53 protein-coding genes and 1 pseudogene (2 of these 54 cut by a window edge) are annotated in these 55,951 nt (G+C 71.7%); 31 read left to right on the top strand and 23 right to left on the bottom strand.

What is annotated here, in order from left to right; genetic code table 11:
- Positions 1-227, bottom strand: partial view of an ABC transporter substrate-binding protein gene (locus tag A3Q37_RS22140; protein ID WP_065487354.1) — the 5' end (the start) only. The gene continues 811 nt to the left of window position 1, outside the view; only the first 227 of its 1,038 coding nucleotides appear in the window; it begins with the start codon at positions 225-227; its stop codon lies beyond the left edge, outside the window.
- A gap of 212 nt (positions 228-439) precedes the next feature.
- Here A3Q37_RS22140 and A3Q37_RS22135 point away from each other — a divergent pair, with 212 nt between their 5' ends.
- Together A3Q37_RS22135 and A3Q37_RS37300 are read left to right on the top strand one after the other, a co-directional pair.
- Positions 440-1,879 (top strand): hypothetical protein, encoded by a 1,440-nt coding sequence (locus A3Q37_RS22135; protein ID WP_065487353.1) that lies wholly within the window; start codon positions 440-442, stop codon positions 1,877-1,879.
- Between the two features lie 129 nt (positions 1,880-2,008).
- On the top strand, positions 2,009-2,179 hold the full coding sequence (locus tag A3Q37_RS37300) for a hypothetical protein (protein WP_176711477.1): 171 nt from the start codon (positions 2,009-2,011) through the stop codon (positions 2,177-2,179).
- 184 nt (positions 2,180-2,363) lie between these two features.
- Here A3Q37_RS37300 and A3Q37_RS22130 read toward each other — a convergent pair whose 3' ends face one another.
- The 6 genes from A3Q37_RS22130 to A3Q37_RS22105 form a co-directional block, all read right to left on the bottom strand.
- On the bottom strand, positions 2,364-3,311 hold the full coding sequence (locus A3Q37_RS22130) for a 3-oxoacyl-ACP reductase (protein ID WP_065487352.1): 948 nt from the start codon (positions 3,309-3,311) through the stop codon (positions 2,364-2,366).
- Positions 3,312-3,345: 34 nt separating this feature from the next.
- The gene (locus A3Q37_RS22125; RefSeq protein WP_065487351.1) at positions 3,346-4,422 is read right to left on the bottom strand and encodes a Zn-dependent alcohol dehydrogenase; all 1,077 of its coding nucleotides are present in this window, start codon (positions 4,420-4,422) and stop codon (positions 3,346-3,348) included.
- Positions 4,423-4,469: 47 nt separating this feature from the next.
- The gene (locus A3Q37_RS22120) at positions 4,470-5,327 is read right to left on the bottom strand and encodes a MaoC/PaaZ C-terminal domain-containing protein (protein WP_065487350.1); all 858 of its coding nucleotides are present in this window, start codon (positions 5,325-5,327) and stop codon (positions 4,470-4,472) included.
- A 210-nt stretch (positions 5,328-5,537) separates the two neighbouring features.
- Positions 5,538-6,983, bottom strand: a complete 1,446-nt coding sequence (locus A3Q37_RS22115; RefSeq protein WP_065487349.1) for an MFS transporter — start codon at positions 6,981-6,983, stop codon at positions 5,538-5,540.
- 230 nt (positions 6,984-7,213) lie between these two features.
- Positions 7,214-8,407 carry a lipid-transfer protein gene (locus tag A3Q37_RS22110; RefSeq protein WP_065487348.1) on the bottom strand — a complete coding sequence of 398 codons (1,194 nt, stop codon included), beginning with the start codon at positions 8,405-8,407 and terminating at the stop codon, positions 7,214-7,216.
- A 31-nt stretch (positions 8,408-8,438) separates the two neighbouring features.
- Complete coding sequence (locus A3Q37_RS22105) at positions 8,439-10,712, bottom strand: acyl-CoA dehydrogenase (protein ID WP_065487347.1); 2,274 nt, start codon at positions 10,710-10,712, stop codon at positions 8,439-8,441.
- A gap of 188 nt (positions 10,713-10,900) precedes the next feature.
- On the opposite strand from A3Q37_RS22105, the gene A3Q37_RS22100 reads away from it, so the two are divergent.
- From A3Q37_RS22100 to A3Q37_RS22080, 5 genes are all read left to right on the top strand, one after another.
- The gene (locus A3Q37_RS22100) at positions 10,901-12,478 is read left to right on the top strand and encodes an MFS transporter (RefSeq protein ID WP_065487346.1); all 1,578 of its coding nucleotides are present in this window, start codon (positions 10,901-10,903) and stop codon (positions 12,476-12,478) included.
- 158 nt (positions 12,479-12,636) lie between these two features.
- On the top strand, positions 12,637-13,224 hold the full coding sequence (locus tag A3Q37_RS22095) for a class I SAM-dependent methyltransferase (protein ID WP_255311901.1): 588 nt from the start codon (positions 12,637-12,639) through the stop codon (positions 13,222-13,224).
- 92 nt (positions 13,225-13,316) lie between these two features.
- Complete coding sequence (locus tag A3Q37_RS22090) at positions 13,317-14,261, top strand: N-acetylmuramoyl-L-alanine amidase (RefSeq protein WP_065487345.1); 945 nt, start codon at positions 13,317-13,319, stop codon at positions 14,259-14,261.
- Between the two features lie 195 nt (positions 14,262-14,456).
- Positions 14,457-15,305, top strand: a complete 849-nt coding sequence (locus tag A3Q37_RS22085; protein ID WP_065487344.1) for a DUF5336 domain-containing protein — start codon at positions 14,457-14,459, stop codon at positions 15,303-15,305.
- Between the two features lie 113 nt (positions 15,306-15,418).
- Positions 15,419-16,429, top strand: coding sequence for an LLM class F420-dependent oxidoreductase (locus tag A3Q37_RS22080; RefSeq protein ID WP_065487343.1), 1,011 nt, complete (start codon positions 15,419-15,421; stop codon positions 16,427-16,429).
- A 10-nt stretch (positions 16,430-16,439) separates the two neighbouring features.
- On the opposite strand, the gene A3Q37_RS22075 is transcribed toward A3Q37_RS22080, so the two are convergent.
- Together A3Q37_RS22075 and A3Q37_RS22070 are read right to left on the bottom strand one after the other, a co-directional pair.
- Positions 16,440-17,219, bottom strand: coding sequence for a maleylpyruvate isomerase family mycothiol-dependent enzyme (locus A3Q37_RS22075; RefSeq protein ID WP_065487342.1), 780 nt, complete (start codon positions 17,217-17,219; stop codon positions 16,440-16,442).
- 87 nt (positions 17,220-17,306) lie between these two features.
- The gene (locus A3Q37_RS22070; protein ID WP_065487341.1) at positions 17,307-17,882 is read right to left on the bottom strand and encodes a hypothetical protein; all 576 of its coding nucleotides are present in this window, start codon (positions 17,880-17,882) and stop codon (positions 17,307-17,309) included.
- 128 nt (positions 17,883-18,010) lie between these two features.
- Between A3Q37_RS22070 and A3Q37_RS22065 the strand changes: the two genes are divergently transcribed.
- Entirely contained in the window at positions 18,011-18,301 is a 291-nt protein-coding gene (locus A3Q37_RS22065; protein ID WP_079137920.1) for a hypothetical protein, read from the top strand.
- A gap of 33 nt (positions 18,302-18,334) precedes the next feature.
- Here A3Q37_RS22065 and A3Q37_RS22060 read toward each other — a convergent pair whose 3' ends face one another.
- The 3 genes from A3Q37_RS22060 to A3Q37_RS22050 form a co-directional block, all read right to left on the bottom strand.
- Positions 18,335-19,408 (bottom strand): prenyltransferase, encoded by a 1,074-nt coding sequence (locus tag A3Q37_RS22060; protein WP_065487339.1) that lies wholly within the window; start codon positions 19,406-19,408, stop codon positions 18,335-18,337.
- Positions 19,405-20,136, bottom strand: coding sequence for a class I SAM-dependent methyltransferase (locus A3Q37_RS22055; RefSeq protein WP_065487338.1), 732 nt, complete (start codon positions 20,134-20,136; stop codon positions 19,405-19,407). Before A3Q37_RS22055 ends, A3Q37_RS22060 begins: the two co-directional genes overlap by 4 nt.
- A gap of 88 nt (positions 20,137-20,224) precedes the next feature.
- Entirely contained in the window at positions 20,225-21,541 is a 1,317-nt protein-coding gene (locus A3Q37_RS22050; RefSeq protein WP_065487337.1) for a glycosyltransferase family 4 protein, read from the bottom strand.
- 264 nt (positions 21,542-21,805) lie between these two features.
- On the opposite strand from A3Q37_RS22050, the gene A3Q37_RS22045 reads away from it, so the two are divergent.
- Positions 21,806-22,435, top strand: a complete 630-nt coding sequence (locus A3Q37_RS22045; RefSeq protein WP_065487334.1) for a TetR family transcriptional regulator — start codon at positions 21,806-21,808, stop codon at positions 22,433-22,435.
- On the opposite strand, the gene A3Q37_RS22040 is transcribed toward A3Q37_RS22045, so the two are convergent.
- From A3Q37_RS22040 to A3Q37_RS22030, 3 genes are all read right to left on the bottom strand, one after another.
- Entirely contained in the window at positions 22,383-23,021 is a 639-nt protein-coding gene (locus A3Q37_RS22040) for a 4'-phosphopantetheinyl transferase superfamily protein (protein ID WP_255311896.1), read from the bottom strand. The genes A3Q37_RS22045 and A3Q37_RS22040 overlap by 53 nt on opposite strands.
- Before the next feature lie 17 nt (positions 23,022-23,038).
- On the bottom strand, positions 23,039-23,311 hold the full coding sequence (locus tag A3Q37_RS22035) for an acetyl xylan esterase (RefSeq protein WP_065487329.1): 273 nt from the start codon (positions 23,309-23,311) through the stop codon (positions 23,039-23,041).
- A gap of 82 nt (positions 23,312-23,393) precedes the next feature.
- Positions 23,394-24,257 carry a hypothetical protein gene (locus A3Q37_RS22030; RefSeq protein WP_065487323.1) on the bottom strand — a complete coding sequence of 288 codons (864 nt, stop codon included), beginning with the start codon at positions 24,255-24,257 and terminating at the stop codon, positions 23,394-23,396.
- Positions 24,258-24,586: 329 nt separating this feature from the next.
- Between A3Q37_RS22030 and A3Q37_RS22025 the strand changes: the two genes are divergently transcribed.
- The 4 genes from A3Q37_RS22025 to A3Q37_RS22010 are packed head-to-tail and all read left to right on the top strand — an operon-like array spanning position 24,587 to position 30,075.
- Positions 24,587-25,687, top strand: a complete 1,101-nt coding sequence (locus A3Q37_RS22025) for a phytanoyl-CoA dioxygenase family protein (RefSeq protein WP_176711481.1) — start codon at positions 24,587-24,589, stop codon at positions 25,685-25,687.
- Positions 25,669-26,991: a DUF6271 family protein gene (locus A3Q37_RS22020; protein ID WP_065487319.1), complete on the top strand. Its 1,323-nt coding sequence runs from the start codon at positions 25,669-25,671 to the stop codon at positions 26,989-26,991. The genes A3Q37_RS22025 and A3Q37_RS22020 overlap by 19 nt, the downstream gene beginning before the upstream one ends.
- Positions 26,988-28,793 carry a condensation domain-containing protein gene (locus tag A3Q37_RS22015; protein WP_065487317.1) on the top strand — a complete coding sequence of 602 codons (1,806 nt, stop codon included), beginning with the start codon at positions 26,988-26,990 and terminating at the stop codon, positions 28,791-28,793. The genes A3Q37_RS22020 and A3Q37_RS22015 overlap by 4 nt, the downstream gene beginning before the upstream one ends.
- Before the next feature lies 1 nt (position 28,794).
- Positions 28,795-30,075, top strand: a complete 1,281-nt coding sequence (locus A3Q37_RS22010) for an MFS transporter (protein ID WP_065487314.1) — start codon at positions 28,795-28,797, stop codon at positions 30,073-30,075.
- 10 nt (positions 30,076-30,085) lie between these two features.
- Here the strand turns inward: A3Q37_RS22010 and A3Q37_RS22005 are convergent, their stop codons facing one another.
- Together A3Q37_RS22005 and A3Q37_RS22000 are read right to left on the bottom strand one after the other, a co-directional pair.
- A complete protein-coding gene (locus A3Q37_RS22005) occupies positions 30,086-30,460 on the bottom strand; it encodes a type II toxin-antitoxin system VapC family toxin (protein ID WP_065487312.1) in 375 nt (124 codons plus the stop codon).
- Between the two features lie 244 nt (positions 30,461-30,704).
- Positions 30,705-31,163: an ATP-binding protein gene (locus A3Q37_RS22000; RefSeq protein ID WP_065487310.1), complete on the bottom strand. Its 459-nt coding sequence runs from the start codon at positions 31,161-31,163 to the stop codon at positions 30,705-30,707.
- Between the two features lie 187 nt (positions 31,164-31,350).
- Between A3Q37_RS22000 and A3Q37_RS21995 the strand changes: the two genes are divergently transcribed.
- The 9 genes and pseudogenes from A3Q37_RS21995 (at position 31,351) to A3Q37_RS21965 (ending at position 36,789) form a co-directional block, all read left to right on the top strand.
- Positions 31,351-32,223, top strand: coding sequence for a helix-turn-helix transcriptional regulator (locus A3Q37_RS21995; protein ID WP_065487308.1), 873 nt, complete (start codon positions 31,351-31,353; stop codon positions 32,221-32,223).
- On the top strand, positions 32,220-32,456 hold the full coding sequence (locus A3Q37_RS21990) for a DUF397 domain-containing protein (protein WP_065487305.1): 237 nt from the start codon (positions 32,220-32,222) through the stop codon (positions 32,454-32,456). Before A3Q37_RS21995 ends, A3Q37_RS21990 begins: the two co-directional genes overlap by 4 nt.
- Before the next feature lie 124 nt (positions 32,457-32,580).
- On the top strand, positions 32,581-33,669 hold the full coding sequence (locus A3Q37_RS21985) for a hypothetical protein (protein WP_065487303.1): 1,089 nt from the start codon (positions 32,581-32,583) through the stop codon (positions 33,667-33,669).
- Positions 33,670-33,811: 142 nt separating this feature from the next.
- Positions 33,812-34,291, top strand: a pseudogene (locus A3Q37_RS21980) (transposase); the annotation flags it as partial.
- 48 nt (positions 34,292-34,339) lie between these two features.
- On the top strand, positions 34,340-34,762 hold the full coding sequence (locus tag A3Q37_RS36840) for a contact-dependent growth inhibition system immunity protein (RefSeq protein WP_141693588.1): 423 nt from the start codon (positions 34,340-34,342) through the stop codon (positions 34,760-34,762).
- Positions 34,763-35,033: 271 nt separating this feature from the next.
- Positions 35,034-35,384 carry a hypothetical protein gene (locus tag A3Q37_RS36835; RefSeq protein WP_141693587.1) on the top strand — a complete coding sequence of 117 codons (351 nt, stop codon included), beginning with the start codon at positions 35,034-35,036 and terminating at the stop codon, positions 35,382-35,384.
- 16 nt (positions 35,385-35,400) lie between these two features.
- Positions 35,401-35,955 carry an Imm50 family immunity protein gene (locus A3Q37_RS21975; RefSeq protein WP_079137918.1) on the top strand — a complete coding sequence of 185 codons (555 nt, stop codon included), beginning with the start codon at positions 35,401-35,403 and terminating at the stop codon, positions 35,953-35,955.
- Positions 35,942-36,349: an Imm50 family immunity protein gene (locus A3Q37_RS21970; RefSeq protein WP_065487300.1), complete on the top strand. Its 408-nt coding sequence runs from the start codon at positions 35,942-35,944 to the stop codon at positions 36,347-36,349. Before A3Q37_RS21975 ends, A3Q37_RS21970 begins: the two co-directional genes overlap by 14 nt.
- Before the next feature lie 107 nt (positions 36,350-36,456).
- Positions 36,457-36,789, top strand: a complete 333-nt coding sequence (locus tag A3Q37_RS21965; RefSeq protein WP_065487298.1) for a hypothetical protein — start codon at positions 36,457-36,459, stop codon at positions 36,787-36,789.
- Between the two features lie 26 nt (positions 36,790-36,815).
- On the opposite strand, the gene A3Q37_RS21960 is transcribed toward A3Q37_RS21965, so the two are convergent.
- Both A3Q37_RS21960 and A3Q37_RS21955 read right to left on the bottom strand, forming a co-directional pair.
- Positions 36,816-37,049 carry a ferredoxin gene (locus tag A3Q37_RS21960; protein ID WP_075266679.1) on the bottom strand — a complete coding sequence of 78 codons (234 nt, stop codon included), beginning with the start codon at positions 37,047-37,049 and terminating at the stop codon, positions 36,816-36,818.
- A complete protein-coding gene (locus A3Q37_RS21955; RefSeq protein WP_065487294.1) occupies positions 37,049-38,518 on the bottom strand; it encodes an aldehyde dehydrogenase in 1,470 nt (489 codons plus the stop codon). The genes A3Q37_RS21960 and A3Q37_RS21955 overlap by 1 nt, the downstream gene beginning before the upstream one ends.
- A 214-nt stretch (positions 38,519-38,732) precedes the next feature.
- Between A3Q37_RS21955 and A3Q37_RS21950 the strand changes: the two genes are divergently transcribed.
- The 6 genes from A3Q37_RS21950 to A3Q37_RS21925 all read left to right on the top strand — a co-directional run bounded on the left by A3Q37_RS21950 (position 38,733) and on the right by A3Q37_RS21925 (position 46,216).
- Positions 38,733-39,794, top strand: a complete 1,062-nt coding sequence (locus A3Q37_RS21950; protein ID WP_065487291.1) for an MBL fold metallo-hydrolase — start codon at positions 38,733-38,735, stop codon at positions 39,792-39,794.
- Positions 39,795-40,211: 417 nt separating this feature from the next.
- A complete protein-coding gene (locus A3Q37_RS21945; RefSeq protein WP_065487290.1) occupies positions 40,212-41,465 on the top strand; it encodes a prenyltransferase/squalene oxidase repeat-containing protein in 1,254 nt (417 codons plus the stop codon).
- A gap of 26 nt (positions 41,466-41,491) precedes the next feature.
- Positions 41,492-42,217 carry an SCO2322 family protein gene (locus A3Q37_RS21940; protein WP_255311895.1) on the top strand — a complete coding sequence of 242 codons (726 nt, stop codon included), beginning with the start codon at positions 41,492-41,494 and terminating at the stop codon, positions 42,215-42,217.
- Positions 42,214-43,398, top strand: a complete 1,185-nt coding sequence (locus A3Q37_RS21935; protein WP_065487286.1) for an energy-coupling factor transporter transmembrane component T — start codon at positions 42,214-42,216, stop codon at positions 43,396-43,398. The genes A3Q37_RS21940 and A3Q37_RS21935 overlap by 4 nt, the downstream gene beginning before the upstream one ends.
- Positions 43,395-45,371: an ABC transporter ATP-binding protein gene (locus tag A3Q37_RS21930; RefSeq protein WP_065487284.1), complete on the top strand. Its 1,977-nt coding sequence runs from the start codon at positions 43,395-43,397 to the stop codon at positions 45,369-45,371. The genes A3Q37_RS21935 and A3Q37_RS21930 overlap by 4 nt, the downstream gene beginning before the upstream one ends.
- Positions 45,372-45,376: 5 nt before the next feature.
- On the top strand, positions 45,377-46,216 hold the full coding sequence (locus tag A3Q37_RS21925; RefSeq protein ID WP_065487411.1) for an ECF transporter S component: 840 nt from the start codon (positions 45,377-45,379) through the stop codon (positions 46,214-46,216).
- A gap of 24 nt (positions 46,217-46,240) precedes the next feature.
- On the opposite strand, the gene A3Q37_RS21920 is transcribed toward A3Q37_RS21925, so the two are convergent.
- Entirely contained in the window at positions 46,241-47,419 is a 1,179-nt protein-coding gene (locus A3Q37_RS21920; RefSeq protein WP_032761885.1) for a steroid 3-ketoacyl-CoA thiolase, read from the bottom strand.
- Positions 47,420-47,748: 329 nt separating this feature from the next.
- Here A3Q37_RS21920 and A3Q37_RS21915 point away from each other — a divergent pair, with 329 nt between their 5' ends.
- Positions 47,749-48,999, top strand: a complete 1,251-nt coding sequence (locus tag A3Q37_RS21915; RefSeq protein WP_065487282.1) for a cytochrome P450 — start codon at positions 47,749-47,751, stop codon at positions 48,997-48,999.
- A gap of 115 nt (positions 49,000-49,114) precedes the next feature.
- Here A3Q37_RS21915 and A3Q37_RS21910 read toward each other — a convergent pair whose 3' ends face one another.
- Positions 49,115-51,175, bottom strand: coding sequence for a phosphatase PAP2 family protein (locus A3Q37_RS21910; protein ID WP_065487279.1), 2,061 nt, complete (start codon positions 51,173-51,175; stop codon positions 49,115-49,117).
- Positions 51,176-51,438: 263 nt separating this feature from the next.
- A complete protein-coding gene (locus tag A3Q37_RS21905) occupies positions 51,439-52,596 on the bottom strand; it encodes a serpin family protein (protein ID WP_065487277.1) in 1,158 nt (385 codons plus the stop codon).
- A 63-nt stretch (positions 52,597-52,659) separates the two neighbouring features.
- Between A3Q37_RS21905 and A3Q37_RS21900 the strand changes: the two genes are divergently transcribed.
- Positions 52,660-53,148 carry a GNAT family N-acetyltransferase gene (locus A3Q37_RS21900; protein ID WP_065487275.1) on the top strand — a complete coding sequence of 163 codons (489 nt, stop codon included), beginning with the start codon at positions 52,660-52,662 and terminating at the stop codon, positions 53,146-53,148.
- A 31-nt stretch (positions 53,149-53,179) separates the two neighbouring features.
- Here the strand turns inward: A3Q37_RS21900 and A3Q37_RS21895 are convergent, their stop codons facing one another.
- Positions 53,180-55,327, bottom strand: a complete 2,148-nt coding sequence (locus A3Q37_RS21895; protein WP_065487273.1) for an MFS transporter — start codon at positions 55,325-55,327, stop codon at positions 53,180-53,182.
- 252 nt (positions 55,328-55,579) lie between these two features.
- Here A3Q37_RS21895 and A3Q37_RS21890 point away from each other — a divergent pair, with 252 nt between their 5' ends.
- A protein-coding gene (locus A3Q37_RS21890) for a peptidoglycan-binding protein (RefSeq protein WP_065487271.1) crosses the window boundary here: on the top strand, positions 55,580-55,951 show its 5' portion. The gene runs 687 nt beyond the window's last position; 372 of the gene's 1,059 nt are visible here — the first part of the coding sequence; the start codon lies at positions 55,580-55,582; its stop codon lies beyond the right edge, outside the window.

Below are 55,951 nucleotides of genomic sequence, written 5' to 3'. Positions count from 1 at the left end.
GTGACCGTACGGGGGAACTCGCCGACCTCGGCGTCCGTGCCGTACGACGCGGTCTTCTTCGCCGCGTCCGCGAAGTCCTTGCCGCCCGTGGCGACGGCCGCCTTCTTGCCGCCGTCGGACTTCGCCGCGTCCGTGTCCCCGCCGTCACCGCCACCGCAGGCCGAGAGGGAGAGGGCGGCCGCCACGGCCAGGGCCAGGGCGGCGGTGCCGCGGGGGCGTAGGGACATCGCTTGCTCCAGTTGTCCGCGTACGTGCGTGGGGGGCACGGGTGTTTGGTTAGGGCTGCCTAACCATAGACACGGCCACCTCCGACAGCACACTCACCCCTGCCACCTCAGGAGAATCCGGGCATCGCCACCCTTATGTGTGAAGTGCGGTGGCTCGTGTTGTTCGGCTGGAAGTGCGAAAACTAGCTTTCGTAGCCGGAGGTGACGAGTCCATGACTGCCTGTGCCATCGAGGGTGGATCCGCCGGGGCCGCCGCGCCGGCGGACCCCGAAGCGGAACCGGGAGCGGAGCCGGAAGTGGAGCCCGATCCGGAGGCCGGCCCGGAGGGGTCCGGCGACCTCGCGGAGCCCGCCGGGGCGGCCGAATCCGGCCGTCCCGAAGCCACCGAGGAAGCGGGACCGGGCCCCGGGCCCGGGACGACGGCCGCCGCGCGCGGGCCGGAGGCGTCGGCCGACGACGTACCGGCCGAGGACGCACCGGACGCGCCGGCCGGCGACGGACCGATCGACACCGCACCGATCGACAACGCCCCGCTCCCCGGCGGCCTCACGCTCACCACCGACGGCTCCTACGCCGCCCGGCTCACCGCCGCTCCCGGGCCGCCGGGTGAGCGCGCCTGGTATCCCGAGCGGTGGACGCTGGACGGGCCCGAGCCGTATGCGGTGCCCCTCCCCCTCGACCAGCCCGAGGAGCCGGACTCCGAGGTGGCCCCGCTCACCGACGGGCGGGTGCTGATCCGGCGGAGGGTGGCGGACCGGCAGATGTTCTCGCTGCTCTACCCGACCGGACCCGGGACCGGCGAACTCCTGCTGGGCGCGGTCGGGTACGCCGAGATGACCCTGCTGCCGCCGTCGCCGGACGGCCGGTGCGTGTACGCCCTGGCGGCGGGCGAGGACCACGCGTCGCTGTGGCTGGTGGCGGGCGGCGCGTCCGGGCCCGAGGAGGTCGCGCGGATTCCCGGGCGCTGCTCGGGCGGGGTGTGGCTGGACCGGGAGGGCCGGATGCTGGCGCTGGACCGGCAGGAGCCGGGCGGCGGGCCGGTGAAGGCGGTCGCCGTCGACCTCGGGCGGCGGGGCGCGGTGACGCCGCTGCTCCAGATCGCCCCGGGCAGCGACGACCGGCTGCTGCTCGCGGACCCGGACAGCGGGCTGCTGCTGCTCCGCTCCGACGCCCCGGGCCACGACCGGCTCGGCTGGGGCGTACTGGGCAGCTGCCTGCCCGTCAGGTTCCCCGAGTGCCTGCGCCTCCCGGACGTGGCGGTCACGCCGTTCGCGGTGCAGCCGGGCCAGATGCTGATGCCGGAGAGCTGCGCGGTGGCGCTGCGGATCGACGGGGCACCGGGCAGCTGGGTTGGCGTGTGGCGTCCGGCGGGCCGGCAACTGCACCAGTTCGCGGCCCCGTTGGGCTGGGTGCCGGGCGCCGGGTACTGGAGCCGGGACGGCGTGCTGCGCCTGCCGTACGCGAACGGGGCGACGCCCTGCGGCGTGGCGCTGCTGGAGGCGCCCGAGGACGTGGAACCCTCCTCCGTGACCGGCCGTACGGGTGGCGGTGAAGGCGGAGGGGAACCGTCCGCCGCCGACGCCGGTCCTGCTGTGTGCAAGCCCGTTCCGTTGGGGCAGGCGCCTCTGCACGGAGCCGCTCGACCTGATTGAATTCGGGGCCGGGGCTACGCGACCGTTCCGGGCGGGTACCGACGGTGACCGGGTCGGGTGACGGTGGCGGGGCTTGCGGCACACGTAGGCGCGACACAGGCAAGCGAACACAACGGGGTGACTTCCCACATGTCCGAGACACGGACCGACACGACCCAGCAGCGTCCGGCGGGGGCGGCCGAGGGGGCCGGAACCGGCGGTTCCGGGCGGCACCGAGGGGGTGCGTCGACGGAGAACACGTCGGCGCAGCCGCACGGCCGCCACCGCAGGCCCGCCGAGGCGGAATCCACAGCGGCCTGAGCCGCCGAGCGGCCGAACGGTCGCACAGCGCATGACGGGAGGGCCCGGACCGGCGGAGAGCAGCCGGTCCGGGCCCTCCCGTACGTACGCCGGACACGGCCACCGCTGATCCGGGCCCCGTACGTACGGTGGATCCGGCTACCGCGCTCCGGCCCCGCACGTACGGCCGACACAGCGACCCCGTCTACCCCCGTTTCAGCCCCAGCACCTCGGCGGCGGCGAAGGTCTCGTTCGGCGGCCGGTCCGCGTAGTACGGGGTGAGCAGTTCGTCGAGTTCCGCGAAGGTGAACGTCTCCTTCGCCGCGTCGAACTGGGCCGCCACCTTCGGCCGTTCGACGACGGCGACCATCCCCCCGTGGACGACGAGCAGTTGACCGTTGACGCCGGCCGCCGCCGGTGAGGCGAGATAGCCGACGAGCGGGGAGACATGCTCGGGCGCCAGCGGGTCGAGGGTGCCGTCCGCCGGTTCCTGGAAGCCCGCGAAGACGTCCTCGGTCATCCGGGTCCGGGCGCGCGGGCAGATGGCGTTGGCGGTGACGCCGTACTTGGCGAGGGCGAGCGCGGTGGAGGTGGTGAGGCCGACGATGCCGCCCTTGGCCGCCGCGTAGTTGGGCTGGCCCGCCGAGCCCGCGAGGAACGCCTCCGAGGAGGTGTTGACGATCCGCCCGTAGACCGGACCGCCGGTCTCCTTGGAGCGGGCGCGCCAGTGGGCGGCGGCGAAGTGCGTGGTGTTGAAGTGGCCCTTGAGGTGGACGCGGACCACGGAGTCCCATTCCTCCTCGGTCATCGAGAAGACCATCCGGTCGCGCAGGATGCCCGCGTTGTTGACCAGGATGTCGAGCCGGCCGTGCGCCGAGATCGCCGACTCGACGAGTTCGCGGGCCTGTTCGTGGTCGGAGACGTCGCCGAGGTGGGCGACGGCCCGGCCGCCGGCCGCGCGGATCTCGGCGGCGACCTCCTCGGCGGGGGCGGCGGACGCCTCGCCGGAGCCGTCGCGGCCGGGCTGCCCGTAGTCGTTGACGACGACGGCCGCGCCGAGGCGGGCCAGTTCGAGGGCTTCGGCGCGGCCGAGGCCGCGGCCCGCGCCGGTGACGATCGCGGACAGCCCGTCCAGCGGGAGGGGAAGTGACATCACGGTCCTCGGCTTCCTCGGATGCGGGCGGGGTTCAGAGCTCGATGCAGGTACGCAGCGCCTCGCCCGTACGCATCTGGTCCAGGGCGTCGTTGATCCCGTCCAGCCGGACCCGGTGGGTGATCATGGACTCCAGGTCGATGCGGCCCGCCCGCCAGAGCGCGATGGCCCGCTCGTAGGAGCGCAGGACGTCCCCGCCGCCGTACATGGAGGGCAGGATGCGCTTCTCGTCGAAGAACAGCTCGAACATGTTGACCTGGAAGGTGTCGTCCATGGCCCCGGCCCCGACGACGCACAGGGTGCCGCCGCGCCGGGTGGTCTCGTAGGCGGTGCGGGCGGTGGCGGACTTGCCGACGACCTCGAAGACGTAGTCGAAGCCCTCGCCGCCGGTGATGCGCTGCTTGGCGTCGGCCAGTTCGTCGGGGGCGACGGCCTCGGTGGCGCCGAAGCGGAGGGCGGCCTCGCGGCGGGAGGCGACCGGGTCCACGGCGACGATCTGGGCCGCACCCTGAACCCGGGCGCCCTGGATCGTGGAGATGCCGACGCCGCCGCAGCCGATCACCGCGACCGACGAACCGGCCTCCACCTGGGCCGTGTTGATGGCCGCGCCGAGCCCGGTGGTGACCCCGCAGCCGATCAGGGCGGCGATCTCGAACGGTACGTCGTCGGGGATCGGCACCGCGCAGCCCGCGCCGACGACGACCTCCTCGGTGAAGGTGCCGGTGCCCGCGAAGCCGAAGACGTCCCCGCCGGGGCGCTTGAAGTTGGGGGTGCCCGCGTTCATGAAGCCCGCCAGGCACAGATGGGTCTGGCCGCGCTTGCAGGACGGACAGTCCCCGCAGGCGGGCAGCCAGCAGACGAGGACCCGGTCACCGGCGCTCAGCCCGGTCACCCCGTCACCGACGTCGACGACCTCGCCCGCGCCCTCGTGGCCGGGGATGAAGGGGGCGGGCTGCGGGAGGACGCCGCTCATCGCGGAGACGTCGGAGTGGCAGAGGCCGGTGGCCCGGATGCGGAGCCTGACCTTTCCCGGGCCGAAGCCCACCGCCTCGACGTCGTCGAGGACTTCGAGCTTCTCCTGGCCTATCTCGTGCAGTACGGCTGCGCGCATGGCTGCGGCTCCCTCGAATTGGCTGCCAAGAATGGGTGGTGCCGGGTTCAGGAGTGTTCGACGAGCGTGTCGGCGAGGACCGGGGCGTCGTCCCGCTCGGCGGCCGTGACCGTCACCTGGACGCGGCCGTCCCCGGTCGCCCACATCCGGATACGGAGGGTCTCGCCGGGGAAGACCACTCCGGCGAACCGGGTGCGGTAGGCGGTGATCCGGGAGACGTCACCTTCCAGCAGGGTGTCGGTGACGGCCTTGAGGGTCATGCCGTACGTGCACAGCCCGTGCAGGATCGGCCGGTCGAACCCGGCGAGCTTGGCGAAGGCGGGGTCGGCGTGGAGCGGGTTCCAGTCGCCGGAGAGCCGGTACAGCAGCGCCTGGTCCTCGCGGATGCGCCGCTCCACCGTGCGGTCGGGGGCACGCTCCGGCGCGGCGAGGCGGTCGGACGGTCCGCGTTCCCCGCCGAAGCCGCCCTCTCCGCGGACGAAGATCTGGGCGTCGTTGGTCCACAGCGGACCGTCGTCGTCGCCCGCCTCGGTACGCAGCACGATGACGGCGGCCTTGCCCTTGTCGTACACCGCCGCGACCTTCGAGGTCTGGACGGCCCGGCCGGTCACCGGGATCGGGCGGTGGACGCGCACGGTCTGGCCGCCGTGCAGGACCGCGGCGAGGTCCACGTCGATCCCCGGCGCGCCCATCCCCCCGAAGGCGGCCGTGCCCGCGCCCGCGACGGTGGCGAAGCTGGGCAGCACCTGGAGCCGGGACTCCAGGGTGTAGCGGAGTTCGTCGGGGTCGGTGGCGGGGATGCCCGCGCCGAGACCGAGGTGGTAGAGCTGGACGTCCTTGTGGTCCCAGCCGATCTCGGCCCGGCGGGGTTCGGCGGCGAGGGCCGCTGAGACATCAATGGGCATGACGAAGCAGCTCCTTGATGGTCCTGGGTGTCCTTTGTTCATGGAAAGACCTCGGCGCGGCTGTCCGCACCGCCGGCCGCACCGAGGTCGCGCGGAGACCGACAGGGCACGCCCTCTCTAGAACGCGTTCTAGCCGATGCCGATGGCCCATGTATAACGCAGGCCCCGGAAGTTGGGAAGAGTGCTGACGTCTCGTCAGATACCGGAGGCTTACGGCGTGGGGCGGGGCGTGCGGTGGTTCGGCAGCCAGAGCAGCATCACGATCACCCCGGCCAGCAGCACGCCGCTCGCCGTACGGAACGCCATGGCGTATCCGGCGGTGATCTCGGCCGTGTCGCCGGAGCCCGCGGTGCGCGCCGCGGCGACGGTGGAGAGCACCGCGAGGCCCAGCGCGCCGCCCATGGTGCGGGAGGTGTTGACCAGGCCCGAGACGAGTCCGGCGTCGCCCGGCTCCGCGCCGGAGGTGGCGAGGGTGGCGAGCGGGGTGGAGGCGAGACCGGCGCCGGCCATCATCAGGACGCCGGGCAGGCAGATCGCGGTGAGGTAGGAGCCGTCCACGCCCATCGTGGACTGCCAGCCGAAGCCCGCGGCGGTGATCAGGACCCCGGCGACGGCGAGGCTCTTCGCCCCGGTGCGGACCATGAGGCGCGGGGCCAGCTTGGAGCCGATGACGACGGCGGCCGAGGTCGGGATCAGCGCGAGACCGGCCTGCAACGGCGTGTAACCCAGGACGTTCTGGGCGTACACGGTCATGAAGTACCACATGGAGAAGGTCGCCGACCCCATGAGCAGCATCGACACGTTGGCCGAGGAGACGGCCCGTACGGAGAAGACGCGCAGCGGGACCAGCGGGACGGCGGTCCGCGCCTCGACCAGCACGAAGGCGGCCAGCAGGGCGAGCCCGGAGAGCAGCGGCACGAGGGTCGCGGCGGCCGTCCATCCCTCGGCCTCGGTCTGGACGATGCCGTACGCGACGGCGGCGAGGCCCGCGGTGACCAGGACCGCGCCCAGCAGGTCGACGCGGCGGCGGTCGCCCGCGCGGCCCTCGGTGATGCGCAGGGCGGCGGCGATCAGGACGAGCGCGCCGATGGGCACGTTGATCAGGAGGACCCAGCGCCAGGAGAGGGCGTCGGTGAGGACCCCGCCGATGAGCCCGCCGGCCGCGCCGCCGCCCGCCCCGACCGCCATCCAGGTGCCGATCGCCTTGGTACGGGCGGGGCCCTCGGGCACGGCCGCGGTGAGGATGGTGAGGGTGGCGGGCGCGAGGACGGCGGCCCCGAGGCCCTGTGCGGCGCGGGCGGCGAGGAGCTGCCAGCCCTCCTGGGCGAGGCCGCCCGCGAGGGAGGCGGCGGTGAAGAGGCCGAGCCCGACGAGGAACATCAGCTTGCGCCCGTAGATGTCGGCGGCCCGCCCGCCCAGGAGCATGAACCCGGCGAACGCGATCGAGTAGGCGTTGACGACCCACTGGAGGCCGACCGCGCTCAGCCCCAGGTCGGCCCGCATGGAGGGCAGCGCCACATTGACGACGGAGACGTCGAGGACGACGAGGAACTGGCCGGTGCAGGCGGCGAGCACGACGGCCCAGGCGCTGGGCCGTATTCGGGAGGAGGCGGGCGGGGCGGAGACGGGCGCGGAGACATCGGGCATGACGGCCATGGTCGCAGGCGTCGCGTGGCCCGTACATCGGGTATCGGATCCAGGTCCCGGGCCCCGGCCACCGGGACGGAGGTCCTACACCGCCCCGGCCACCGGGACGGAGGTCCTACACCGCCCCGGCCACCGGGACGGAGGTCCTACACCGCCCCGGCCACCGGGACGTCCTGCACGGACGGGGCCCGGCCACCGGGACATCCTGCGCGGGCGGGACCCGGCCACCGGTAGCGGACCTATGCCCCGCGCCGCAGGAGCGTGACCACCGCCGCCCCTCCGAGCCCGATGTTGTGGGCGAGGGCGGTCCGCGCGCCGGGGACCTGGCGGGCTCCGGCCTCGCCGCGCAGCTGCCAGGTCAGCTCGGCGGCCTGGGCGATGCCGGTGGCGCCCAGCGGATGGCCCTTGGAGATCAGCCCGCCGGACGGGTTCACCACCCACCGGCCGCCGTAGGTGGTGGCCCCGGACGCGACGAGCTTGCCGGACTCCCCCTCGCCGCACAGGCCCAGCGCCTCGTAGGTGAGGAGTTCGTTGATGGAGAAGCAGTCGTGCAGCTCGATGACGTCGAGGTCGTCGGGGCCCAGGCCCGACGCGGCGTACACCTGCTCGGCGGCGGCCTTCGTCATCGGGGCGCCGACCGCGTCGATGCAGCTGCCGGAGGCGAAGGAGGCGTCGGTGTCGGTGGTCATGGCCTGGGCGGCGATCTCCACCGCCCGCTCCCCCAGTCCGTGCCGCTCGGCGAACCGTTCGGAGACCACGACGGCCGCCGCCGCACCGTCGGAGGTGGGCGAGCACTGGAGCTTGGTGAGGGGGTCGTGGACGGTACGGGAGGCCAAGACCTCATCCACCGTGTACGGGTCCTGGAACTGGGCGTACGGGTTGTGCGCCGAGTGCCGGTGGTTCTTGGCCCCGACGGCGGCGAGCTGCGCGGGCGTCGTCCCGTACCGCTCCATGTGTTCGCGGGCCGCGTTGCCGAAGATCTGGGCGGTGGGCGGGGCGTTCACGAATCCGTGGCCCGCCGCCATGATCCCGTAGTGCCGGGCGACGGGCGAGGTCGCGAAATCGCCTCCCCCGGAGCCCCCGCCCAGCGAGCCGCGCGCCATCTTCTCGAAGCCGACGGCGAGGACGCAGTCGCTGCCGCCGCCCTCGACGAACTGCCGGGCCAACATCAGGGCGGTGGAGCCGGTGGCGCAGTTGTTGTTGACGTTGTAGACGGGGACGCCGGTCAACCCCAGTTCGTAGACGGCTCGTTGTCCGGCCGTGGAGGCCTGGAAGCAGTAGCCGACGGGGACGTGTTCGACCTGGTCGTAGCGGACCCCGGCGTCGGCCAGGGCGGCGGTACCGGCCTCGCGGACCATGTCCCAGTACTGCCAGTCGCGGGTCTCGGGCTTCTCGAACTTCGTCATGCCGACGCCGACGATGTAGGCCTTCATCTTTTCCGACTCCTCGTGTTGGCAGGGCTGTTCAGTCCCGGGGCAGGCCGAGGATGCGCTCGGCGACGACGTTGAGCTGGATCTGGGTGGTGCCGCCCGCGATGGTCAGGCAGCGGGACATCAGGAAGCCGTGGAGGGCCCGCTCCCCCGCCGCCGGTTCGTCCACCGCGCCCTGCGGGCCGAGGAGTTCCAGGGTGAGTTCGGCGACCTTCTGCTGGTGGAGCGTCTGGACGAGCTTGCGGACCGAGGCCCCGGCGCCGGGTTCGCGGCCGGAGACCTGCCGGAGGGTCGTGCGCAGCCCGATGCAGGCGAGCGCGTGGGCCTCGGCGGCGAGGGCTCCGATCCGGGCGCGTACGGTCTCGTCGAGCCCGGCCGAGCGGGCGATCAGCGCTTCGAGACCGCTGTCGAAGGTCATCTGGTCGGCCATGTGGACGCGTTCGTTGCCGAGCGTGTTGCGGGCGACCCGCCAGCCGCCGCCGACCTCGCCGACGACGGCGTCGGCGGGGAGGAGCACGTCGTCGAAGTACACCTCGTTGAAGAGGGATCGACCGGTGATCTCCTTCAGCGGCCGGATGTCGATGCCCCGGGCCTTCTTCATGTCGACGAGGAAGTACGTGAGCCCGCGGTGCCTGGGCGCGTCCGGGTCGGTGCGGGCCAGCAGGATGCCGTGGTCGGCGGTGCGGGCGGCGCTCGTCCAGACCTTCTGCCCGGTGATCCGCCAGCCCTCGTCGGTCCGTACGGCACGGGTGCGCAGCGCGGCGAGATCGGATCCGGCGTCGGGTTCGGAGAAGAGCTGGCACCACTGGAGGTCGCCGCGCAGAGTGGCCGGCAGATAGCGCTCGCGCTGCTCCTCGGTGCCGTACGCGATGAGCGACGGCACCACCCAGGTGGCGATGGACAGATCGCTGAGCCGGATCCCCTGCTCGCGTAACTCCTCCTGGATCGCGAGCTGTTGTACGGGTCCGGCGTCCAGCCCGTACGGGGCGGGGAGGTGCGGGGCGGCGTAGCCGGTGGCGGCGAGGGCGCGGCGGGCCTCGCGGGGTGCGAGGCCCCGGGCGGCGGCGAGGTGGGGGCGGGCCCCGGCGCGGTGGCGGGCGGCCTCGGCGGGGAGTTCCAGAGCGAGTTCGCGGCGGGCCCCGGCCTCGGCGAGGCGGGCGGCGCGCAGCCGGTGGGTGTCGGCGGGGCCGAGGAGCTGGCGGGCGAGGACGGCGCGGCGCAGCTGGAGGTGGGCGTCGTGCTCCCAGGTGAAGCCGATGCCGCCGAGGATCTGGAGGGCGTCCTTGGCGCAGGTGTACGCGGTCTCCGGGGCGGTGGCGGCGGCGAGCGCGGCGGTGAGCCCGCGCGCGCCGGCCCCGGTCTCCTCGCCCACGGTCGCCTTGACCCCGGTCTCCTCGTCCGCCGCGCGGGCCGCGTCCCAGGTGAGGGCGCGGGCCTGTTCGAGGCGGACCAGCATGTCGGCGCAGAGGTGCTTGACCGCCTGGAACGCCCCGATGGGCCGCCCGAACTGTTCGCGTACGGCGGCGTGGGCGACGGCGGTGTCCAGGCTCCGGGCCGCGGTGCCGCAGGCGTCGGCGGCGAGGAGGACGGCGGCCAGGTCGCGGACCAGCCCCGGGTCGTCGATCGGCACGGCCCGGTCCGCCGGTACGTCAACGGCGTCGGCCCGCACCTCCGCCGTCGGCCGGGTCGGGTCGACGCTGCGGTGCGGGCGCACGGTGAGCCCTTCGGCCCCGGCGTCCACGAGGAACCAGCGCTCGCCGTCGGGCGTGGCGGCGGGCAGCAGGAGCAGGTCGGCCGCGTCGGCGCTCAGGACGGGCGGGGCGCTGCCGTCGAGGCGGTGGCCGGTCGCGGTGGGGGTGGCGGTGGGGGTGGCGATGAGGGTGCCGGGGGTGAGGGCGAAGGCGGCGGTGCGGTCCCCGGCGGCCAGCGCCCGGAGCAGGTCACCGGTCCCGGGGCTCACCGCCCGCCGCAGCACCGCGCCCACCAGCGTGGTCGCGAGGTACGGGCCGGGGAGCGATCCGTACGCGGCCTCCTCCAGGACGACGGCGAGGTCGAGCAGGCCCCCGCCGCCACCCCCGTACGCCTCGGGCAGATGGATGCCGGTGAGCCCTTGAGCGACGAGCGCCTTCCAGTGCGCGGGGCGCGCACCGGCGGCGGCCGGGCCGTCCGCGTCGAGGAGTTCGCGCGCCTCGCCGGGGGGTGCGGCGCGGGCCAGCCACCCCCGTACGGAGTGCGCCAGCGCGCGGTGCTCCTCGGTGATCCCGATGCCGGTACCGATAGCCGTACCCCTGCCCATGCCCGTACCCATGCGCGTCTCCGCCAGTCGCAGCCACTGGAACGGCGCAAGAGTAGAACACGTTCCAATTCGACGGAAGGTCAGGAAGGTACCGGATCCGGACCCGAACAGCCGGAATAGAAGGACGTCCCAGAAGCGTTCACCCTGCACACACTTGGGGGGAGCCCGGGTGACCGACGGCCGCCCGGGAGGCCCCACGCATGCGACGGACGCGACAGACACGGCACATACAGGAGCTTCCCGAGCCGCCGAAAGCGCGGCGTTCCGGCGGCATCGTGCCCGTCCTCGCCTTCGCGGGCATCACCGTCGCGGTCATGCAGACCCTGCTCGTCCCGGTCATCAAGGATCTGCCGGTCCTGCTGGACACCGCCCCGGCCGACGCCACCTGGGTGATGACCGCCACCCTGCTCGCGGGCGCCGTCTCGACCCCGATCATGGGCCGGCTCGGCGACCTGTACGGCAAGCGGCGGATGCTGCTCGCCTCGCTGGCCGTCATGGTGATCGGCTCGCTGACCTGCGCCTCCACCGACGATCTGATCGTGATGATCACCGGCCGCGCGCTCCAGGGCTTCGCGATGGGCGCCATCCCGCTCGGCATCGGCATCATGCGCGACGAGCTGCCGCGCGAGAAGCTCGGCTCGGCGATGGCGCTGATGAGCTCGTCCATCGGCGTGGGCGGCGGGCTCGCGCTGCCCGTAGCCGCGCTGGTCGCCCAGCACGCGGACTGGCACGTCCTGTTCCTCGGGTCGGCCGGGCTCGGCCTGCTCGCGATGGCGCTCACGTACACGCTCGTCCCCGAACCCCCGCTGCGCGCACCCGGCTCTTTCGACCTCCTCGGCGCCCTCGGACTCTCGCTCGGCCTGGTCCTCCTTCTTCTGCCGATCACCAAGGGCAGCGACTGGGGCTGGACCTCGGCGCCGACGCTCGGGCTGCTCGCCGCGTCCGTGGCCACCCTGGTGCTGTGGGGCCTGTTCGAACTGCGCACCCCGGCGCCGCTGGTCGATCTGCGCACCACCGCCCGCCGTGAGGTGCTGCTCACCAACCTCGCCTCGATCATGGTCGGGGTCGCCTTCTACGCGGTCTCCCTGGTCCTTCCGCAACTGCTCCAGCTGCCCACGTCGACCGGGTACGGCCTCGGGCAGTCCATGGTGGTCGCCGGGCTCTGCGTGGCCCCGCTGGGCGTGACGATGATGTTCGTCGCCCCGCTGTACGCCCGGCTCTCGGCCCGCCACGGCCCGAAGACCACGCTGATGCTCGGCATGCTGGTCATCGCGCTCGGTTACGGGGCCGGGCTCGGGCTGCTCTCCGCCGCCTGGCAGACCGTGCTGATCGCGGTGGTGCTCGGCGCGGGCATCGGCCTCGCCTACTCCTCGCTGCCCGCCCTGATCATCGGCGCCGTAGACCCGTCGGAGACCGGTGCGGCCAACGGCCTCAACACCCTGATGCGGTCCATCGGCACCTCGGTGTCGAGCGCCGTCATCGGCATGGTGCTGGCCAACACCTCCGTGACCATGGGCTCGGTCGAGGTGCCGTCCATGGAAGGATTCCGGATCTCGTTCCTGATCGCCACGGGCGCGGTGCTGATCGGCCTCGTACTGGCGGCGTTCCTGCCCTCGCAGCGGCCCTCCGCGCACCCGGTGCTCCTGGCGAGCAGCGCGGACACCGGGCCGGGCCCCGCCGCCTCCCCCGCGCCGGTCACCCCGGTCGCCGCCACGGCCCCCGCCGAGGCCGCCGGCCGGAACGTACGGCACGATGGGTCGCCGTCGATCGGCCCCTGAGCCGCCCCGCCCCACCTGTACCAAACTGGAGGAACCCCGTGACCGCCGAGTCCGCCGCCGCTTCCGCTTCCGCGTCCGCCGCCGGAACCGCCGCGCCCACGGGACCCGCCGGACCCGGGCCGGAGATCCTCGCCGCGTTCGAGGCCGCCAAGGGGTTCATGCCGGTCCACGAGGGCCTCGCCCTGTACGCGGCCGCCACCGAGGCCGGTGCGCTCGGGCTGCCGCTGCTGGAGGTGGGCACGTACTGCGGGCGCTCCGCGATCCTGCTGGCGGACGCGGCGCGGGCGGCCGGGGTGACCGCGCTCACCGTGGACCACCACCGGGGCAGCGAGGAGCAGCAGCCGGGCTGGGAGTACCACGACCCGAGCGTGGTGGATCCGGAGGTCGGGCTGATGGACACGCTCCCGACCTTCCGCCGCACCCTGCGCCGGGCCGGCCTGGAGGACCACGTGGTGGCGCTCGTCGGGCGCTCCCCGCAGGTCGCCGCCGTGTGGAGCGGGCCGCTCGGGCTTGTCTTCGTCGACGGCGGGCACACCGACGAGCACGCGAACGCCGACTACGAGGGCTGGGCCCCGCATGTCGTCGAGGGCGGGCTGCTGGTGATCCACGACGTGTTCCCCGACCCGGCCGACGGCGGGCAGGCCCCGTACCGGATCTACCGGCGGGCGCTGGCCTCCGGGGCGTTCACGGAGGTGTCGGTGACGGACTCGCTGCGCGTGCTGCGCCGCACGGGCGCCGGGATCTGAGCCGTACGAGACCGGGCATCCGAGCGGTACGGCACCGGGGCCCGGGCCCTTGCAGCGGGCCGCCCCGACGGCCGGGTGGGTAGCATCGCCGCGTGCCGTACGACGACAGCCCTCCCTCCACCCGCCGCGCCCGGCCCCTGTCCGTGGCCGCCGCACTGGCCGCCGTATGCCTGACCGCAGCCGGATGCGGCGGCGGCCAGGAAACCGGCGAGGACGGTGCGGCCTCGCCCCGGCCCGGCGGGGAGGCCGCGACATCGGCGGCCCCGACGCCGACCGGGAAGCAGCCGGAGCCGACCGTCTCCGGCTCCGCTTCCCCTTCCGTTTCCGGCTCCGCTTCCGCTTCCGCGAAGCCGCTGCCGAAGGGCCCGCTGACCGGCCGGACCGTGGTGATCGACCCCGGCCACAACCCGGGTAACCGGGATCACACCCGGGAGATCAACGAGCAGGTCGACATCGGCACCGGCCGCAAGGAGTGCGACACGACCGGGACGGCCACCAACGACGGTTACGCGGAGGCCCGGTTCACCCTCGACGTCTCCCACCGGCTGCGCGCGCTGCTGGAGGCCGAGGGCGCCCGGGTCCGGCTGACGCACGACGCGGACCGGCCGTTCGGGCCGTGCATCGACGAGCGGGCCCGGATCGGGAACGAGGCGAAGGCCGACGCGGTGGTCTCGGTGCACGCCGACGGATCCGCGGTGGGCAACCGGGGTTTCCATGTGATCCTGCCCGCCGGGGTCAAGGGCGGCGGCGCCGACACCTCGAAGATCGTGAAGAGTTCCGCCGATCTCGGCGCGAGGATCGCGGGACACTTCGCGCGCACGACCGGAAGCGCACCTTCCAATTACCTCGGGGGAAATACCGGTCTGGACACCCGCGATGATCTCGGTGGACTGAATCTGTCGACCGTGCCCAAAGTGTTCGTCGAATGCGGCAATATGCGTGATCCGAAGGACGCCGCACTGCTCACCAGCGCGCGTTGGCGGCAGAAGGCGGCCCAGGGACTGGCCGACGGCATTACCAGCTACCTGAAGGGGTAGTTCTGCGGTGATATTGGGGGGATACCCGCTCATCATCCGGGCTCGGGGGCAACCCGCCCGGGCAGACGATAGATTCATCCGTACGATGGGGAGCCGATCCCGAGCTTCGAGCCGCACCGGCGGCAGCGACGACCGCCCCGACGAGACGACCGACTGACGACCGCCCCGACGAGACGACCGACTAAGGACCTTCACGTGAATATCCGATCCCTCACACGAGGCGACGGCGTGGTGATCGGAGCAGCGGTCGTGCTGTTCATCGCCTCTTTCCTCGACTTCTCCAGCTACGACTGCCCGCAGGGCATCGACTGCTCCCGGTTCGACAGCCCGAACGCCTGGGACGCTCTCGGCATCCTGATGAGCGTCTACCTCGCCGGCGTCATCGCGGCGGCGCTGCTGATCGTGAGCCGTGCGATGCCGGGCCGCAAGGTCGCCGGGCTGGATCTCGGCCAGTTCGGCGCGGCGCTCAGCGTCTTCGCGCTGTGGACCGCCTTCTGGACGATCATCGACATCAACAACGCCGGAGCCGGCCTGATCCTCGGCCTGCTCGCCACCATCGTGCTCGCCGGTGGCGCGATCGCCGGTCCGCTGGTGCCCTTCCTCAAGGCCCCGCTGCTCAGCCCGGCCGGTCCGGGGCAGGGCGGCCAGCCGCCGTACGGTGCACAGCCCGGCCAGGGCTACGGCTTCCCGGGCGGCCAGCAGCAGGCGCCGTACGGCGCGCAGCCGAGCCAGGGTTACGGCTACCCGGGCGCGCCCCAGCAGGGCCAGCCCGCCCCGGCCGACCAGGCGCAGGCGCAGCAGGCCCAGGCCCCGCAGCCCGCGCAGGGCGGCGCGGCCCCGGCGGGTGACTTCACCCCGTTCTGGTTCGCCGTTCCGGTGGCGCGCCCGCTGTACGGCGAGGACGGTTCGCCGAACCCGATCGCCGAACTGGCGCCGGGCACCTGGTATCTCGCGGTGGAGCAGCGCGGCCAGAGCCTGATCGCCCAGACGCAGGACGGCCGTCGTGGCGTCCTCCAGGACACGACGGGCATCCAGCGCGGCTGATCCCGACGCGTACAGCGCGGCCCCTCGCCCTTCCGGGCGGGGGGCCGTTGTCGTACAGTCCACTCCGCACCCATACATCTGACGTACCGTCAGTCATGGCTGGAGGGAACGGTATGCGGCTCGGACTCGCGCTCGGGTACTGGGGCCGCGGCCCGGACCCCGGCCAGCTCGCCCTGGTCCAGGAGGCCGAGCGGATCGGCTACGACTCGGTGTGGACGGCGGAGGCCTGGGGCTCGGACGCCTTCACTCCGCTGACCTGGATCGCCGCCCACACCTCGCGGATCCGGCTGGGGACCGGCATCGTCCAGATGGCGGCCCGCACCCCCACCGCGACGGCCATGCACGCGCTGACCCTGGACCATCTCTCCGGCGGCCGGATGCTGCTGGGCCTCGGTCTGTCGGGGCCGCAGGTGGTGGAGGGGTGGTACGGGCGGCCGTTCCCGAAGAGCCCGCTGACCGCGACCCGGGAGTACGTGGAGGTGATCCGGCAGGTGCTGGCGCGGCAGGGGCCGGTCGAGCTGGCGGGCCGCTTCCACTCCCACCCGTACGACGGTCCGGACGCCACCGGCCTCGGCAAGCCGCTGAAGCCGATCACGCATCCGCTGCGGGCGTCGCTTCCGGTCCTGCTGGGGGCGGAGGGTCCGAAGAACATCGCGCAGACGGTGGAGATCGCGGACGGCTGGCTGCCGCTGTACTGGTCGCCGCTGCGCACCGACGTCTACGGCGCCTCGCTGGCCGGACTGCGGGAGGGTTTCATGGTCGCGCCGATGGCCCGCGCGCACGTCTGCGACGACGTGGCCGAGGGGCTGTGGCCGGTGAAGGCGATGCTCGGCTTCTACATCGGCGGGATGGGGCACGCGGCCCGTAACTTCCACGCCGATCTGATGGCCCGCATGGGGTTCGAGGAGGAGGCCCGGCGGATCCAGGAGCTGTTCCTCCGGGGCCGCAAGGAGGAGGCGGTGCGGGCGGTGCCGGACGCGTTCGCCGACGAGATCTCGCTGATCGGGCCGCGCGCCCGGATCGCGGAGCGGCTGGAGCTGTGGCGCAAGGGCCCGGTGACGGATCTGCTCGTCACCGCCCCGGACCCGCACACACTGCGGGTCCTGGCGGAGCTCAACTCCTAGGCGAGGCCGGTCAGCCGAACGACGAGCGGTCCAGCCAGAAGTCCAGCAGGGCCGCGTCGCCCAGCACCTCGACCCGTGAACTGGTCGGCTCCAGGCGGCGGTTGAAGACGAGCATCAGATCGGTGAGCGGGCCGCGCAGCGCGACCGTGGCCTTCTCGTGCGCGTGCCGCCAGGTGAAGCGGTCGTCGCCGAACTCGATCAGCCACTCCGCGCCGGGCACATCGGTGGCGTGCAGATGCAACAAGCGCCCGCCGCCCCGCAGTTCGGCCGCCTCCGGGTCGCCTTCCTCCTGGGCCAGGGCAACGATGCCCAGCCACTCCTCGATGGTGTCGGCGGCCACCTCGGCGTCGACCTCGTACGGGGCGCGGGCGGCGAGCGCCGCGTCCGCCCGGTGCACGGCCGTCTCATGCGTCATGCGGCGCGCCCAGAAGCCCGTACGCTGCTCCGTCACCCAGGTCCACACCTCGGCGTCCGGCCCGGCCTCCCGCAGCGCGGCGACGGTGGCGGCCGCGCCCTCGGCGAGCCAGGCGTCCAGCGCGGCCGGGTCCTCGTCGTCCGGACCCCCGAAGCCGGGCACCTTGTCCTCCGGGAACTCCTCGGTGGCCCGGGTACGGACCATCTCGCCGACCCAGCGGTGCGCGCCGCCGACGTGCACCGCGAGCTCGCGGAGGGTCCAGTCGGGGCAGCTGGGGACGGTCGCGGTGAGATCGGCACCGGTCAGCACCGCGCGCAGGGCGTCGGTCTGCGCCAGGATCTCGTCGCAGTAGCGGTCGTGGGAGAGAGACATCATGCGGCACCTTAACCAGCGGAACCCGGGATGATCATCCCGATATCCGACCGGTGTTGTCCGCCGACCGGACAACACCGGCCACAGGCGCTACCCGGTCAGCTGGGAGGTGGAGGGAACCTTGTCCTTCACCTCGGCGCCCGCGTCCTTGCCCGCGTTCTTGATGCTCTCGATGACGCTCTCGAACGCGCCCACGTCACCCTCCCCCGCCTCGCCCTTGCGGAGCTTCGTCCCCAGCCCCTTGAGGGATTCGATCCCGGCGGTGAGCGGAGCGACGGCCTTCGACAGCAGCGGGTCGCCCTTGGCGTTCTCCGCCGCGGCCTTGAGCCGGTTGTAGGCGAAGCCGCCCGCCAGGCCCGCCTTGACGAGCGCGAGCCGCCGCCCCTCCGCGCCCTTCTTGAAGGTACCGGCGCGGTACGGCTTCACGATCCACTGGTACGTCGCCCCCGCCGCGAGCCCCGCGTTGGCGACGAACCGGGTCTTGGCGAGCCGCTGCTTCTCGGCCGAGGCGGAGACGGAGACGGACGGATCAGCCGCAGCCGAGGCGCTCGCGGCGGTGCCGCCCGAGGTGTCGTCGGAGCCGCCGCACGCGGTGGCGCCCGCCACCAGGGCGCAGGACAGCAGCAGCGCGGCCAGGGTGCGGCGGAGCGGTACGGAACGGGGCACGGCGGGGCCTCCTGACCGAGAGTGACGGACCTCGGCACTCCCGCCCAGACTCACCTGCTCCCCCGGCGGCCGCCACTCGGTGCGGGCCGTCCGGGTTTCACCCTGCGTAAAGCGGCAACCAGAGTTCCATGTCTCCCAGAACCCGTTCAGGAAGCAGCTCAGCGGCACGCGTCATCGCCGTCGTGGCCGACATCTTGGCCTTCGTCATCATCCTCTGGATCCTGATGTACCTGCTGGACGCCAACCGCGGCAACGACTTCGTGCAGTGGGTGCACGACGCGGCCCGCTGGCTGGCCGGCTGGTCGTACGACCTGTTCACGTTCGACCGGGCGTGGGCGAACGTCGTCGCCGGTTACGGTCTCGCGGCGGCCGTCTACCTCTTCATCGGGCACGCCGTGGCGGGCCGGGTCCGTCGCTGAACCGGGCCCGCCCCAGGGCGTGTCCGGCGGTGTTCAGCGGCAGCAGTCCGGCTCCAGGCCGACCGGCAGCCGCTCGCCCCCGAAGACCGCGGTGGTCGCCTCGTCCCCTCCGAGGGCGGCCACCGCGAGGAGCAGGGAGCCCGCCGTCCAGGTGGTCAACTCCTCGGGCCAGACGGCCTTGTTGCCCTCGAAGACGTACCCCGTCCAGTACATGCCGCCCTCGGCGCGCAGATGCTGGATCGACTGGAGGATCTCCAGGGCCCGGTCCGACTCGCCCGTCGCCCAGAGGGCCAGGGCGAGTTCACAGCTCTCGCCGCCGGTCACCCAGGGGTTGGGCAGCACGCAGCGCACCCCGAGGCCGGGGACGACGAACCGGTCCCAGCCCTCCTGGATGCGGGCGGCGGCCTCGGCCCCGGTGACCGCGCCGCCGAGGACCGGGTAGTACCAGTCCATCGAGTAGCGGTTCTTGTCGAGGAAACGTTCGGGGTGACTGCGGATCGCGTGCGCCAGCGCCCCGGTCGCCAGCTCCCAGTCGGGCTGCGGCTCCTCGCGGCGCTCGGCGATGGCCAGCGCACAGCGCAGCGCCTGGTGGATCGAGGAGGAGCCGGTCAGCAGCGCGTCGTTCACCGGGGTGCCGTCGGACTCCCGCTTCCAGCCGATCTGGCCGCCGGGCTGCTGGAGCCGGAGCACGAACTCGACCGCCGCGTAGACCGTGGGCCACATCCGGTCGACGAACGCGTCGTCGCCGGTGGCGAGGTAGTGGTGCCAGACGCCGACGGCGACGTACGCGACGAAGTTGCTCTCCAGGCTGCGGTCCGTCGGCCGGAGCGGATCGCCGTCGTGGTAGGCGGCGTACCAGGAGCCGTCGCCGTTCTGGTTGCGGGCGAGCCACGCATAGGCACGTGCGGCCGCCTCGTGCTCGCCGGCCGCGTCCAGGGCCATCGCGGCCTCGGTGTGGTCCCACGGGTCGAGGTGATGCCCCCGGAACCAGGGCAGCGCCCCGTCCTCCCGCTGTACGGCGGCGATCGCGGCGACCGTCTCGGCGGCCTGGGATGCCGTCAGGACACCCGGCAGAACGAGGTGTTCGGTCTGTTCGGGGGTGCTCACGCCTCGGCCTTCGGAAGGTGCGGCTTGGTGGCGTACGCGACGAAGCTCTTGCCGACGACCGGGTTGAGGAGCTGCTCGGCGACCCGGGTCGCGAGCGGCTTCTTCATGATGTCCCAGACCAGCAGCTTGTGGTACGCCCGCACCGGCAGGGCCTTGTCGTTGTCGACGCCGAAGGCGCACTTGAGCCACCAGTAGGGCGAGTGCAGGGCGTGCGCGTGGTGGGTGCCGTACGGCTTGAGTCCGGCCTCACGGATCCGGGCGAGGAGCTGGTCGGCCTTGTAGATGCGGATGTGGCCGCCCTCGACCTCGTGGTACGCGTCGGAGAGCGTCCAGCAGATCTTCTCGGGGCCGTAACGCGGAACGGTGATGGCTATCCGGCCGCCCGGCTTGAGGACCCGGACCATCTCGGCGAGGACGCCCTTGTCGTCCGGGATGTGCTCCATGACCTCGGAGATGATCACGACGTCGAAGGAGTCGTCGGGGAAGGGCAGGTTGAGGGCGTCGCCCTCCATCGCGGTGGCGGTGGCGCCCTCGGGGGCCTCGCCGGCCTCCTTCATCGCGGCGAACCACTTGGCGACCTCGCGGATCTCCTCGCCGTTCTGGTCGAGGGCGACGACCCGCGCCCCGCGCCGGTAACACTCGAAGGCATGCCGGCCGGCACCGCAGCCCAGGTCGAGCACTCGGTCGCCGGCAGCGAGCGGGAAGCGGGTGAAGTCGACGGTCAGCACGAGGGCCTGCCTTCGAGGTCGGAGGTACGGGTGGTGACGAGCGGGTCCGCGGTCGCCCGGGGGCGTACGGCCGCCGGGGAGCCGGCGGTCACCTGCGGACTCCGCGGGCGGTGATCGCCTGACGGTACAGCTCGGCCGTTCCGGCGGCCGCCCGGGCCCAGGTGAAGTTGGCGAGCACCCGGTCGCGGCCCGCCGCGCCGAGCCGGGCGCGCAGCTCCGGGTCGGCCAGCAGCCGGGCCAGCGCCCCGGCCAGCGCGTCCGCGTCGCCGGGCGCCACCGCGAGGCAGGTCTCCCCGTCGCGGCCGGAGACCTCGGGGATCGCGCCGCCGGTGGTGGCGACGAGCGGGGTGCCGGTGGCCATGGCCTCGGCGGCGGGCAGCGAGAAACCTTCGTACAGCGAGGGCACGCAGGAGACCTGGGCGCCGCGCACCAGGTCGACCAGCTCGGCGTCGCTGATGCCCTTGACGAACTCGACGGCGTCCGTGAGCCCGTGCCGCTCGATCGCGCGGGCGACCGGCCCGTCCTCGGCGCGCTTGCCGACGACGACGAGGTGGGCGGCGGGGTTCTCGGTACGGAGCTTGGCGAGCGCGTCGACGAGGTGGACGAGGCCCTTGAGGGGGACGTCGGCGCTGGAGGTGGTGACGATGCGGCCCGGGACCTCGGGGACGGAGGGGTCGGGCGACCACAGGTCGGTGTCGGCGCCGATGTGGACGACGCTGATCCGGTCCTTGCGTACGCCGAGGTCCTCGACGATCTCGTCGCGGGAGGAGCCGGAGACGGTGAGGACGGTGTCCAGCTTGCGGGCGACCCGCTTCTGCATGCGGGTGAAGGCGTACCAGCGGCGTACGGAGGCGCGCCGGCGGCGGCTCGTCGCGGCGGCCAGGTCGAGCCTGCGGTCCACGGTGATGGGGTGGTGGATCGTCGTCACCAGCGGGGCCCCGAGGTCGCCGAGGAGCCCGTAGCCGAGGGTCTGATTGTCGTGGACGACGTCGAACTCACCGCGCCGGGAGAGCAGGTGGCGGCGGGCGCGCAGGCTGAAGGTGAGCGGTTCCGGGAAGCCGCCGGTCCACATGGTGGCGACCTCGGCGAGGTCGATCCAGTCGCGGTACTCGCCGCGCTTCGGCGTACGGAACGGGTCGGGCTGCCGGTAGAGGTCGAGGCTGGGCAGCTCGGTCAGCGGAACGCCCTCGTCGAGCACCGGATAGGGCTGCGCGCCGATGACCTCGACGCTGTGCCCGAGCCGCGCGAGCTCCCGCCCGAGGTGGCGTACGTACACACCCTGGCCGCCGCAGAACGGATTGCCCTTGTAGGTGAGGAGTGCGATGCGCAACGGCCGGTCGCCGACGGTCCCGGCGATGCTGCCGTCGCCCGTGCGGGGGCCTGTCTCTATGGCCTCAGCGGTCACACTCGGCCCCCTTCTGACTGCTGTGTTCGCCGGAGCGTAACCGGTCGCGCTAATCTAGAACAAGTTTCAGACTTGCTAGAACAAGTTTCATACTTGATCGCTCGACGTGCATCGAATCTACCGGCAGGTAGCGTCGGCGGAACGGCCGGATCAGGTGATTCGCGCCACGACGGACGCCCTGGCATGCTGTGCGCGCCCGGACGGCCCGCTTCGCCCGTTCGGGTGGATCAAGCCATGGATCGTGGATCGTGGAACGGGGACAGCATGACCGCGGACGCCAGACCGGCAGCGCCTGCGCTGACCGAGCGCCAGGAGGCCCGTCGCCGCCGCATCCTGCACGCCAGCGCCCAGCTGGCCAGCCGGGGCGGGTTCGAGGCGGTGCAGATGCGGGAGGTGGCCGAGGCCGCCGGGGTCGCCCTGGGCACGCTCTACCGCTACTTCCCCTCCAAGATCCATCTGCTGGTCGCGACCATGCAGGACCAGCTCCAGCACCTGCACACCACGCTCCGCAAACGCCCGCCGGCCGGCGAGGACGCGGCCCAGCGGGTGGCCGAGACGCTGATGCGCGCCTTCCGCGCCCTGCAACGCGAACCGCACCTGGCGGACGCCATGGTCCGCGCCCTCACCTTCGCGGACCGCAGTGTGAGCCCCGAGGTGGACACGGTCTCCCGTCTGACGACGGCGATCATCCTGGACGCGATGGGCTTGGAGCACCCGACCCCGGAGCAGCTCTCGGCGGTCCGGGTCATCGAGCACACCTGGCACTCGGCGCTGATCACGTGGCTGTCGGGCCGGGCGTCGATCGCCCAGGTGAAGATCGACATCGAGACGGTCTGCCGCCTCATCGACCTGACGGCGGAGCCGGGGCGGGAGACGGAGCCGGGGCGGGGCTGAGTGCCCTGTGGGCGCCGTCCGCTCCGGCGAGCGCGACGACGGCCGCACGCCCCCGGTCCGTCCACTGCGTCAGCCGGACGCCCTCCGTCCCCGCCTTGAACAGCGCCTCCCGCCGGACCCACAGCCGCAGCAGCGCCGGACCGGGATCGGGCTCGGCGCAGGCGGCGTCCACCTCGTCGTGCGGCAGCAGCCGCCGCAGTACGGAGACGGGCCCCGGCCGACGCGTCAGGGGCTCCACATCGATACCGGCCGGGCCCGGCCCGACCACCGCCGCGGCGAGTCCGTCGGCGTGGCTGTAGCTGACGCCAAGGCCGGGGTGGTCCGGGAGATACGGCCGGCCGTGCCCGTCCCGCCCGCATCCCGGGCAGCGCTGGGCGGGCACGATGTCCCGGGGCGACAGCCCGGTGACCCGGGAGGCGCAGAGCCGCAGCAGCAGCCGGGCCGCCACCACGTCGTCGCGCCGGGCGGGCACCCGGACACCCGCGAGCCGCTGCCGCTCCCACGGGGCGAGCAGGCCCTCGTCCAGCTCGGGGTGGGACAGCACCTCGGCGGTGGTGGCGACGAGCGCGACGGATGCTGTTCTCACTCGGCCGGGGCCTGCGCTCAACCGGCGGAGACCTCGGCGCGGCCGGCCGGGGCCTCCGCGTGGCCGGCGGGGTCGAGGAAGCGCTCCTTGACGCGAGCGAGGGTGCGGAAGTCGTCGATGGTGACCTCCTGAAGGTCGATGCTGCTGCCCGAGATCTCTTCCAGGAGGTCGATGAACTCCAGGAAGTCCATCGAGTCGATGAGGCGGGCTTCGATGAGGTCCTCGTCCACGCCGATCGGGCCGTCGAGACCGGGGTTCTTCTCGTGGAGCCACGCTGAGACCTGGTCCATGGGGGAGATCGCTCCTCTTGCTGTTCTGGTGACTGAGCCGTTCCGGCGACCGGCGGACGGTGGACGGTGGACGGGGTGGAGGTCAGGAACCGGTGGCGGCGGCCCGGAGCCGCTCCAGCGCCTGCTCGGCCGTGCCGTGGGCGAGGATCATCGCGTGCACCCAGCGCTCGACGCCGAAGGCAACGCAGGAGCTGTACGCGGGCCCGTGGGAGCCGGCGCGGATGGAGAGCCGCTCGCCGAAGAAGTTGCGGTGCCGGTTGACGGAGGCGATGGCCGTGCCGTCGGGGGCGCTGTACTCGTACTTGACCGGGTCCAGCGCCATCAGCCGGGCCCGCGACCCCCCGTTGTCGTAGAACGGGTCGTCGGCCGCCGCCCGGGTCAGGGTCAGGCCGAGCCGTCCGGCCACCTCCTGGACGAACTCCCCGCCGCGCGCCTGGTGTTCGGTGGCCCCGTCCTTGGTCCCGAGGTAGATCACCTCGCGCATGTGGAACCCCCACAGGCGGCGCAGGCCGTCGTAGTGGGTCTCGTTGCGGAAGCAGCGGCCGACCGCCGAGAGCCGCAGCCCGTCCTCGCCGACGTCCTCGCCCTCCAGAGAGAGCAGCAGTCCGTAGCAGGTGGCGGACGGCAGCACATGGCCGGTCGGCTGGAGCGGGAGGTCCTGGGGCGATCCGCCGGAGGCCAGCCCGTCGAGCACATCCGGGCCGAACCGGCCCGCGGATACGCCGAGATGGGGGAAGTTGCGGAAGAAGTCCAGCCGCGCAAGGCCGTCGACGGAGAGCAGCGGGGGCCCCACCACCTCGGGCGCGGAGAGCCGCGCGGCCAGACCGGTCAGCAGGTCGTCCAGGCCTCGCAGCAGGGCGGTGCGGACCGGGTCCAGCGTGATCAGCCCGGCGCCGGGGCTCTTCAGCTCGATGTCCGGCAGGGCGGTGATGCTGGGTGTGTTCATGGGACCGCGTCTTTCTGAAAAGCGGGTTGACAGGTCGTCACGAACCCGACCACGCCCTTGGACACTAGGCCCGTCGCTCGCTTGTTGTCTAGACCAAAAATACCGAACGCCAGGTATCGCTTCCATGGCCACCGAGCACGGGACGGCACGCCATATCCCCATATGTACCGGGCACTTGACAGCTCGGGCGGTCTGGACCAATCCTGCTGATCGACGTGGTCACGGCTCCTCGCACCACGGCACTGCCATCCGTCCCGCCGACCGCGGCGACCCCGCTCCCCCGGGGTCGCCGCGCGGCCGGCCGAGGAGAAGAACCTGCCATGAACCTCATGACGACCCCCGCCCCTCGCCGTCGGCCCCGCCTGCACCGGGCGGCGTCGGACATCCCGTACTTCAGCGCGGACGGCGAGGCCTACCTCGCCCAGACGGCCCTGCGGGAGCTGGACAAGTCGCGTCCACTGCGGGTGCTGTCCGAGGAGGACTTCGCCCACTGGCAGACGTACGGCTACGTCATCGTCCGGGAAGCGATACCGGCGGCGACGGCCCGCCGACTGCTGGACTTCACCTGGGAGTTCCAGGGCCTGGACCCGGAGCGTCCGGAGAGCTGGTACGAGGACCGGCCGCTGCGCTCCGAGCTCGACCAGCAACTCCACATCTACGGCTTCGTGGAGGCGTACCACCACCAACTCCTCTGGGACAACCGGCAGTCGCGGCGGGTGTACGACGCCTTCGTCGACGTGTGGGACTGCGAGGAGCTGTGGGTCACCCTGGACCGGCTCAACCTCAACCCGCCCAACCGGGGCAACCGCGACCGTGCGCTGATCGAGCCGACGGACCGGGGCTTCGACATCGAGTTGCACTGGGACATCGACACCACGCTCGCCGTGCCGCCGCAGCGGGTGCAGGGCATCATCGCGCTCAACGACACCCGGCCGGAGACGGGCGGCTTCCAGTGCTGCCCGGAGCTGTTCCGGCAGTTCGACGCCTGGAAGGTCGCCCAGCCCGCGGACCGGGACCCGTTGCGCCCGGCGATCGACCGGGACGAACTCCCCGTCGTACGGCCGGATCTGCACCCCGGTGACCTGCTCATCTGGAACGGCCTGCTGGCCCACGGGGTGGCACGCAACCTCTCCGAGAACGGGGTGCGGGCCGTGCAGTACCTGTCGATGATGCCCGCCTTGGAGGAGCACGAGCGGCTGCGGAAGTCCCGGGTGGAGTCCTGGCGTCATCTGCGCACCCCGCGCTGGAACCGCACCCTGGTCGGCGACCCGGTGCTGCACGAGTCCAAGCGCTACCCGACGGCCGAGCTGAACCCGCTGGGCAGCCGGCTGCTGGGACTGGCCTCCTGGCAGGACCCGGTCGAGGACGCCGAGGGTACGGCAACACCCGCCGCGCGGAGCGGGGAGCCTTCGTGCGCCGCGTCTGCCTGACCCTGCCCACGCACCGGGCGTGCACCGGAACGATCGAGGCGATCGCCGAGGAAGCGGCGTACGGGGCAAGGGAGTTCGGCATACCGGTGCATCTCCTGATCCTGGACTCCTCCCCCGGGCAGGTGCTCGCCGAGCACCGGAAAGCGGTGGCCGTGCTGCCCGCGTCGCCGGGGGTGACCGTTCACCACTTCGACGAGGACGAGCAGCGGACTTTCCTGCGCGAGGTGCTGGACAGGTCCGGCGGAGCCTCGGCTTCAGCTTCGGCGGACCGGCTGCTGGAGCTGATGCTGCCGTCCCGGGTCTCCTACGGAGCCTGCACCAACCGGGCGTTCCTCATCGCCCAGGCCCTCGGCTGCACGTCCGTCCACCGCCGGGACTCCGACAGCCGCTACCAGTACGTCGACGGCGAACCGGTCTTCCCCCTCCACCAGGAGCTGACCTACCTGGGCCAACGGGCGGCCGACGTAAGGGAGTCGGCGACGAGGAGCAAGCTGCCACCGGGCTCGGGCAGCCGACGGGTGGCGGTGGCGGGCGGCTCCTTCGTGGGCGAGATGTCGGTGGACGTGGCGGAGATCCGCGACCTCGACCCGGAGACGTACGGCGCACTGGTCGGCCTGTCACTGCCCGGGGGCTACCCGGAGATCTGGCGCAAGCACCTGATCGACGCGGCGTTCCGGGGCGCGGGGACCGGAACGTTCGACGGCGACCGGACCGCGCTCGCCCCCATCAGCCCGACACAGGTCGACATGTGCAACATCGGCTTCGCCCACGAGCTGTACAGCAGGGTCCCGCTGCCGCCCGCACCCGACACCATCGGCACCGACTACTTCCTGCTCCACCTCGCCCACAATGCCCAGCTGCCCGGCCTCCGGCACAACCGGCACATCGTGAACTTCCATACGGAGGAGCGGCGTACGGACGCGGGCTTCCTCTCGTACCAGGTGCGCTTCGCGAAGTTCCTTCTCGCGACGGCGTATCTGAACACTGTGTACGCGAGGACGACAGCGGCCGGTGACGCGCTGCTCGACACCGAGGGCCATATCAAGGCGTCCGTCGTCGCTGGTTTCGTCCGGGACAGCGTCGATCTCGACCGTACGGAAGCCGTCCGCCGACTCGATGTCATCGACGAGGCCTACCGGCGGCTCGGCGGCCGCTACACGAGGGTGGCCGACACGCTCGCCGACCGCCGCCCCCGCCTCCTGGACGAAGCCCGCGACGACATGGCCGACTTCGCGCTCCTGATGGACCACTGGGAGGCCCTGACCCGGGCGAGCGCCGAAGCGGTTCCGGCCGTGACCCGATGACCCCCGCCGCCGGCAAGGACACCATGCACCAGAACCCCCCGCCCCTCACCACGACCACGGTCACCGTCGCCTACGCGGGCGGTGACGAGCGCCGGGGCCCCCTCACCATGGGCCAGGCCAACATGATCCGCTGCATCCTGCGGGACGACCCCACCCACATCAACATCCACGATGTGTGGCCCGTCCCCGAGGGCACCACCGTGGCGGCCGTCACCGACGCCCTGCGCGCCCTGGCCGTACGGCACGAGGGGCTGCGCACGACCTTCCCGCACCCGCCGCCGGGGGCCGCACCGGTCGAGCAAGTCGTGGCGGCGGAGGGCACGTTCACGGTGACGGTCCTCGACCACGCCGAGCTCCCCGGCGACCCGGCGGAGTACGCGGAGTCGGTGGCGCGGGCGTCCCGGGCCGGGCGCTTCGCCCTGGAGCGGGAGTTCCCGCTGCGGATCACCCTGCTCACCGTGGCCGGACAACCGGCCTACGTGGCACTGGCGTTCAGCCACGCGGTGGCGGACGGCAGCGCGATGGCCATCCTGCGCGAGGAGTTCGCCGAGCTGCTGGCGGACAAGGAGCTGCCGGAGGTCACGTCTCTGCCCCCGGTCGACCTGGCCGCCGTGGAGGCGTCCCCGGCCGGGCTGCGGAAGTCGGAGGCTTCCCTGCGGTACTGGGAGCGGATCCTGCGCACCGGCCCGCAGGAGATGTTCGCGGAGCCGCGCGGCCGGAGGCCGGGGACCGACGAGGAGGCCCGGCAGCTGACGCTCCGCTCCCGCCGGGGCGGCCGGGCGCTCGCCGGAGCGGCCCTCCGCACCGGGCACCCCGAGGCCACCGTGCTGATGGCCGCGTGGTGCGCGCTGGTGGCCCACCGGGCAGGCCAGGACAGCTGCGTCACCGCCGTCCCGAGCGCCAACCGGTTCCACGCCCGGGTGGCCCGTTCGGTGACCACCACGTCCCAGGACGCGCTGCTCCACCTGGACGTCCGGGTGGAGACGTTCGACGCGCTGGTCGCCCGGACGTGGGGCGCGGTGCTCAACGCCTACCGACACAGCCAGTTCGACTCCGTACGGCTGTGGGAGATGATCGCCCGGGTCACCGCCGAGCGCGGCAGCCACTTCGGCCGGGACGTGGTCTTCAACGACGTGAGCGCCCTGCCCGCCCCGCTCCTGGGCACGGACACGCAGGACCGCGACAACGCCGAGCACGAACTGACCTGGGGCCCGCCCCAGACGCTGCCGACCCGGCTGCTGGCCTTCACATACCGGACGGCGCCCCAGCTCCACATCTCCCTGTGGGCCGCCCCGTCGGTCTTCACTCCGGAGGAGGCGGAGGGGTTCCTCTCCGGGCTGGTCCTGCTCCTGGAGGCGGCGGCCGCCGGGAACGTACCGATGGAGGCGCTGGCCGAGCTGACGGGGGTACGTCCCGCCGAACGCGGGCCCGACTGGCTCCGGGTGGACGGCTGCTGGGTCTCGCCGGACGCCGTGCGCGAGACCCTTGGCCGGGCGGTGGGCGGGCTGCCGGTGTGGGTGGCGGAGGAGCCGGGACCGTACGGGACGGCGGACGGCACCGCGGCAGGCGCGGCCGGCACGGACCCGCACCTGACGGCGTACATCGCCCGCGGCGAAACCCCGTTGACACCCGCCGAGGCCCACAGGGCACTGACCGCCCTCATCCCGGCCGCCGGTTCGGGAGTCCTGGCACCCCACCGCTACGTACTCGTGGAGAACCCACCCACCGAGCCGGACCGGAGCGACGCATGGCGTCGGCTGGAGATCACCGAGGAAGGGACCGGCAGAAGCCGGCAGGTGTGACATGAGCGTTGACGACACGACCCTCCCGCAGCAGTCGGACACGCTGCCGAGCCCTTGGCGGTCGCCCCGGTTCCGGCTGTTCTTCACGGCCCGCAGTGCGTCGCTGCTGGCCGACGGCATGCTGATGGTCTCGCTGACCACGGCGGTGCTGGGGGCGGGGCACGGGGCGAGCGGCGTCGGGTACGCGCTGGCGGCGTGGATGACCCCGATCGTGCTGCTGGTGCTGTTCGGCGGGGTGCTGGCCGACCGCTTCACCCCTCAGCTGATGATGATCTGCGCGGATGTGGCACGCATGCTGGCCATGCTCACGCTGGCCACTCTGCTCTTCTCCTCCGACAGCGTCCCGCTGTGGCAGATCATGGGGCTGATGGCGCTGAGCGGGGCCGCGACGGCGATGTTCCAGCCCGGGATGGCGAGCATGGTCCCCCGGGTCGCGGAGGACATCCAGAAGGCCAACGCGCTGCTGCGGATCTCCGAGGCGCTGAGCACCCTGCTGGGCCCGGGCCTGGCGGGCATCCTCGTCGCGTACTGGCAGGTGTCGGGCTCGTACGTGGTCATCGCGGCGGCCTACGCGCTGAGCGCCCTGGTCCTGCTCCCCCTGCGCACCCTGCACACGGAACGCGACGAGGGCGACGCCCCGATGTGGCGCAGGCTGGCGACGGGCTGGCAGGAGTTCCGGTCCCGCCAGTGGCTGTGGGGCGTGATCGCGGTCTGGTCCGTGTACGGCCTGTTCGTGTTCGGCCCGGCGCTGCCGCTGGGCGCGACCCTGATGATCGAGCAGCACGGGGCGAGCGGGTACGGCTGGATCGCCTCGGCGGACGGCGCGGGCACGATCATCGGCGGCCTGATCGGCATGCGGGTCCGCCCGCGCCGCCCACTGGTGGCGGGTGCCCTGGCGATGCTCTGCTTCGCGCTCAACCCGTTGGCCCCGGCCCTGGAATGGTCCTTCGCGGCCACGGCGATCGCCCACGTGATCGCGGGTTACGGCTTCGCGTTCTGGGGCGTGATGTGGGCGACGAGCGTCCAGTCGCACATCCCACTGACAGTCCTGAGCCGCGTCTCGGCGTACGACGTCGCGGGCTCCATCATGGTCATCCCCCTGGGCCGCGCGCTGGCGGGCCCGGCGGCGGACGCGTTCGGCGCGAACGAGGTGCTGATCTTCTCGTCGGTGATGTCGTGCGCGCTGCTGGCGGCGATGCTGAGCGTCCCGGCGATCCGGGCACTGCGACGGGCACCGGAGGGCGTGCTTCGTACGAAGGCGGAGGGCGAGCCGGCGATCTGACCCCCTGCGATCAGACCCGCATAACTGCCACGTCGTACTGCGGGATCCAGTCGCTCCGGGTGACGAGTACGAGGTGGTGGGCCTGCGCCTGGGCGATGAGCAGCCGGTCGAAGGGGTCCTCGTGGACCATGGGCAGCCGCCCGGCCCGTACGCCGTGGGCGGCAGTGACGGGGAGGCTCGGGAAGGCGAGGTCACGTACGCGCTCGGCTAGGTCGCCCGGCCCCTCCAGCAGGCCGAGGTGCTGTTTGAAGGTGATCTCCCAGGGAGAGACGGCGCTGATGTGTACGGCGTCGGCGGAATCGAGGAGGCGTTTGACCTCCTCGGACAGGTCCGGTGCGTCGTCGAGCCACCACAGAATCACAGGGGTGTCGAGGAGAAGGCGCATCACGCCATCCCGAAGGCTGCGGAGATACGGGGGTGGGGGCCGTCGAAGTGAGGAGCGATCCGGACCTGCCCACGCAGTGAGCCACGCCCGTCGCGCCGCACGGTCGACTCCCGTACGGGTACGGCAGGCGCACCCGCCCCACGGATCACGACCGCCTGCCGGTCGACAAGCTGAATCAGGGTGCCGCGAAACAGGGGCCTGTCAGGCAGCGCCGAACGCCGCCGGAGGACACGCCAGAACGACTTCATGACATCACCGAGGGGCCGACAACCGTCGGCGCGGGAACGGCAGCAGGGGTCACGAGTTCCGCCCAAATCGTCTTCCCGATCCCGGCCGGCCGTTCCTTCACCCCCCAGCAGAAGGCCAACGCGTCGACGATCAGCAGCCCACGCCCACCCGTGTCCAGCTCACCGGGCCACCGCACCTCGGGGCGGCCGTCACCGGCGTCACTCACCTCCAGCCGGAGCCAGGCGCCCCGCTCCCGGCACGCGATGCGCACGCCGACCATCCGGTCCCCGGGGACGACCACGTGCACGGCATTGGTGACCAGCTCGGACAGCACCAACTCCGCCGTCTCTACCGCCTCCTGCCCGGCCCGCCACTCCCCGAGTTTGGCGCGGAGGAGGGCGCGGGCCCTCGGGACGCTGCTGCGGCTACGGACCAGCCGAAAGCCGGCCTCGTGAGATGCGGACTGCTCTGCCATGACACTCCCCAGCGAATGGACGACGGGACAGCAAGTGCCGCTCGGAGGAGCGACGTTGAGGTGTCTCGCCTTAGAGCCTGCCCGCACAACTCACATCGGCGCAACGTTGAATGGATTTCTGATGCTCAATTCACTCGTTCGGGCATACCGTGGCCGCAGTGATCCTCGGACTGATAGGGAGTGAGCTATGCCATCCGTAAAGCCATCCACCGTTCTCGGCCGCCAACTCGGCGACGAGCTACGCCGCTTCCGCGAGGCCGCGAGCTTCTCCACGGCTGATGCCGCAGAGGTTCTCGACTGCACCAAGGGCAAGATCAGCCGCATCGAGAACGGACACGTGCCGGTCCGTACGCCTGACCTGACCGCGCTCATACACGCGTACGGGGTGACGGACCAGGAAGCCCGCGACCGCCTGGCGTCGCTGGCCCGCAGCGCTAACAGGCGTCGCCGCGAGGGCTGGTGGCACCAGTTCGGAGACGTGCTGGGTGACACGTACCGCGACTACATTGAGATGGAGACGATCTGCGACAGCATCAAGACCTTCCAGGTGCAACTGGTGCCGGGCCTACTCCAGACACCTGCCTACGGAAGGGCTGTAACGGTTGCCTCCCGCGCGTGGCGGACCGCAGAGGAGATCGACCAGTTCGTACAGGTACGCATGGCACGGCAGGAGCGTCTGACCGGGGACGCGCCCATGGAATTCTGGGCCGTCCTCGCGGAAGGGGTGCTTCGCCAACAGGTCGGCGGGCCGACGGTGATGCACGACCAGTTGCAGCACTTGGCAGACCTGGCCGAGCGCCCCAACATCACTGTCCAGGTACTGCCGTTCTCACGCGGGGCACACCCGGGTATGTTCGGTCCGTACTTGATGCTCAGCTTTCCCAGGGTCTCGGCACTCGATCTCGTTCTGACCGAAACTCCGACCGGCAACATCTGGATCGAGCGGGAATCCGACGTGGCTCAGTACCGTGAACTCTTCGACGACGCCCGCATGTCCGCGTTGCCGCCGACGGAATCGCTCAGCATGATCCGACATATCGCCAAGGAGCACAGACCATGACCGAGGACCGCCTCACCCCGCCTGACCTCGCCGAGGCCGCCTGGCGCACCAGCAGCTACAGCGGCGGGCAGGGCGAGTGCGTGGAGATCGCCCCGAACCTCCCCCACCTGGTCCCAGTCCGCGACAGCACCCGCCCCGCCGGCCCCGCCATCACCTTCGGCCACGACGCCTGGCGGGCCTTCGTCAGCGACTTGGCGACAGCGGGCGCGCCGCCTGCCGGATGGAACAGGTAGCCCGACGAGCACCGGGAGCCGCAGCAGGCGAGGCCGGCCAAAGCTACGTGAACGGCCGAAAGATTGCGCACGAAGCGTTGCGAGCGGACACCTGAATCCTCCACGAGAACCTGAAAGCACCACCATGAAAATCCGAATACGGCATAAGAAGACCACGCTCTTCACATCCATCGCTCTCCTTCTGGTCGCCTCGCTGACGTCGTTGTACTGCTGGTGGAACACCAACGCTTGGGGGGACGACGCCGTCTGCGAAGGCACTCTTTCCTCGGGCGATGTACAAGCGACGCTCGACGTCCCCGGCCGCGTGTCACAGGTTTCCTCCCAAACTGCCATCGGGCGTTCGGAATTCACCTGCGTTGTGGAGCGCACCAGTCGCTTCATCGGCCAGGACAACTTGCGCATGAAGATGAAGACGGGGACCGCAGAGGGGGCATTTCCTTTCACGACCGCCGTCTGGAAGAACCCCGCGGCACGGTCCTACTTCGCTCGCGGTGCCGTATCCGATACCAGCGGCTACGTCATTCTGCCCAGGAGCTGTTGGGACAAGGTGGGCAACATCCAGGGCAGCAGGACCATCGCTCCCGGGCCGGACACGGTAGCCATCGTGGAAGCCTCCGTGGAAGGAGGCTCGGCACATCGGCGGAGCCTTGCCCGACTGCTGACACACACCGCACAAAAGGTCGCCAAAGCGGCCGGCTGCTCTGCTGACGAGCCCGCCGAGCCCGCCGCCTTTGTCGCACCCGATGCACCGCGTACGGCTGCCCCTCACAACCTCTGCGGCTTGAAGGGCTTCTCTCTCCCGAAGGCGGCCTTGGCCCAAGGCCTCGCCGAGCCCGGGCATGAGCAGTTGAACGAGGCGTCGCATACATGGGCATGTGACGTGGACCTTGACGGGACGGACGGCGCCCGAATCTCCTTCGCCGCCACAACCGACAACATCATCCTCGATGCCGCCCTGCGCGAGGAGAAAGAATTCAAGAAGCTCCCCGGAGCCAATGGATCAGTCGTCGGTACCGACGAGGCCATCCTCCAATGCGCAGAGGGAAAGGTCTATTTCGCCGCGAACTGGAGCGCCGAATATCAGGGTGTGCTTCTGGACCGCACGCACAATCGCCAGCCGTCGTACTCAGACGTTCGGCGTGCCACTTTCCAGAACTTCCTGGACGCAGCAGCAGCCTCCCGAAACTGTCCGCAGGTCACCATGCCCCGGTGAGATATTGATCCGAAACGGTTTGGGTTCTGAGTCACTGATGGGGGACGCGCGGCATCTGTTCTCCCGTGGGCGTAGGAGGCCTGCGACTGCGGGCAGTGGCCGCGTTGGTGGCGGGGGCGAGGCCGTAAAAGCGCGGCGGCTGATCGGTGACCTGACCGCGAAGCTGTGCCGGGCACGACTGACCGAGCCCGGGGTGGGCAAGTACCTCAAGCGGTGGGGACTGCCTTCCCAGCGTTCGGACACGCGGGCCGTCCAGCAGGACCCGCAGGCGGTCCGGCGCTGGCACGAGGAGACCTGGCCGGCGATCCAGGTCAGGGCGAAGGCCGAAGGCGGCGAGGCCCTCTTCACCGACCAGGTCACCGGCCGTACCTGGGGCCAGATGGGGAAGACCCCCGTGGTACGGCGGAGCGGGAACCGGTTCTCCACCAACGCGATGTCCGCGAGCAGAACCAAGGGCCGGAAGCACTCCATGATCTTCGCCGAGAGCTTCACCGCCGAGGTGATGGGCCGCTTCCTCGACCGGCTCGCCGGACACTTCGAGCACAAGACCCATCTCGTGGTCGACGGGAACTCCGCCCGCCGCTCGCGGAAGGGCCGCGACTGGAGCGCCGCCCACCCCGACGAGGCCCCATGAGCTTCTGCTCAGTAGCACTCTCAAGGCCATTAGACAATGGAAAACGAAACAGACCGAAGCAGAACGATCGAGCAACTGGAGGGCATCGAATGGCCCGATCCACCTTCCGATGGGACCGGCCTGGTCAAGGCCGTACACAACCTGCGGAAACGTCCGATCAACTTGCTCACCGCGTGGGAGATGAGCAGATTGATCGGCCAAGATGTCGGTATCCCATGGTTGCTTCCTGTCGCACTGGAGATCCTTCGCGAGACAGCAACTGACCAGCCCTTGGGAGGCTTCTACGACGACGACCTTTTGACAGCAGTACTGACGAGGCGATCACCGATCTGGCAGTCAAATCCACAATGGGCCGCGAACCTGAAGGAAGTCATCTCCTTACTCGAAGATATTTCACCGAACACCCGTGAGGATGTTCGGAGTTTCTTTCTGGAGGCAGAAACGAAGGCCTCGAATTGAATACACTGGCAAACCTGTACAGGTTCGAATTAACGTAGCCTGCTGCAGGTCCTCGAAATCAACCAGGTCAAGCACCCGTCCTGATGGACCGAGGACGTGAAGCCGCCGCAGGTCGGCGACCACCCGCACACGGTGGTGCTGGATGACACGAAAGATCCGCCCCGACTGAGTGCGCTCCAAATTGGTATCAATATCGCGCGAGCGTTGCGCGGACGGGAGTAACTTGCGGACGTCGTCCACTTGTCGCGGCAGTAACGGATCAAGGAATGCAGTGCAGAAGCAATTCGTAACACCAGATCCACAAGACCTCGTCAACGCCCTGGGGGTGGAACCGGAGATCACCGGGGAAACTCAAATGACTCTGATGTTTTTCGATGTCACCGGTGAAGGTCTGACCTTCTCGTACAACACAGTCGGGCGATCTGTCAGCGTTCACTGGAGTACGAAGTCCGGCGATCCGAAGCTGAAAATATTCCGGGAGGGAGCGACTTTGCTTCGCATCCAGGAAAGCGATGGGAGCACCACACTTTTCGTAGAGTTTGCAACTCAAGATACGACGGGTGTGCTCGAACTTCAGATTTTCCCGAACGTATCCGCGACTGAAACATCACTCCTCTCGTAGAGCTCTCCAGATATGAATGGGACTGAGCGACACAACGCCAGAGAAAAGGAACACCCTCGCATTGATCCCCCATTGGATCGACCTGGTAAGAAACTCAGACACTCTCGGCACCCTGTACTCCGATGTTCCACCGCTGAAGTCGGTGCGCCTAAGGTCCTTCCATCTCGACTGGCGGGGCCCCGCCCTGACGCTGCGGATCGATCTTCCCGCCTACCCGGGTCCGGGCCGCCTACCACCCGAGTGGTCCGAGCGTGGCCACGACACTTTGCAGCTTCATGTGCACTTCACGGCCGTGGAAGATCTGACCGTGCGCGGATGGATTCCGGCCGTCCCGGTCGACATCAGCCTTGCTGCGCTGCCCTACCGAAGGGTCCTCGTTCGCATCGCCGAAGTCGGATTCGGGTTCTCCTTCACCTCCAGTGATTCCCTCACCGTCGGCCACATCAGTTCCTATCGCATGACCGAAACCGGCTCGGACGACGTTCCTCATGCCTTCGTGAGCCGCCTCGATACGCGCATGTTCACCTCACTCCCCGGAACACACGAGAGCACCTTCTATGAGCGCGTCTGATTGGGCTCGTCTTCTCGACGACCCGCAATCCATCCAGAGCTTGTACGACGAAGAGCCGGATCTCAGCAAGTGCGACCTGTTCCATGTGCTGGTGGACGAGCGAAGAGACAGCATCACGCTGGGGTTCAAGACCGCACAGACCCCCGTGCGCATCAAGTCCGAGTGGGAAGGGAAGAGGTACAACTCCTTCACCTTCTATCTCGTCTTTTCCTGGGTTGAACAACTCGCCGTTCAGGGGTGGGCGGCTCCGGCGCACAAGAGGGTGTCCATCCGGCGTGACCCCGATGAGAAGCTGTCGGTCGCCATCACGTCGGAAGAGGCGTCTCTCCTCTTTCGTGCCCGTTCTGTCGTCCTGTCCGCAGCGCGCGTCGGATTGGTGACGTCATCCGTGTAGCCGGGGCCGGACAAGGCCCCTCGCGATGGGACTGGCGTGCCTTTGGTTTGGAGCTTGCTGATGTCGAGGTTCCTGCAGCCGCACCTTCCGCGATCGAGGCTATTCGCATGGTCGCCGGCATCGACGTGGAACCGACCCTGACAATCGATGCAGCGACACCCGATGCCCTGAAGCAGCTCGATCGTCAGTGGCACGAGAAGGCATGGCCCGTGCTCGCCGGGCCAAGGGCCGGGACGTTTCTCATTCTGCCGCCAGGGGGTGGTGGCGCTGCCGTCGGGTGGGTTCCCGTGCGGGATATCGCGCCCCTTGACCTGCCGTCTCGCATTGCTGCGGTGACCGGGACTCCCGAGTTCGTGGCGTTGTCCGCAGATGGGGCGTACCTGTGTGCGGTGACGGAGGAAGAGTATGCATACTGGATCATCGTGCGTTCGCTCGGCTGAGCCGGCCCGGCAGCCCCCGGGGCCCCTCACTCCTCCGGCGGGAAAACCACCTCCCCCGACCCCGCCAGCGTCAGCGTGATCGCCTCCACCGGGCAGCCCTCCGCTGCCGCCAGGACGTGTTCGCCTGCGTCGCGGTCCTCGGCTGTCGGGTGGGACTGGCGGGCCGAGTCCAGGTGGAAGGCGTCGCCCGCGTGGTTGACGCACATGCCGGAGCCTATGCAGACCGAGCGGTCGACCTCCACGTGCCAGCGGTCGCCCATCATGCCTCCCGGTAGCCGGCGGGCAGGTGGATCATCTTGTGCTCGAAGAACTCGCCGTAGCCCTCGGGGCCGAACTCGCGGCCCAGGCCCGAGTTCTTGTAGCCGCCGAACGGGCCGAGCATGTCGAGGCTGAAGGTGTTCACGCTGTACGTGCCCGTGCGGATGCGGCGGGCTATGTCGATGCCGCGTTCCGTGTCCGCCGTCCAGACGCTGCCGCTCAGGCCGTACGGGGAGTCGTCGGCGATGCGGACCGCCTCGGCCTCGTCCCCGTACGGGATCAGGCAGATCACCGGGCCGAAGATCTCCTCCCGGGCGATGCGCATCGAGTTGTCGACCGAGCCGAAAAGGGTGGGTTCGACGTACCAGCCTCGCTCCTGGGAGGCGGGGCGGCTTCCGCCTGTCAGGATCTTCGCGCCCTCCTCCTGGCCCAAACTGATGTAGTCCAGCGAGCGTTGCTGCTGGCGTTGGGCCACCAAGGGGCCCAGTTCGGTGGTGGGGTCCAAGGGGTCGCCTACGCGGAGTGCGCCTGCTGCCGCCGCGAATGCCTCCGCTATCTCGTCGTAACGGGAGCGTGGGGCCAGAATGCGCGTCTGCGCCACGCATGCCTGGCCGTTGATCATCCAGGCGAACGGGACGATCCCCGCCACCGCCGCCTCCAGGTCCGCGTCCGGGAGGATGACTGCTGCCGATTTGCCGCCCAATTCCAAAGTGACTCGGGTCAGGTTGCGCGAGGCCACCTCCATCACGCGGCGGCCTGCCGCCACCGAGCCCGTGAAGGAGACCTTGTCCACGTCCCGGTGGCCCACCAGGTACTCGCTGACCTCCCGGTCGGCCGGGAGGATCGAGAGGACTCCGGGGGGTAGGCCCGCCTCCTCCACTATCTCCGCCAGCACATAGGCGTCCAGGGGGGTTTCCGGGGAGACCTTCAGGATCGCCGTGCAGCCCGCCAGCAGCGCCGGGGCCAGCTTCGCCGCCGCCGTGAACTGCGGGACGTTCCACGGGACGACCGCCGCCACCACGCCCACCGGTTCGCGGCGGACCAGCAGCGGGCCGAGGACGCCGTCGCGCCGTTCCTCGTACGGGAACGTCCGCGCCACCGTGATCGCCGAGTCCCAGACCATCATCGCGGCCAGCGCCTGCACCATGACGCTCGCGCTGTACGGGGTGCCGTTCTGCGCGCTGATCAGACGAGCGAACTCCTCGTGGCGTACGGCGAAGGCATCCTTGATCCGGGTGATCACCGCGATCCGCTCGTCCAGCGGCATCCGGGGCCACGGGCCCTCGTCGAAGGCCCGGCGGGCCGCGGCGACCGCCCGGTCCACATCCGCCTCGGAGGCGTGCGGCACGCGGCCGATGACCTGTTCGGTGTGCGGCGAGATCACCTCGATGACCTCGGTGGAGAGCGGATCGGTGAACTCCCCGCCGATGAACAGGCGTCCGTGTTCCACCAGCTCCGTACGTTCCGTCATGGCCGTCGCCTCCCGTTGAACCCGTGAACCCGCGAACCCGTACGCCGGCACATCCTCAACTGACTGGTCGTCAGAACTGATATCAGTTCTTGTTTCACTAGTCCACGGGGGGCGCAGCGTCAATGACCCCCGCCCTCCAGTGATTTGGTAGACCTGGGCTACCACTGGAACGAGTTCTCGTTAAAGTGGGAGCCGAAGCGGAGAAGGGGAGCCCATGGCGCAGGTGACTCACGGGGCCGGGACGCAGGTGGCCGATCACGGCGGGGGCGTCCACAGCATCAAGGTGCCCATCCCGGACAACCCCCTCGGGCACACCCTCGTCCACCTCGTCGACACCGACCGCGGGCCCGTCCTCATCGACACGGGATGGGACGATCCCGCTTCCTGGGACACCCTCGTCGCCGGGCTCTCCGCCCTCGGCACCGCCGTCACCGATATCCACGGCGTCGTCATCACCCACCACCACCCCGACCACCACGGCCTCTCCGGCCAGGTCCGCGAGGCGTCCGGGGCCTGGATCGCGATGCACGAGGCCGACACCGCGATCGTCCGGCGGACCCGGGGATCCGAGCCCGGCACCTGGCTCGACTACCTCGTCCGCAAGCTCGCCGCCGTCGGCGCGCCGGACGACCACCTCGCCCCGCTGCGCGCCGCCCGCAGCGGAGGGCGGCTGCGGACCCTCCCCGGGCTGCGTGCCGCCCTGCCGGACAGAGAGATCGTCCCCGGCGAGCTGCTCGATCTCGCCGGGCGGCGGCTCCGTGCCGTCTGGACGCCCGGGCACACCCCGGGTCACGTCTGCCTCCATCTGGAGGAGCGGCATCCTGCCGGGCTGGCCGGGAACGGGCGGTTGTTCTCCGGCGACCATCTGCTGCCGGGGATCAGTCCGCACATCGGGCTGTACGAGGACCCGGACGACACCGCCGTCACCGATCCGCTGGGCGACTACCTCGCCTCGCTGGAGCGGATCGGCCGGCTCGGGGTGGCCGAGGTGCTGCCCGCGCACCAGCACGCCTTCACCGACGCGGGCGGGCGGGTGCGGGAGCTGCTGGACCACCACGAGGAGCGGCTGACCGGGCTCCTCGCCCTGCTCGCCACGCCCCTCACCCCGTGGCAGCTCGCCGAGCGGATGGAGTGGAACCGGCCCTGGGAGCAGATCCCGCACGGTTCGCGGTCCATCGCCGTGTCGGAGGCCGAGTCCCATCTGCGGCGGCTCGTGAAGCTCGGCCGCGCGGAGGCCGTCCCGGGCGGGCCCCCGGTGACGTACATCGCCGTGTGACGACGCGGTGTGGCGTCCGGTGTGGCGTCCCGCCGTCGTGGGCCGGGCCCCAGTGACGTACATCGCCGCCCATGGCCCCGCCAGACGACCCCGGTGATGTACACCGCCGTCCCCGCCCCCACCAGGGACGACCCCGGTGACGTACATCGCCACACGCGTCCCCGGCCCCTCCCCTACGGACCGGTAGAGTGAGCAGGTCGTCATCATGCCCGTACAGGGGGACGCCGGAGACCGTCCGGCGCTGCGCCCCAGCCGTGACCCGTCCGTCCGACGGCAGCCGGACCGCCCTCCGCGGAGCGTGACCGGCTCGGGCCACCGGAACCCCGGTGGCCGGCACCGTCGAGGCATACGGGGCCGGAGCCCGGTGCCCTCGTGCGCCCGGGGAGTCCGGCCCTCGCAGGAGAGGCCCAGCCAGCCATGACCGTACGCCGCAGCGCAGCCGCGCTCGCGACCACCGCCGTGCTCCTGGGCGTCGCCGCCCCCATGGCGGTCGCCGCACCGAGCCCTTCTCCGTCGGCGGACCTGCCTGCCGGGCTCTACGGCACCACGGACCCCACCTACGACGGAGTGTGGCGGCAGTCGCTCGCCTTCCTCGCGCAGAAGATCGAGTACGTCACGCCGTCGACGCAGGCGGTCGACTGGCTGGTGGGCCAGCAGTGCGACAGCGGGGCGTTCCCCTCGTACCGGGCCGACACCTCCAAGCCCTGCGACGCTTCGACCGTCATGGACACCAACGCCACCGCCATCGCCGTCCAGGCCCTCGTCGAGATCAACCAGCGCCGCGAGGACGCCAACAACGGGGCCGACTGGCTGAAGTCCGTGCAGAACGAGGACGGCGGCTGGGGCTACAACCCGGGCAGCCCGTCCGACGCGAACTCCACCTCCATCGTCATCGGCGCGCTCGCCCGTACCGGCGTCCCGGTCAACGAGCTCACCACCGAGAACGGCAGCACCCCGTACACCGCGCTCCAGTCCCTGGCGATCGCCTGCGGGAAGAAGGACGGCGGCGCGTTCGCCTACCAGCCGGGCAAGAAGGGCGAGCTGACCGCCAACATGGACGCCACCGCGGCCTCCGTGCTCGGCCTGATGGGCAAGGGCATCGCCTCCGGCACGTCCAACGCGGTCAAGGACCCCTCCTGCACGAAGGGCGACGACCTCAGCCCGGAGCAGACCGCCCAGAACGGCGCTTTCTTCCTCGCGGACACGCTGAAGAAGCAGCCGTATCTGGAGCAGCCCCCGATGCCGGGCGCCGAGGACTCCGCCCCGCAGCCCGACTACGGCAACACCGCGGACGCCGTCGTCGCGCTCGCCGCCTCCGGGCACGCGGACAAGGCCAAGTCGTCGGTGGCCTGGCTGGAGAAGAACGCCACCGGCTGGGCGAAGCAGGGCGGCCCGGCCGCCACCGGGCAGCTGATCCTCGCCGCGCACGCCACCGGCGCCGACGCCCGCAGCTTCGGCGGCGTCGACCTCGTCAAGCAGCTCAACTCGATGGGGCCCTCCCCGGTCGCCACCGCCCTCCCCTCGCCGACGCCGACCGGTCCGCAGCCCTCCAGCGGCACCGACAGCGACGACAGCGGGCTGAGCCTGGGGTGGCTGATCGGCATCGGGCTGCTCGTCGGCGCCGGCATCGGCTTCCTGCTCAGCATGCGCCGGAAGAAGCAGCAGCCGTGAGGCGTACGCCGGAGCATTCGGCAGCCGTGAGGCGTGCACAGGCCCCGGCCCGGCTGTGTGTTCCCCTCGCCGCCCGGCTGCGCGTTCCGCTTGTCGCGCTGCTCGCCGCCCTGGTCGCCGCCTCCGCCGTCCTGCTCGGCGCGGGCAGCGCCCAGGCCGCCGGGTACCGCTACTGGTCCTTCTGGGAGGGCAACGGCAAGAACTGGGAGTACGCCACTCAGGGGCCGTCCGTCCTGCGCCCTGACGACGGTACGGTCCAGGGCTTCCGGTTCGCCGTGAGCGAGGACTCCGGCGACGCCGACCAGCCGCGCCGGGCCCCCGACTTCGGGGCGATCTGCGCGGACACCCCGGCGGCGGACGGGAAGAAGCGGGTGGCGCTGGTGATCGACCCGGGGACGACCGCCGACGCCCCGGACGGGGAGAAGCCGCCCGCCCTGCGCACGGCCTGCGCCCAGGTCGCGCCGGACGCCAGCAGCGCGGAGGCGCTCGCCGCGGTGGCGAAGCCGCTGCGGTACGACGACAGCGCCATGCTCTGCGCGATCTCCGGCTATCCGAGGACGGGCTGCGGCGAGCAGGTGTCCGGCGACAGCGGCAGCGCGAAGCCGTCCGAGCCCACGAAGACCACTGACGACCAGGACGCGGGCGAGGAAGCTGACGGCGGTGGTGGTCCGTCCGTCGGGCTCCTCGTCGGCATCGGCGCCGTCCTGCTGCTCGGTATCGCCGCCGTCGTCCAGGCCCGCCGCCGCCGGTGACCGCCGCCCCGGCCCCGGCGTCGGCCCCGGCCCGGCTGCTGCGCCGCGCCCTGCACGCCCCCGAGGCGGACCGCGCCAACGCGCTGCCCGCCGGGGCGTGGTGGCTGTGGGCGCTGGGGCTCGCCACCGCCGCGTCCCGGACGACCAACCCGCTGCTGCTCGGGCTGCTGGTCGGGGTGGCCGGGTATGTGGTGGCGGCGCGGCGCACGGACGCGCCGTGGGCCCGTTCGTACGGCGCGTTCGTCAAGCTCGGGCTGTTCGTCGTGGCGCTGCGGCTGCTGTTCTCCGTCTTCCTCGGCTCGTCGATCCCCGGCTCGCACACCGTGCTGGACCTGCCCGAGCTGCCGCTGCCCGACTGGGCGCAGGGCGTGCGGATCGGTGGCCGGGTCACCGCCGAGCAACTGGTCTTCTCGCTGTACGAGGGGATGAAGCTGGCCACCCTGCTGATCTGCGTCGGCGCGGCGAACGCGCTGGCCAACCCGGCGCGGCTGCTGAAGTCGCTGCCGGGTGCGCTGTACGAGGCCGGGGTCGCCGTCGTGGTCGCGATGACGTTCGCGCCGAACATGGTGGCCGACGTGGTCCGGCTGCGCACCGCGCGCCGGCTGCGGGGGCGGCCGACCGGGGGTGTGCGGGCGGTGGCGCAGATCGGGCTGCCCGTGCTGGAAGGCGCGCTGGAGCGGTCGGTGGCGGTGGCCGCGTCGATGGACGCGCGGGGGTACGGGCGTACCGCCCAGGTCCCGGCGGCCGTCCGGCACACCACGAACGTTCTCACCCTGGGCGGGCTGCTCGGGGTGTGCGCCGGTACGTACGGGCTGCTGGCCGCGCAGGGGGCGGTGTACGGGCTGCCGTTGCTGCTGGCCGGGCTGGTCACCGCGATGGCCGGGCTGCGGCTCGGCGGGCGGCGCTCGGTGCGGACCCGCTATCGCCCGGACCGGTGGGGTGTGCGGGCCTGGCTGGTGGCGTGCTCGGGTGCGGCGGTCGCGGCGGCGATGATCTGGGCGGGGGCGGTGGATCCGGAGGCGCTGCGCCCCGGTGTCGTACCGCTGACCGCGCCGGTGCTGCCGCTGTGGCCCGCGGCGGCGGCGCTGATCGGGCTGCTGCCCGCGCTGGTCGCCCCCGTACCGCCGTCGAACCGGGCGACGGCCGACAGACCAGCGCGACGCGGCAAGGAGCAGGCGTGATCAGGTTCGAGCGGGTCTCCGTGCGGTACGAGGGCACGGAGCGTCCCACGCTGTCCGGGGTCGACCTCACGGTCCCCGAGGGCGAACTCGTGCTGCTCGTCGGCCCCTCCGGTGTCGGTAAGTCGACTTTGCTGGGTACGGTCCCGGGGCTCGTCCCGCACTTCACGGGCGGGCTGCTGTCGGGCCGGGTCACGGTGGACGGCCGCGACACCCGTACGCACAAGCCGCGTGAGCTGGCCGATCTGGTCGGGACGGTGGGCCAGGATCCGCTGGCGCACTTCGTCACGGACACCGTCGAGGACGAGCTCGCGTACGGCATGGAGTCGTTGGGTCTCGCCCCGGACGTGATGCGCCGCCGGGTCGAGGAGACCCTCGATCTGCTGGGCCTGGCCGAGCTGCGCGACCGGCCGATCGCGACCCTGTCGGGCGGCCAGCAGCAGCGGGTGGCGATCGGTTCGGTGCTCACCCCGCACCCGAAGGTGCTGGTGCTGGACGAGCCGACCTCCGCGCTGGACCCGGCGGCGGCCGAGGAGGTCCTCGCGGTGCTCCAGCGGCTGGTGCACGACCTGGGCACGACCGTGCTGATGGCCGAACACCGGCTGGAGCGGGTGGTGCAGTACGCGGACCAGGTCGTCCTGCTGCCCGCGCCCGGGGCCGCCCCCGTGATGGGGCCGCCCGCCGAGATCATGAAGGTGTCACCGGTCCGGCCGCCGGTGGCCGAGCTGGGCCTGCTGGCGGGCTGGGACCCGCTGCCCCTGTCGGTACGGGACGCGCGGCGCGGGGCGGGCGGGCTGCGGGAGCGGCTGGCGAACGCGTCGCCGCCCGAGGCGCCTGTGGCACCCGGGGCCGCGTCGGCCTCGGAGCGGCCGGGGGCGGCGGTGCCCGCGCGGGCGGACGGTTCGCCGGTGCCGGGGACCGTACGACCGGGAGCCTCGTCGGACGGATCGCCGGTGCCGGGGACCGTACGGCCGGGAACCTCGTCGGACGGATCGCCGATGTCAGGGGCCGTACGGCCGGGAGCCTCGTCGGCCCCGGGGCCGGACGCCGACCTGGCGGTGGATCCGGAGACGGCGGCCGACCCGGAGACGGTGGCGAAACCGGAGACGGTGGCCGGGCCGGCCGGTGTGCGTCCGCCCGTCGCCGCTCGGCGCCCCCGCCCCGGACTCCTCGCCCGGCTCCTCGGACGAGGGCCCGCCCCCGCCACCCCGGCCGCCGCCGATCCCGTCACCCGCGTCGACGGGCTCGGGGTGCGGCGCGGCCGGGTCGAGGCGTTGCGGCGGGTGACGCTCACCGTGGCCCCCGGCGAGACGGTGGCCCTGATGGGCCGCAACGGGGCCGGCAAGTCCACCCTGCTCGGCGCGCTCGTCGGGATGATCGAGCCCACCTCGGGCAGCGTGCGCGTCGGCGGCCTGGCCCCGGCCCGGACGGACCCGCGGGCGATGGTGCGCCGGGTCGGCCTCGTACCGCAGGAGCCGCGCGATCTGCTGTACGCCGACACGGTGGCCGCCGAGTGCGCCGCCGCCGACCGGGACGCGGCCGAGGGCACCTGCCGGGCGCTGGTATCGGAGCTGCTGCCGGGGGTCGGGGACGACACCCACCCCCGGGATCTGTCCGAGGGGCAGCGCCTCGCGCTCGCCCTGGCACTGGTGCTGACGGGCCGGCCGCCGCTGTTGCTGCTGGACGAGCCGACGCGCGGCCTGGACTACGCGGCCAAGGCCCGGCTCGTCGGCGTACTGCGCGGACTCGCGGCCGAGGGGCACGCGATCGTCCTGGCGACGCACGACGTCGAGCTGGCGGCGGAGCTGGCGCACCGGGTGGTGATCCTCGCCGACGGGGAGGTCGTCGCGGACGGCCCGACCGGTCAGGTGGTGGTCTCCTCCCCCGCGTTCGCCCCGCAGACGGCGAAGATCCTCGCCCCGCAGGAGTGGCTGACCGTGTCCCAGGTGCGCGGCGCGCTGGAGGCGGGGGTGTGAAGACGATGACGGAGGTACGGGAACGGGCTCCCCGGCCCGTGCGGCTCGGGCCGAAGTCGGTGGCCGTGCTGCTGCTGACCGGGGCCGTCGGGGTCGTCGCCTTCGGGTGGCCGCTGCTGGCGGACGCCGGGTCCGGGCTCGCGCACGCGAAGGACGCGCCCTGGCTGTTCGCGGCGCTGCTTCCGCTGCTGGTCGCGGTGGTGGTGGCGACGATCTCCGAGTCCGGGATGGACGCGAAGGCCGTCGCGATGCTCGGCGTGCTGGCGGCGGTCGGGGCCGCGTTGCGCCCGCTCGGCGCGGGCACGGCGGGGCTGGAGCCGATGTTCTTCCTGATGGTGCTGAGCGGGCGGGTGCTGGGCCCCGGGTTCGGTTTCGTGCTCGGCTCGGTGACCATGTTCGCCTCGGCGCTGCTGACGGGCGGGGTCGGGCCGTGGATGCCGTTCCAGATGCTGTCGATGGGCTGGTTCACGATGGGCGCGGGCCTGCTGCCGGGGCCCGACCGGCTGCGCGGGCGGGCCGAGCTGGCGATGCTCGCGGTGTACGGGTGCGTGGCGGCGTTCGCGTACGGCACGGTGATGAACCTCCAGGGCTGGACGCTCATCGCCGGTCTCGGCTCGGGGATCTCGTTCGTCGCGGGCGACCCGCTGCACGAGAACCTGGTGCGGTTCCTCGCCTACTGCGCGGCGACCTCGCTGGGCTGGGACCTGGGGCGGGCGGTGCTGACGGTGGTCCTGACCCTCACGCTCGGCCCGACGCTGCTGAGGGCGCTGCGCCGGGCCACCCGCCGCGCCGCGTTCGACGCGCGGGCGGCCTTCGGGGAGCCCGGGGCGGCGGACACCCCCTAGGGCTCCCCCGGCAGGGGGCCGGGATCACAACCGCTGGATGATCGTCCCCGTCGCCAGCGCCCCTCCCGCGCACATCGTGATCAGCGCGAACTCCTTGTCGCGGCGTTCCAGTTCGTGCAGGGCCGTGGTGATCAGCCGGGCGCCCGTCGCGCCGACCGGGTGGCCCAGCGCGATCGCGCCGCCGTTGACGTTGACCTTCTCCAGGCCGTCGAGGTCCGCCTCGAACTCCTGCGCCCAGCTCAGGACCACGGACGCGAACGCCTCGTTGATCTCGACGAGGTCGATGTCCCGCAGCGACATGCCGGCCTTGCCGAGCACGGCCCGGGTCGCGTCGATCGGGCCGTCGAGGTGGAAGTGCGGGTCGGCGCCGACGAGGGCCTGGGCGACGATCCGGGCCCGGGGCTTGAGCTTGAGCGCCCGCGCCATGCGCTTGGAGGACCAGAGGATGGCGGCGGCTCCGTCGGATATCTGGGAGGAGTTCCCGGCGGTGTGGATCGCGCTCGGCATGACCGCCTTCAGCCCGGCGAGGGCCTCCATGGAGGTGTCGCGCAGCCCCTCGTCCCGGTCGACGAGCCGCCACATGCCCTGCCCGGCCGCCTGCTCCTCCTCGGTGGTCGGGACCTGGACGGCGTACGTCTCGCGCTTGAAGCGTTCCTCGGCCCAGGCGGCGGCCGCCCGCTGCTGGGAGAGCAGGCCGAGCGCGTCGACCCGCTCGCGGGTCAGGCCGCGTTTGCGGGCGATGCGTTCGGCGGCCTCGAACTGGTTGGGCAGGTCGACGTTCCACTCGTCGGGCCAGGGCTTTCCCGGGCCGTGCTTGGAGCCGCTGCCCAGCGGCACCCGGGACATCGCCTCGACACCGCAGCTGATGCCGACGTCGATGACCCCGGCGGCGACCATGTTGGCGACCATGTGGGAAGCCTGCTGCGAGGAGCCGCACTGGCAGTCCACGGTGGTCGCGGCGGTCTCGTAGGGCAGGCCGACGGTCAGCCAGGCGGTACGGGCCGGGTTCATCGACTGCTCGCCGGCGTGGGTGACGGTGCCGCCGACGATCTGTTCGACGCAGTCGGCCTGGATGCCGGTGCGGCCGAGAAGTTCACGGTAGGTCTCGCCCAGCAGATAGGCGGGGTGCAGATTGGCGAGTGCGCCTCCACGCTTGCCGATGGGGGTGCGTACGGCTTCGACGATGACGGGTTCCGCGGCCATGAGCTCGTCCTCTCCTCGCGCTTCCGCAGGGGGCGTCCCGGCGCCCACGGAAGGAACTAGTACGCGTTCTAGTTCTGCCCAGCAGTCTCGTGACGGCGGCCCGGCTGCGCAAGGGGTGTGCACGCACCGCACACGCGCGACTCCGCCCCGGAAGACACCTTCCACGCTTCCGCGCACCCGCCCGCGGGCGATGGATCCAGCCATGGCTCTTGCCACTTGTAGAACTCGTTACTACCTTGCGGGCAACTCCTGATGGGTCGTCAGAACCAGGGTGGCGCGCTCATCGGACTCGGACGGTTCGCGATCAGATCCGGAGTGGAGAGGTGCCCATGCGCTGCCCCCATCTGCCCGACGGGTTCGACTTCACCGATCCCGATCTCCTCCAAGACCGTGTGCCGCACCCGGAGTTCGCCCTGATGCGGGAGACCGCGCCGGTCTGGTGGTGCACCCAGCCGCCCAACATCTCCGGGTTCGGCGACGAGGGCTACTGGGTCGTCACCCGCCACGCGGACGTCAAGTACGTCTCCACGCACCCGGAGTTGTTCTCCTCGAACACCAACACCGCCGTCATCCGCTTCAACGAGACGATCAGCCGCGACCAGATCGACGTCCAGAAACTGATCATGCTGAACATGGACCCGCCGGAACACACCCGGGTCCGCCAGATCGTCCAGCGCGGTTTCACCCCGCGCGCGGTGCGCTCGCTGGAGGCGGCGCTGCGCTCCCGGGCCCGCTCGATCGTCGAGACGGCTCTCGCGTCGGCGGACGCGGACGGCTCCTTCGACTTCGTGACCAACATCGCGGTGGAGCTGCCGCTCCAGGCGATCGCCGAGCTCATCGGCGTACCGCAGGACGACCGGTCCAAGATCTTCGACTGGTCCAACAAGATGGCCGCGTACGACGATCCGGAGTACGCGATCACGGAGGAGGTCGGCGCCGAGGCGGCGATGGAGATCGTGGCGTACTCGATGAACCTGGCGGCGGCCCGCAAGGAGTGCCCGGCCCAGGACATCGTCACGCAGCTGGTCGCGGCGGAGGGCGAAGGCAACCTGTCCTCCGACGAGTTCGGGTTCTTCGTGATCCTGCTCGCGGTGGCCGGGAACGAGACGACCCGTAACGCGATCAGCCACGGCATGCACGCCTTCCTCACCCATCCCGAGCAGTGGGAGCTGTACAAACGGGAGCGGCCGAAGACCACGGCCGAGGAGATCGTGCGCTGGGCGACGCCGGTCGTCTCCTTCCAGCGGACCGCCACCCAGGATCTGGAGCTGGGCGGTCAGCGGATCAGGAAGGGCGAGCGGGTGGGTCTCTTCTACTCCTCGGCCAACAACGACCCGGAGGTGTTCGACGCTCCGGAGATCTTCGACATCACCCGCGACCCCAATCCGCACCTCGGGTTCGGGGGCGGCGGCCCGCACTTCTGCCTGGGCAAGTCGCTGGCCGTGATGGAGATCGACCTGATCTTCAACGCCATCGCCGACGCGCTGCCGGATCTGCGGCTGCTGGAGGATCCGCGGCGGCTGCGGTCGGCCTGGCTCAACGGGATCAAGCAGCTTCAGGTGACGACGGCGGAATCCTGACACGCCCCGCCGAGTGGCGGGACGGGCGCGACGGGCGGACCATGTAAGGACGCGGCGATCCACGCCGAAGGGGTGCCGGGACGGTGAACGTCGTCCCGGCACCCCTTCGGCCTGCTCACCCGCTGTGTGCCGCCTCCTGCTTCCCGGCCGGTACGGGCTCGGGGTCGGGGTCGCGGTCGGCCGCGGGCTCCGCAGGCGGCGGATCGGCGGGTTCCGCCGACGCTTCCCGTTCCTCGTCGGTCACCAGCCTCCGCGGCCCCGACAGTACGTACGTCAGCCCGAAGCCCAGCGTCACGACCAGGGCGCCGCCGACCGCGTCGAGCACCCAGTGGTTGGCGGTGGCCACGATCGCGGCGATGGTGAAGAGCGGGTGCAGCAGACCGAGCGCCTTCATCCACAGCTTCGGGGCCAGCATCACGATGACCACACCGCACCACAGCGACCAGCCGAAGTGCAGCGACGGCATCGCCGCGTACTGGTTGGTGACGGTGGTCAGCGTCCCGTAGTCGGGCTTCGCGAAGTCCTGCACCCCGTGGACGGTGTCGATGAAGCCGAGGCCGGGCATGAGCCGGGGCGGGGCCAGGGGGTAGAGCCAGAAGCCGACGAGCGCGAGGAGCGTGGCGAAGCCGATGGAGGAGCGGACCCAGCGGTAGTCGGCGGGGCGACGCACGTACAGCACGCCGAGGATCGTCAGCGGGACGATGAAGTGGAACGTGGAGTAGTAGTAGTCGAAGAAGTCCCGCAGCCAGGTGATCTGGACGACCGTGTGGTTGACCCAGTGCTCGATGTCGATGTGCAGCCACTGCTCGATGGCGTGGATCTGGCGGCCGTGCTCCTCGGCGAGCGGGCGGCCGGCCCGGGCGGCGAGGCGGACCTGGGCGTAGGCGTCGTAGACGACCCGGATGAGCAGGAGTTCCAGCAGCAGGTTGGGGCGGGTGAAGACCCGGCGCCAGAACGGCAGGAGCGGCACGCGTCTCCAGCGCGCCGCGACCGGTTTCGCGTAGTCGGTGGGGACCGGGTGCTGCCAGTACGGCGAGGTGCGCGGCAGGAACGGGGCGAGGCAGGCCGCGCCGAGCGCCGTGAGAAGCAGGATGTTGTCGCGTACGGGGAAGAGCGGTTCGAGGTTCGGCAGCAGCATCGTGCCCGGCAGGGTGACGGCGAGGACCACCACGGACGGCCAGACCAGCCGGTCGGAGGCCCGCTTGCCGACCCTGCCGACGACCGCGAGGAGCACCCAGAGCAGCTGGTGCTGCCAGGCGGTCGGCGAGACGGCGACGACGACACAGCCGGTCACGGCCACCGCGAGGAGCAGCTGACCGTCCTCGGCGTACCGCACCGCGCGCCGCAGCCCGAGGACCACGACGACGGCGGCGAGCACCAGGAACAGGGCGATCTCCAGGGGGCCTTCGAGGCCGAGCCGGAGCAGCGCCCCGTGCAGGGACTGGTTGGCCAGGCTGTCCGGCCGCTCCCCGAGGCCGGCGCCCGCGAGATGGTGCACCCAGTACGTCCACGAGTCCTTCGGGGCCGCGGCCCAGGCGACGGCCGTGGCGAGGGCGAAGGTCGCGCCCGCGCTCACCGACGCCTGCCGTCTGCCGGTCAGCCAGAGCAGCGCCGCGAAGAGCAGCAGCACCGGCTGGAAGGCGGCGGCGATGCCGACGAGGACGCCCGCCGCCCGGTGTTCCCGGACGACGAACCAGGCCAGCAGCACCAGCAGGACGGGCAGGATGCTCGTCTGGCCCAGGTGCAGGGCGTTGCGGACCGGCAGCGACAGTATGAACAGACTGATCGCGACGGGCGCCGCGAGCAGGGCCGTCCGGCGGCCCACCGGGCCGGGCAGCGCCTTGGCCGCGACGAGGCCGAGGGCGACGACGAGCAGCAGGGACCCGAACGTCCAGGCCACGCCCAGGGTCTGCTGGGCCGTGGCGGTGAGCGGTTTCAGGACGAGCCCGGCGAAGGGCGTCCCGGTGAACCGGCCGCTGTCGTACAGCGAGCCCGTCGCGTGCAGGACGCCGTTCTCCCCGATCCAGGTCTCCAGATCGAGGAGCCGTTCCCCCGGTGGCTGCCGGAGCACCACCGCCACCTGCCGTACCGCGAGCGCGGCCACGACCAGCCAGAGCAGAACCCTGGCCGGTCCCGCCCCCGCTCCCGTGTCCGCCGCCGCCGCGTCACCGCGCACCCTGTGATCCGCATTCACCACGCTGCGCCGACCCTCCCACCGTTCCGTGCATCGCCTTTCGAGTGGTGGCCATGCAGGATGAAGCCTCGCATTGCCCTACGAGGTAGACCCAATCAACCCCCTCTTTGCCTGGCTGTCACCCTGCTTTGGTCCGGAAGAATTCGTCCGTGGGGATGACGGGGGCGCCGGAAGGCCTCGGACGCCCAGGTCGGCGGGGTGCCGGAAGGTCTCGGGCGCCGGGGTTGGTGGGGTGCCGGGAGGGCTCAGGCGTCCGGGTCGGCGGGGGTGTCCGCCTGCCAGGCGGTGAACAGGGGTACGTCCTCGGCTCCGGCCAGCACGACGATGCCGAAGGGCCGGTCGAAGGCGATGTGGTGCACCCGCTGCGGCCGGGGCGCGGCGCCCGCCGGGGCCATGGCGACCACCGTCACGGCCGCGGCCTCCACGCCCTCCTCCGCGATCTTCAGCACGGCCTCCTGGATCACGTCGGAGACGAGGAGGGGTTCGGGCGAGAGTCCGGAGAAGTCGGCGTCGTCGCAGGTGGCCTGCCGTACACCGAGGGCGGGCAGCTGCTCGGTGACGGGCACCCGGGTCCGCAGGGCGAGCCGCGGCAGCCCGATGGTCACCCGGTCGGCGTCCAGCGGGGCCCCTGCGGTCCGGGGCGCCCAGCCCACGGGCAGCACGCGTTCCGGACCCGCCCCCGGCTCGCCCAGGACGAGACGGACCCGGGCTCCGGGGGCGCCGCCGGGCTCCCGCACACAGCGCAGCTCGACGACGTACGCCCCGCCGGCCGTCCAGGCGTCGGCCACCGGCACGTCCTTGGACATGGTCGGCACCGGGCGGGCCGTCCCGGCCGCTTCGGTGAACGGCAGGTCCCGGGTGCGCCACCCCTCGAACGGCTTCTCCCAGCGGGCCTTCAGCGCCAGGACGTTGACCAGGACGAGCAGGGTGTCGTCGGTGATCTCCAGCGGCAGCCGCTCGATCAGCCCGCCGGTGGCCTCACGCACCCAGGCATCGGCGGCCGCCGGGTCCATCGGGTCGAAGCGGACGTCCGGCAGCGCCTCCCGGTACGCGCGCAGCACGGGCACCCGGCTCCAGACCCGGGTGGCCACGCCCAGCGCCCCGGTCGTCGCCAGCTCCCGGGCCACCTCCGTGACGGCCGGGGCGGCCTCCCGGTCGGCGGTGCCGAGGAGGGCCCGCAGCTCGGCCGCGGTCCCGCCGCGGGCGCCCGCGGCGACGGCGGCCAGGGCGAGCCACAGCCCGGCGGGCGAACAGACGAAGCCGGGGGCCGGCCCGGTACGGCCTGCCGGTTCGGCGGCTTTGGCGGCTTTGGCGGCGGTCATGCCGTCCTGTATCCAGCGTTGGGCGAGGTGCTGGATCGCTCGGGTGGTGGATGTCGCCGATGCCGTGGACACGTCGGTCACTGCTTTCCCCCTGCACAGGTAATTACGTCGTCGTCGGGTGGTGCGGCAGCAAGAATGCCCCACATGACCTGGACCGTGGCCGCCGAACGATTCGACTCCCCCGACGCGAGCGCCCTGCGCCGTGACTACTACGACGAAGTCGCGAGCCGCTACTGGCGGCGGCCCGCGACCGCCGAGGAGATCGCCGACGGGCTCGACGACGACGGGGCCGACCTGCTCGTACCGCCGACGGGGCAGTTCGTCGTCGGCCGGTACGGGAGCAAGGCGGCGAGCTGTGCCGGTCTTGTGCTGACGGAGGAGGCCGGGGCGGGTACGGCGGAGCTGACGCGGGTGTACGTGCGCCCGGCGTTCCGGGGCACGGGCGGCGGCGGGCTGCTGCTGGCCGCGGTGGAGGAGGCGGCGCGGGCGTACGGCGTACGGCTGCTGCGGCTGGACACCCGCAACGACCTGGTCGAGGCGCGCGGGCTGTACGCGAAGCACGGGTACCGGGAGGTGCCGGCGTTCCACCGCCGCAACCAGTACGCGGAGCACTGGTTCGCCAAGGAACTGTGACCCGGGGCCGGAGCCCGGCGGGCGGGGCGGCTCAGACGGGCGGGTGGTGGCGGCCGTGGTCGTCCCGGTGGCCGTGGTCGTCCTGGTCGTCGAGGGCCCGGCGGTGGGCCTCGCGCTCGTCGCGGCGCAGGTGGGCCTCATGGTCGCGGGGAGGCGTCGGGGAGTGGGGCCGCTCCCTGGTCGAGCCGCTGACCTCGGCGGTCAGTTCATGGACGAGTGTGACCAGGTCGGTGGGGCGCTCGGGCCCCCACCAGTCGCCGAGGAGTTCGGCGAGCGAGTCCTCGCGGGCCTGGGCGAGCCGGACGACGGCCTCGGCCCCGGAGTCGGTGAGGATCATCTGGAGCCCCTCGCGGCGGGCCAGTCCGCGTTCCTCGATCTGCCGGGCCGCGTCGGTGATGACGTGCAGCGGTACGGGAGCGGTCTCGGCGAGCCGGGCGGGTTCGACGGTGCCGTGCCGCTTGATCCGCAGAAGCAGCCAGCTGGCCGCGGGCAGCAGGTCGTACCCCGCCCGCGCGGTGATCTTCTCGTAGATCTCACGGCGGCCCTCCCGGGTGGCGAGCACGGACAGGGCGCGGGCGCACTCGTCGTACGAGGAGCGCTCGACGGGGTTGGAGGCGAGGGTCTGGCTGGTGTCCGGGGCGGTCACCGAGCCCCGGAGCTTGTCCTCGCGGAGGAACCAGGCGAGGACGAAGGCCAGGAGGACGACCGGGGCGGCGTACAGGAAGACGTCCGTGATGGAGGTGGAGTACGCGCTGAGGACGCCGGGCCGCAGGTCGGCGGGGAGCTGCCCGATGGCCCGGGGGTCGGCGGACAGGCTCCCCGCGTCGATGCCCGGCGGCAGCGGCTGCCCGGCGAGCGCGTCCGTGAGCTGACCGGTCAGCCGGTTGGCGAAGATGGTGCCGAAGATCGCCACGCCGAACGCGGAGCCGATCGACCGGAAGAACGTGGCGCCGGAGGTGGCGACGCCGAGGTCCTGGTACGAGACGGAGTTCTGGGCGACCAGGACGAGGACCTGCATCACGAGCCCGAGCCCGGCGCCGAAGACGAAGAAGTAGGCGCTCATCAGCCAGGTGGAGCTGTTCTCGTCGAGGTTGTGGAGCAGCAGGAGACCGGCGGTGGTGAGGGCCGTGCCCGCGAGCGGGAAGACCTTCCAGCGGCCGGTCCGGCTGACGATCTGGCCGGAGGCGGTCGAGGTGATCAGCAGGCCGAACACCATCGGCAGCATGTGCACGCCGGACATCGTCGGGGTGATGTCGTGGACCACCTGGAGGAACGTCGGCAGGTAGGTCATCGCGCCGAACATCGCGAAGCCGATGACGAAGCTGATCACGGCGACGAGGGTGAAGGTGCGGATCCGGAACAGTTTCAGCGGCAGCACGGGCTCGACGGCACGCCGTTCGACGGCGATGAAGGCCACGAGCAGGACGACGGCGAGCACCGCGAGCACGATGATCTGCGGGGAGGCCCACGCCCAGGTCGTACCGCCGAGGGATGCGATGAGCACCAGGCTGGTCGCGACGGCCGCGATGAGGAAGGTGCCGAGGTAGTCGATGGTGTGCTTCTCGCGGCGGACCGGGATGTGCAGGACCGCCGCGATGACGCCCAGCGCCACGACGCCGATCGGCAGGTTGATGTAGAAGACCCAGCGCCAGCTGAGGTGTTCGGTGAAGAAGCCGCCGAGGAGCGGCCCGAGAACGCTCGTCACGCCGAAGACGGCACCGAAGAGCCCCTGGTACTTTCCGCGTTCGCGCGGGGTGACGAGGTCGCCGACGATCGCCATCGACAGCACCATGAGGCCACCGCCGCCGAGCCCCTGGAGAGCACGGAATCCGATCAGCTGGGGCATGTTCTGGGCGACTCCGCAGAGCGCGGAGCCGATCAGGAAGATCACGATCGCGGTCTGGAAGAGCTTCTTGCGGCCGTACTGGTCGCCGAGCTTGCCCCACAGCGGGGTCGCCGCGGTGGCCGCGAGCAGATAGGCGGTCACCACCCAGGAGAGATGGTCGAGCCCGCCGAGCTCGCTGACGATCGTGGGAAGCGCCGTGGAGACGATGGTCTGGTCGAGTGCCGCGAGCAGCATGCCGAGGAGCAGCGCTCCGATCGCCACCAGGACGCTCCGGTGGGAGTGTCCCTCACCAGGGGCCGCGGCCGGGGGCGGCGGGCTCAGCTGCTGGGACATGGGCGTCTCCTCTGCCGGGCCATGGCGTCTCCTCGATCCGCTGCGTCCGCTGATCCACTACACCCCCATCCTGGACGTTTCGCCCCGTTATGGCCTGCCGAGGGCGGGCGGAGCCCCCTGCGGGCCGTTGGGCTTCCCCGGAGCGGGCTGCATAATCGCAGGCAGTTCAAGGGGAGGGGACCCACGATGACCGGACACGCATGCCCGGAGTGCGGCAGACGGACGGCCGGGGAGCCCGGCACGGAGCACCGGGTGCCGTGCCGGTGCGGCGCGGGCGCGGGTTCGGCCCCGCTCACGGAGGACGAGCAGCGCGCCGCCCGTACGGCGGAGATCGCCGCGGCCGAGGACTTCGACCCGCTGCGCATCCGGCCGTACGTGACGCTGAACGAGCAGGCGGGGGCGGGTTCGGGGGCCGGGGCCGGGGGGCCTGGGGCTGATGTTCCGGGGGCGGCGGCCACGACGATGCCGCTGTTCCTGGGCGGCGATGGGCCGGGCGTCGGTACGGGTGCAGGCCCGGACGTCGGTACGGGTACGGGCTCGGACGTCGGTACGAGTACGGGCGCTGGTACGGGACCGGGCTCAGGGACTCCCGTCGGCGCGCACCCCGCCCCGGCCGGAAGCCGC

Origin of the sequence: Streptomyces sp. PTY087I2 (assembly GCF_001687325.1) — a bacterium.
Lineage (GTDB): Bacteria > Actinomycetota > Actinomycetes > Streptomycetales > Streptomycetaceae > Streptomyces.
This window is presented reverse-complemented; position numbering and strand designations above follow the sequence as displayed.

What these genes read in the sequence shown, in the direction of transcription:
- A3Q37_RS22125 (WP_065487351.1), bottom strand. Translation starts at nt 4,422, where the DNA reads ATGCGCGCAGCCGTACTGCACGAGATAGGCCAGGAGAAGCTCGAAGTC.
- A3Q37_RS21990 (WP_065487305.1), top strand. Translation starts at nt 32,220, where the DNA reads ATGACCGAGGACCGCCTCACCCCGCCTGACCTCGCCGAGGCCGCCTGG.
- A3Q37_RS22130 (WP_065487352.1), bottom strand. Translation starts at nt 3,311, where the DNA reads ATGTCACTTCCCCTCCCGCTGGACGGGCTGTCCGCGATCGTCACCGGC.
- A3Q37_RS21895 (WP_065487273.1), bottom strand. Translation starts at nt 55,327, where the DNA reads ATGTCCCAGCAGCTGAGCCCGCCGCCCCCGGCCGCGGCCCCTGGTGAG.
- A3Q37_RS21975 (WP_079137918.1), top strand. Translation starts at nt 35,401, where the DNA reads ATGGGACTGAGCGACACAACGCCAGAGAAAAGGAACACCCTCGCATTG.
- A3Q37_RS22120 (WP_065487350.1), bottom strand. Translation starts at nt 5,327, where the DNA reads ATGCCCATTGATGTCTCAGCGGCCCTCGCCGCCGAACCCCGCCGGGCC.
- A3Q37_RS22005 (WP_065487312.1), bottom strand. Translation starts at nt 30,460, where the DNA reads ATGCGCCTTCTCCTCGACACCCCTGTGATTCTGTGGTGGCTCGACGAC.
- A3Q37_RS22045 (WP_065487334.1), top strand. Translation starts at nt 21,806, where the DNA reads ATGACCGCGGACGCCAGACCGGCAGCGCCTGCGCTGACCGAGCGCCAG.
- A3Q37_RS22080 (WP_065487343.1), top strand. Translation starts at nt 15,419, where the DNA reads ATGCGGCTCGGACTCGCGCTCGGGTACTGGGGCCGCGGCCCGGACCCC.
- A3Q37_RS22135 (WP_065487353.1), top strand. Translation starts at nt 440, where the DNA reads ATGACTGCCTGTGCCATCGAGGGTGGATCCGCCGGGGCCGCCGCGCCG.
- A3Q37_RS21965 (WP_065487298.1), top strand. Translation starts at nt 36,457, where the DNA reads ATGGTCGCCGGCATCGACGTGGAACCGACCCTGACAATCGATGCAGCG.
- A3Q37_RS22000 (WP_065487310.1), bottom strand. Translation starts at nt 31,163, where the DNA reads ATGGCAGAGCAGTCCGCATCTCACGAGGCCGGCTTTCGGCTGGTCCGT.
- A3Q37_RS37300 (WP_176711477.1), top strand. Translation starts at nt 2,009, where the DNA reads ATGTCCGAGACACGGACCGACACGACCCAGCAGCGTCCGGCGGGGGCG.
- A3Q37_RS22035 (WP_065487329.1), bottom strand. Translation starts at nt 23,311, where the DNA reads ATGGACCAGGTCTCAGCGTGGCTCCACGAGAAGAACCCCGGTCTCGAC.
- A3Q37_RS21970 (WP_065487300.1), top strand. Translation starts at nt 35,942, where the DNA reads ATGAGCGCGTCTGATTGGGCTCGTCTTCTCGACGACCCGCAATCCATC.
- A3Q37_RS22015 (WP_065487317.1), top strand. Translation starts at nt 26,988, where the DNA reads ATGACCCCCGCCGCCGGCAAGGACACCATGCACCAGAACCCCCCGCCC.
- A3Q37_RS22065 (WP_079137920.1), top strand. Translation starts at nt 18,011, where the DNA reads ATGTCTCCCAGAACCCGTTCAGGAAGCAGCTCAGCGGCACGCGTCATC.
- A3Q37_RS21950 (WP_065487291.1), top strand. Translation starts at nt 38,733, where the DNA reads ATGGCGCAGGTGACTCACGGGGCCGGGACGCAGGTGGCCGATCACGGC.
- A3Q37_RS22095 (WP_255311901.1), top strand. Translation starts at nt 12,637, where the DNA reads ATGCCGGTCCACGAGGGCCTCGCCCTGTACGCGGCCGCCACCGAGGCC.
- A3Q37_RS21925 (WP_065487411.1), top strand. Translation starts at nt 45,377, where the DNA reads ATGACGGAGGTACGGGAACGGGCTCCCCGGCCCGTGCGGCTCGGGCCG.
- A3Q37_RS22105 (WP_065487347.1), bottom strand. Translation starts at nt 10,712, where the DNA reads ATGGGTACGGGCATGGGCAGGGGTACGGCTATCGGTACCGGCATCGGG.
- A3Q37_RS36840 (WP_141693588.1), top strand. Translation starts at nt 34,340, where the DNA reads ATGGAAAACGAAACAGACCGAAGCAGAACGATCGAGCAACTGGAGGGC.
- A3Q37_RS22110 (WP_065487348.1), bottom strand. Translation starts at nt 8,407, where the DNA reads ATGAAGGCCTACATCGTCGGCGTCGGCATGACGAAGTTCGAGAAGCCC.
- A3Q37_RS21915 (WP_065487282.1), top strand. Translation starts at nt 47,749, where the DNA reads ATGCGCTGCCCCCATCTGCCCGACGGGTTCGACTTCACCGATCCCGAT.
- A3Q37_RS22030 (WP_065487323.1), bottom strand. Translation starts at nt 24,257, where the DNA reads ATGAACACACCCAGCATCACCGCCCTGCCGGACATCGAGCTGAAGAGC.
- A3Q37_RS21900 (WP_065487275.1), top strand. Translation starts at nt 52,660, where the DNA reads ATGACCTGGACCGTGGCCGCCGAACGATTCGACTCCCCCGACGCGAGC.
- A3Q37_RS21920 (WP_032761885.1), bottom strand. Translation starts at nt 47,419, where the DNA reads ATGGCCGCGGAACCCGTCATCGTCGAAGCCGTACGCACCCCCATCGGC.
- A3Q37_RS21945 (WP_065487290.1), top strand. Translation starts at nt 40,212, where the DNA reads ATGACCGTACGCCGCAGCGCAGCCGCGCTCGCGACCACCGCCGTGCTC.
- A3Q37_RS22100 (WP_065487346.1), top strand. Translation starts at nt 10,901, where the DNA reads ATGCGACGGACGCGACAGACACGGCACATACAGGAGCTTCCCGAGCCG.
- A3Q37_RS21985 (WP_065487303.1), top strand. Translation starts at nt 32,581, where the DNA reads ATGAAAATCCGAATACGGCATAAGAAGACCACGCTCTTCACATCCATC.
- A3Q37_RS21955 (WP_065487294.1), bottom strand. Translation starts at nt 38,518, where the DNA reads ATGACGGAACGTACGGAGCTGGTGGAACACGGACGCCTGTTCATCGGC.
- A3Q37_RS22025 (WP_176711481.1), top strand. Translation starts at nt 24,587, where the DNA reads ATGACGACCCCCGCCCCTCGCCGTCGGCCCCGCCTGCACCGGGCGGCG.
- A3Q37_RS21995 (WP_065487308.1), top strand. Translation starts at nt 31,351, where the DNA reads ATGCCATCCGTAAAGCCATCCACCGTTCTCGGCCGCCAACTCGGCGAC.
- A3Q37_RS22115 (WP_065487349.1), bottom strand. Translation starts at nt 6,983, where the DNA reads ATGGCCGTCATGCCCGATGTCTCCGCGCCCGTCTCCGCCCCGCCCGCC.
- A3Q37_RS22010 (WP_065487314.1), top strand. Translation starts at nt 28,795, where the DNA reads ATGAGCGTTGACGACACGACCCTCCCGCAGCAGTCGGACACGCTGCCG.
- A3Q37_RS22075 (WP_065487342.1), bottom strand. Translation starts at nt 17,219, where the DNA reads ATGATGTCTCTCTCCCACGACCGCTACTGCGACGAGATCCTGGCGCAG.
- A3Q37_RS21960 (WP_075266679.1), bottom strand. Translation starts at nt 37,049, where the DNA reads ATGGGCGACCGCTGGCACGTGGAGGTCGACCGCTCGGTCTGCATAGGC.